Source organism: Aureimonas fodinaquatilis, from assembly GCF_008369445.1.
Taxonomy (GTDB): Bacteria; Pseudomonadota; Alphaproteobacteria; order Rhizobiales; family Rhizobiaceae; genus Aureimonas; species Aureimonas fodinaquatilis.
This window is the reverse complement of sequence record NZ_VTWH01000003.1, coordinates 115344-173014: the sequence shown is the minus strand read 5'-3', so window position 1 is coordinate 173014 and position 57671 is coordinate 115344. Positions and strand designations below refer to the sequence as shown.

52 protein-coding genes, 1 tRNA gene and 2 pseudogenes (2 of these 55 cut by a window edge) are annotated in these 57671 nt (G+C 57.9%); 35 read left to right on the top strand and 20 right to left on the bottom strand.

Translation table 11 applies throughout. The features are described 5' to 3' along the window. The 6 genes and pseudogenes from FPY71_RS12960 to FPY71_RS18855 form a co-directional block, all read left to right on the top strand. A protein-coding gene (locus FPY71_RS12960; protein ID WP_149300729.1) for an ABC transporter permease crosses the window boundary here: on the top strand, positions 1 to 835 show its 3' portion. Its footprint begins 116 nt before the window's first position; only the last 835 of its 951 coding nucleotides appear in the window; the start codon falls outside the window, past its left edge; the stop codon is at positions 833 to 835. A gap of 17 nt (positions 836 to 852) precedes the next feature. Further along, positions 853 to 1692: an ABC transporter permease gene (locus FPY71_RS12955; protein WP_149301095.1), complete on the top strand. Its 840-nt coding sequence runs from the start codon at positions 853 to 855 to the stop codon at positions 1690 to 1692. A 2-nt stretch (positions 1693 to 1694) separates the two neighbouring features. Next, on the top strand, positions 1695 to 3527 hold the full coding sequence (locus FPY71_RS12950) for an ABC transporter ATP-binding protein (protein WP_149300728.1): 1833 nt from the start codon (positions 1695 to 1697) through the stop codon (positions 3525 to 3527). A 71-nt stretch (positions 3528 to 3598) separates the two neighbouring features. Continuing rightward, positions 3599 to 3997: a RidA family protein gene (locus FPY71_RS12945; RefSeq protein ID WP_149300727.1), complete on the top strand. Its 399-nt coding sequence runs from the start codon at positions 3599 to 3601 to the stop codon at positions 3995 to 3997. 22 nt (positions 3998 to 4019) lie between these two features. After that, positions 4020 to 4973 (top strand): alpha/beta hydrolase, encoded by a 954-nt coding sequence (locus tag FPY71_RS12940; protein ID WP_246160529.1) that lies wholly within the window; start codon positions 4020 to 4022, stop codon positions 4971 to 4973. Positions 4974 to 5203: 230 nt separating this feature from the next. Then, positions 5204 to 5398, top strand: a pseudogene (locus FPY71_RS18855) (IS481 family transposase); the annotation flags it as partial. On the opposite strand, the pseudogene FPY71_RS12930 reads toward FPY71_RS18855, so the two are convergent. Next, a pseudogene (locus tag FPY71_RS12930) lies at positions 5397 to 5498 on the bottom strand (IS3 family transposase); the annotation flags it as partial. The pseudogenes FPY71_RS18855 and FPY71_RS12930 overlap by 2 nt on opposite strands. A gap of 252 nt (positions 5499 to 5750) precedes the next feature. Here FPY71_RS12930 and FPY71_RS12925 point away from each other — a divergent pair. Continuing rightward, positions 5751 to 6410 carry a GntR family transcriptional regulator gene (locus FPY71_RS12925; protein ID WP_149300726.1) on the top strand — a complete coding sequence of 220 codons (660 nt, stop codon included), beginning with the start codon at positions 5751 to 5753 and terminating at the stop codon, positions 6408 to 6410. Between the two features lie 43 nt (positions 6411 to 6453). Here the strand turns inward: FPY71_RS12925 and FPY71_RS12920 are convergent, their stop codons facing one another. From FPY71_RS12920 to FPY71_RS12910, 3 genes are read right to left on the bottom strand one after another with little or no spacing between them, the layout of a single operon-like run. Next, positions 6454 to 7146, bottom strand: a complete 693-nt coding sequence (locus FPY71_RS12920) for an SDR family NAD(P)-dependent oxidoreductase (protein ID WP_149300725.1) — start codon at positions 7144 to 7146, stop codon at positions 6454 to 6456. A 7-nt stretch (positions 7147 to 7153) separates the two neighbouring features. Beyond that, on the bottom strand, positions 7154 to 8143 hold the full coding sequence (locus FPY71_RS12915) for a transketolase family protein (RefSeq protein ID WP_149300724.1): 990 nt from the start codon (positions 8141 to 8143) through the stop codon (positions 7154 to 7156). Next, positions 8140 to 9033: a transketolase gene (locus FPY71_RS12910; protein WP_149300723.1), complete on the bottom strand. Its 894-nt coding sequence runs from the start codon at positions 9031 to 9033 to the stop codon at positions 8140 to 8142. Before FPY71_RS12910 ends, FPY71_RS12915 begins: the two co-directional genes overlap by 4 nt. Before the next feature lie 212 nt (positions 9034 to 9245). Here FPY71_RS12910 and FPY71_RS12905 point away from each other — a divergent pair, with 212 nt between their 5' ends. Further along, positions 9246 to 10334 (top strand): glycerol dehydrogenase, encoded by a 1089-nt coding sequence (locus FPY71_RS12905; protein ID WP_149300722.1) that lies wholly within the window; start codon positions 9246 to 9248, stop codon positions 10332 to 10334. Positions 10335 to 10360: 26 nt separating this feature from the next. Here FPY71_RS12905 and FPY71_RS12900 read toward each other — a convergent pair whose 3' ends face one another. Next, the gene (locus FPY71_RS12900) at positions 10361 to 11038 is read right to left on the bottom strand and encodes a GntR family transcriptional regulator (RefSeq protein WP_149300721.1); all 678 of its coding nucleotides are present in this window, start codon (positions 11036 to 11038) and stop codon (positions 10361 to 10363) included. Between the two features lie 131 nt (positions 11039 to 11169). Here FPY71_RS12900 and FPY71_RS12895 point away from each other — a divergent pair, with 131 nt between their 5' ends. The 10 genes from FPY71_RS12895 to FPY71_RS12855 are packed head-to-tail and all read left to right on the top strand — an operon-like array spanning position 11170 to position 22971. After that, positions 11170 to 12237: a zinc-dependent alcohol dehydrogenase gene (locus FPY71_RS12895; protein WP_149300720.1), complete on the top strand. Its 1068-nt coding sequence runs from the start codon at positions 11170 to 11172 to the stop codon at positions 12235 to 12237. A gap of 35 nt (positions 12238 to 12272) precedes the next feature. Beyond that, positions 12273 to 13289 (top strand): NAD(P)H-quinone oxidoreductase, encoded by a 1017-nt coding sequence (locus tag FPY71_RS12890; protein WP_149300719.1) that lies wholly within the window; start codon positions 12273 to 12275, stop codon positions 13287 to 13289. Further along, the gene (locus FPY71_RS12885; RefSeq protein WP_149300718.1) at positions 13289 to 15010 is read left to right on the top strand and encodes an acetolactate synthase catalytic subunit; all 1722 of its coding nucleotides are present in this window, start codon (positions 13289 to 13291) and stop codon (positions 15008 to 15010) included. The genes FPY71_RS12890 and FPY71_RS12885 overlap by 1 nt, the downstream gene beginning before the upstream one ends. Before the next feature lie 20 nt (positions 15011 to 15030). After that, positions 15031 to 16230: an ABC transporter substrate-binding protein gene (locus tag FPY71_RS12880; protein ID WP_149300717.1), complete on the top strand. Its 1200-nt coding sequence runs from the start codon at positions 15031 to 15033 to the stop codon at positions 16228 to 16230. Positions 16231 to 16278: 48 nt separating this feature from the next. Continuing rightward, positions 16279 to 17163, top strand: coding sequence for a branched-chain amino acid ABC transporter permease (locus FPY71_RS18695; protein WP_246160527.1), 885 nt, complete (start codon positions 16279 to 16281; stop codon positions 17161 to 17163). A 9-nt stretch (positions 17164 to 17172) separates the two neighbouring features. Beyond that, the gene (locus FPY71_RS12875) at positions 17173 to 19005 is read left to right on the top strand and encodes a branched-chain amino acid ABC transporter ATP-binding protein/permease (protein ID WP_246160524.1); all 1833 of its coding nucleotides are present in this window, start codon (positions 17173 to 17175) and stop codon (positions 19003 to 19005) included. Next, entirely contained in the window at positions 18992 to 19696 is a 705-nt protein-coding gene (locus FPY71_RS12870; protein ID WP_149300716.1) for an ABC transporter ATP-binding protein, read from the top strand. The genes FPY71_RS12875 and FPY71_RS12870 overlap by 14 nt, the downstream gene beginning before the upstream one ends. Before the next feature lie 3 nt (positions 19697 to 19699). Continuing rightward, a complete protein-coding gene (fabG, locus tag FPY71_RS12865) occupies positions 19700 to 20497 on the top strand; it encodes a 3-oxoacyl-ACP reductase FabG (RefSeq protein WP_149300715.1) in 798 nt (265 codons plus the stop codon). 7 nt (positions 20498 to 20504) lie between these two features. After that, positions 20505 to 21305, top strand: a complete 801-nt coding sequence (locus FPY71_RS12860; RefSeq protein ID WP_149300714.1) for a shikimate dehydrogenase family protein — start codon at positions 20505 to 20507, stop codon at positions 21303 to 21305. 46 nt (positions 21306 to 21351) lie between these two features. Continuing rightward, positions 21352 to 22971, top strand: coding sequence for a GMC family oxidoreductase (locus tag FPY71_RS12855; RefSeq protein ID WP_149300713.1), 1620 nt, complete (start codon positions 21352 to 21354; stop codon positions 22969 to 22971). A 45-nt stretch (positions 22972 to 23016) separates the two neighbouring features. Here the strand turns inward: FPY71_RS12855 and FPY71_RS12850 are convergent, their stop codons facing one another. From FPY71_RS12850 to FPY71_RS12835, 4 genes are read right to left on the bottom strand one after another with little or no spacing between them, the layout of a single operon-like run. After that, positions 23017 to 24255 carry a dihydrolipoamide acetyltransferase family protein gene (locus FPY71_RS12850; protein WP_149300712.1) on the bottom strand — a complete coding sequence of 413 codons (1239 nt, stop codon included), beginning with the start codon at positions 24253 to 24255 and terminating at the stop codon, positions 23017 to 23019. 17 nt (positions 24256 to 24272) lie between these two features. Beyond that, positions 24273 to 26459 carry an alpha-ketoacid dehydrogenase subunit alpha/beta gene (locus FPY71_RS12845; RefSeq protein ID WP_149300711.1) on the bottom strand — a complete coding sequence of 729 codons (2187 nt, stop codon included), beginning with the start codon at positions 26457 to 26459 and terminating at the stop codon, positions 24273 to 24275. A 43-nt stretch (positions 26460 to 26502) separates the two neighbouring features. Continuing rightward, on the bottom strand, positions 26503 to 27258 hold the full coding sequence (locus FPY71_RS12840; protein WP_149300710.1) for an SDR family NAD(P)-dependent oxidoreductase: 756 nt from the start codon (positions 27256 to 27258) through the stop codon (positions 26503 to 26505). Positions 27259 to 27302: 44 nt separating this feature from the next. Further along, positions 27303 to 28037 (bottom strand): SDR family NAD(P)-dependent oxidoreductase, encoded by a 735-nt coding sequence (locus FPY71_RS12835; RefSeq protein ID WP_149300709.1) that lies wholly within the window; start codon positions 28035 to 28037, stop codon positions 27303 to 27305. Positions 28038 to 28674: 637 nt separating this feature from the next. Here FPY71_RS12835 and FPY71_RS18600 point away from each other — a divergent pair. Further along, complete coding sequence (locus tag FPY71_RS18600; RefSeq protein WP_425457894.1) at positions 28675 to 29178, top strand: recombinase family protein; 504 nt, start codon at positions 28675 to 28677, stop codon at positions 29176 to 29178. On the opposite strand, the gene FPY71_RS12825 is transcribed toward FPY71_RS18600, so the two are convergent. The 4 genes from FPY71_RS12825 to panB all read right to left on the bottom strand — a co-directional run bounded on the left by FPY71_RS12825 (position 29135) and on the right by panB (position 32822). Next, positions 29135 to 29211 (bottom strand) — tRNA-Met (locus FPY71_RS12825). The two genes, FPY71_RS18600 and FPY71_RS12825, sit on opposite strands and share 44 nt — an antisense overlap. Positions 29212 to 29385: 174 nt before the next feature. Beyond that, on the bottom strand, positions 29386 to 31056 hold the full coding sequence (locus FPY71_RS12820) for a long-chain-fatty-acid--CoA ligase (protein WP_149300708.1): 1671 nt from the start codon (positions 31054 to 31056) through the stop codon (positions 29386 to 29388). Positions 31057 to 31140: 84 nt separating this feature from the next. After that, positions 31141 to 31998, bottom strand: coding sequence for a pantoate--beta-alanine ligase (gene panC / locus FPY71_RS12815; protein WP_149300707.1), 858 nt, complete (start codon positions 31996 to 31998; stop codon positions 31141 to 31143). Further along, complete coding sequence (gene panB, locus FPY71_RS12810) at positions 31995 to 32822, bottom strand: 3-methyl-2-oxobutanoate hydroxymethyltransferase (protein ID WP_149300706.1); 828 nt, start codon at positions 32820 to 32822, stop codon at positions 31995 to 31997. Before panB ends, panC begins: the two co-directional genes overlap by 4 nt. Before the next feature lie 101 nt (positions 32823 to 32923). Here panB and FPY71_RS12805 point away from each other — a divergent pair, with 101 nt between their 5' ends. Beyond that, the gene (locus FPY71_RS12805; protein ID WP_149300705.1) at positions 32924 to 33844 is read left to right on the top strand and encodes a class I SAM-dependent methyltransferase; all 921 of its coding nucleotides are present in this window, start codon (positions 32924 to 32926) and stop codon (positions 33842 to 33844) included. Beyond that, positions 33841 to 34575: a pseudouridine synthase gene (locus FPY71_RS12800; RefSeq protein ID WP_149300704.1), complete on the top strand. Its 735-nt coding sequence runs from the start codon at positions 33841 to 33843 to the stop codon at positions 34573 to 34575. The genes FPY71_RS12805 and FPY71_RS12800 overlap by 4 nt, the downstream gene beginning before the upstream one ends. A 99-nt stretch (positions 34576 to 34674) precedes the next feature. Here FPY71_RS12800 and gndA read toward each other — a convergent pair whose 3' ends face one another. From gndA to FPY71_RS12770, 6 genes are all read right to left on the bottom strand, one after another. Next, entirely contained in the window at positions 34675 to 36102 is a 1428-nt protein-coding gene (gene gndA, locus FPY71_RS12795; protein WP_149300703.1) for an NADP-dependent phosphogluconate dehydrogenase, read from the bottom strand. 114 nt (positions 36103 to 36216) lie between these two features. Further along, a complete protein-coding gene (locus FPY71_RS12790; RefSeq protein ID WP_149300702.1) occupies positions 36217 to 36855 on the bottom strand; it encodes a TPM domain-containing protein in 639 nt (212 codons plus the stop codon). Positions 36856 to 36861: 6 nt separating this feature from the next. Then, entirely contained in the window at positions 36862 to 37734 is an 873-nt protein-coding gene (locus FPY71_RS12785; protein WP_149300701.1) for a TPM domain-containing protein, read from the bottom strand. Then, positions 37731 to 38360, bottom strand: coding sequence for a LemA family protein (locus FPY71_RS12780; protein ID WP_149300700.1), 630 nt, complete (start codon positions 38358 to 38360; stop codon positions 37731 to 37733). The genes FPY71_RS12785 and FPY71_RS12780 overlap by 4 nt, the downstream gene beginning before the upstream one ends. A gap of 40 nt (positions 38361 to 38400) precedes the next feature. After that, positions 38401 to 39237: an S-formylglutathione hydrolase gene (gene fghA / locus FPY71_RS12775; protein ID WP_149300699.1), complete on the bottom strand. Its 837-nt coding sequence runs from the start codon at positions 39235 to 39237 to the stop codon at positions 38401 to 38403. Between the two features lie 78 nt (positions 39238 to 39315). After that, positions 39316 to 40428, bottom strand: a complete 1113-nt coding sequence (locus tag FPY71_RS12770; RefSeq protein ID WP_149300698.1) for an S-(hydroxymethyl)glutathione dehydrogenase/class III alcohol dehydrogenase — start codon at positions 40426 to 40428, stop codon at positions 39316 to 39318. Positions 40429 to 40621: 193 nt separating this feature from the next. On the opposite strand from FPY71_RS12770, the gene FPY71_RS12765 reads away from it, so the two are divergent. Continuing rightward, positions 40622 to 41602, top strand: a complete 981-nt coding sequence (locus FPY71_RS12765) for a 2-hydroxyacid dehydrogenase (protein WP_149300697.1) — start codon at positions 40622 to 40624, stop codon at positions 41600 to 41602. Here the strand turns inward: FPY71_RS12765 and FPY71_RS12760 are convergent. Next, on the bottom strand, positions 41571 to 43952 hold the full coding sequence (locus FPY71_RS12760; RefSeq protein WP_149301093.1) for a phosphoketolase family protein: 2382 nt from the start codon (positions 43950 to 43952) through the stop codon (positions 41571 to 41573). The genes FPY71_RS12765 and FPY71_RS12760 overlap by 32 nt on opposite strands. 154 nt (positions 43953 to 44106) lie before the next feature. On the opposite strand from FPY71_RS12760, the gene FPY71_RS12755 reads away from it, so the two are divergent. The 13 genes from FPY71_RS12755 to FPY71_RS12695 form a co-directional block, all read left to right on the top strand. Beyond that, positions 44107 to 44730 (top strand): TetR/AcrR family transcriptional regulator, encoded by a 624-nt coding sequence (locus FPY71_RS12755; protein ID WP_149300696.1) that lies wholly within the window; start codon positions 44107 to 44109, stop codon positions 44728 to 44730. Between the two features lie 7 nt (positions 44731 to 44737). Continuing rightward, positions 44738 to 45886 carry an isovaleryl-CoA dehydrogenase gene (locus tag FPY71_RS12750; RefSeq protein ID WP_483964276.1) on the top strand — a complete coding sequence of 383 codons (1149 nt, stop codon included), beginning with the start codon at positions 44738 to 44740 and terminating at the stop codon, positions 45884 to 45886. Continuing rightward, entirely contained in the window at positions 45886 to 47493 is a 1608-nt protein-coding gene (locus FPY71_RS12745) for a carboxyl transferase domain-containing protein (RefSeq protein WP_149300694.1), read from the top strand. The genes FPY71_RS12750 and FPY71_RS12745 overlap by 1 nt, the downstream gene beginning before the upstream one ends. Before the next feature lie 7 nt (positions 47494 to 47500). Then, positions 47501 to 49471, top strand: coding sequence for an acetyl/propionyl/methylcrotonyl-CoA carboxylase subunit alpha (locus FPY71_RS12740; RefSeq protein ID WP_149300693.1), 1971 nt, complete (start codon positions 47501 to 47503; stop codon positions 49469 to 49471). Further along, positions 49468 to 50325 carry a hydroxymethylglutaryl-CoA lyase gene (locus tag FPY71_RS18690; protein WP_188052337.1) on the top strand — a complete coding sequence of 286 codons (858 nt, stop codon included), beginning with the start codon at positions 49468 to 49470 and terminating at the stop codon, positions 50323 to 50325. The genes FPY71_RS12740 and FPY71_RS18690 overlap by 4 nt, the downstream gene beginning before the upstream one ends. Before the next feature lie 3 nt (positions 50326 to 50328). Next, entirely contained in the window at positions 50329 to 51096 is a 768-nt protein-coding gene (locus FPY71_RS18685) for a crotonase/enoyl-CoA hydratase family protein (RefSeq protein WP_149300692.1), read from the top strand. Between the two features lie 178 nt (positions 51097 to 51274). Next, positions 51275 to 51901: a TetR/AcrR family transcriptional regulator gene (locus FPY71_RS12725; protein ID WP_149300691.1), complete on the top strand. Its 627-nt coding sequence runs from the start codon at positions 51275 to 51277 to the stop codon at positions 51899 to 51901. A gap of 166 nt (positions 51902 to 52067) precedes the next feature. Further along, positions 52068 to 53630, top strand: coding sequence for a sugar ABC transporter ATP-binding protein (locus FPY71_RS12720; protein ID WP_149300690.1), 1563 nt, complete (start codon positions 52068 to 52070; stop codon positions 53628 to 53630). Further along, entirely contained in the window at positions 53627 to 54613 is a 987-nt protein-coding gene (locus FPY71_RS12715; RefSeq protein WP_149300689.1) for an ABC transporter permease, read from the top strand. Before FPY71_RS12720 ends, FPY71_RS12715 begins: the two co-directional genes overlap by 4 nt. 23 nt (positions 54614 to 54636) lie before the next feature. Beyond that, a complete protein-coding gene (locus FPY71_RS12710; protein WP_149300688.1) occupies positions 54637 to 55581 on the top strand; it encodes an ABC transporter substrate-binding protein in 945 nt (314 codons plus the stop codon). Positions 55582 to 55742: 161 nt separating this feature from the next. Further along, on the top strand, positions 55743 to 56753 hold the full coding sequence (locus tag FPY71_RS12705; protein WP_149300687.1) for an aldo/keto reductase: 1011 nt from the start codon (positions 55743 to 55745) through the stop codon (positions 56751 to 56753). Position 56754: 1 nt separating this feature from the next. Beyond that, a complete protein-coding gene (locus FPY71_RS12700) occupies positions 56755 to 57588 on the top strand; it encodes an amidohydrolase family protein (protein WP_149300686.1) in 834 nt (277 codons plus the stop codon). A gap of 5 nt (positions 57589 to 57593) precedes the next feature. After that, positions 57594 to 57671, top strand: partial view of an L-rhamnose mutarotase gene (locus FPY71_RS12695; RefSeq protein ID WP_149300685.1) — the 5' end (the start) only. 252 nt of this gene lie beyond the right edge of the window; 78 of the gene's 330 nt are visible here — the first part of the coding sequence; it begins with the start codon at positions 57594 to 57596; its stop codon lies off the right edge, out of view.

Sequence of the window (57671 nt, the reverse complement as noted above, 5' to 3'; positions counted from 1 at the left end):
GGTCATGCTGGGGTCAGATGCGACCCCGCAGGACATTGCTGACCTTCGTGCCAGAATGGGCCTGGATGCGCCCATTCTGATTCAATATGCCCATTTCGTCATGGGCATATTTCAGGGCGATCTGGGGCAGTCGATCTTCCTTAACCAGCCCGTAACTCAGGCACTGGCCTCACGTGCGGAGCCCACATTCTTCCTCACTCTGTTTTCTATTCTGATCGCCATTACCATTGCCTTGCCCGTCGGCATTCTTTCCGCTGTCAAGCGAGGTACCATTTTCGACCAGTCGGTTGTAACGCTGACAATGGTTGCTGCCAGTGTTCCCAGTTTCTGGCTTGGTCTCATTCTCATCCAGACACTGGCCGTTGGAATGGGGTGGTTTCCCGCTTCAGGCTATGGCGGGCCGGATGCCGGCTTTTTAGACCGGCTGCACCACCTCGTACTGCCTGCTCTGGCGCTGGGAGTGGTCAATTCGGCACTGATAACCCGTTTCACACGCGCCGCAATGCTGGATGTTCTGGGAGACGACTATGTCCGCACAGCGCGCGCCAAAGGCGCAAGCGAGCGGCGGGTCATCCTCAAGCACGCATTCAAGAACGCGCTCATTCCCATCATCACCGTGATTGGTCTTTCAATTGCCATGCTGGTTGCAGGTGCGGTTGTGACAGAAACCGTCTTTGGCCTTCCAGGCATTGGCAACCTCGTCGTTTCTGCCGTTCTCAGACGTGACTATCCGGTCATTCAGGGCACCTTGCTGGTTGTGGCCGCAATTTACGTCCTGATCAATTTCGCCGTGGACATGCTGTATATTCTGGTAGATCCGAGGGTAAAACTGTGACGCTCGCTTCCTTCTCCATGCCCTTCATCGGCAGTCTGCGCCGCCTTTTCGGCAATCGAGCCATTGCACTGGGTGCGTTGATTCTGCTGACCGTTGTCCTTGCTGCACTGCTGGCACCGTGGATTGCGCCTTACGCACCCAACAAACTCTCGATCGTCAACAAGCTGCAAAGCCCCTCGTGGACACATTTCTTTGGCACGGATGAATTTGGCAGGGATATCTTCTCCCGCGCTATTTATGCCGGGCGCATTTCCCTCCTTGTCAGCTTGGGCGTTGTGGCAATCTCGACAATCCTCGGCATTATCCTTGGTGTCACCGCTGGTTACTTCCGCAAACTGGATGCACCGATCTCGCGCCTTCTGGATGCGATGATGTCATTTCCCGACATTCTGCTGGCCATTGCGTTGGTGGCTGCATTGGGCCCATCCCTGATAACTGTTATCATCGCGTTGGGCATTACCTACGCGCCACGACTGGCACGTATTGTTCGTGGATCAACGCTGGTTGTCCGTGAGATGCCCTATATCGAGGCAGCAATTTCGCTTGGATTGCCGACATGGCAGGTTCTGCTGCGCCATGTCCTGCTCAATCTGGCCTCTCCCATCCTTGTTCAGGCAACATTTGTTTTCGCATCGGCCATGCTGGCCGAAGCCAGCCTGTCATTTCTCGGCATCGGTGTTTCATCAGATATGCCGACATGGGGCACCATGCTGGCATCGGGGCGCGAATACATGAACAACGCACCATGGCTGATGCTTTTTCCCGGTCTGGCAATCGTCTTTTCTGTGCTGTCACTGCAACTCGTGGGTGATGGGCTGCGCGATATGGTTGATCCACGTCTTGCGAAGGAAACCTGATCATGGCGGAACACAACCGCAGCACAAATCCCGTTTTATCCGTTGAGCAACTGACGACATCCTTCAAGTCGGCTGGCGGCTGGCGTGCGGTCATACGCGATATCAATTTCCATGTTCACGCTGGCGAAACCGTTGCTATTGTTGGCGAAAGCGGTTCAGGCAAAAGCGTAACGGCATTGTCCACCATGCGCCTTCTGCCAAAGGACAATTCGCGCATAGAAGGCCGCATTCTTCTTGAAGGCCGCGACCTGTTGCAGGTTTCGGAAGCCGAAATGCGCTCGGTGCGCGGTGGCTCAATCGGCATGATCTTCCAGGAGCCGATGACCTCACTGAACCCGGTATTCACAATCGGCAATCAGTTGGCTGAAGCACTTGTGCTGCATCAGAAGCTGAGCTGGAAGCAGGCTGAAGCCGAAGCTCTGCGGCTCATGGATCGTGTCCGTATTCCCGCCGCCAAAACACGACTGCATGAATATCCGCACAAATTTTCAGGCGGGATGCGCCAGCGGGTGATGATTGCAATGGCGTTGGCCTGCCGCCCGAAGCTTTTGATTGCTGACGAGCCGACAACCGCATTGGATGTGACCATTCAGGCGGAAATTCTGCATCTCATTCGGGAATTGCAGGAAGAAGAGAACATGGCTGTCCTCTTCATCACCCATGATATGGGTGTGGTTGCCGAGGTGGCAGATCGCACTGTTGTCATGTTGCGCGGCGATATGGTTGAGACTGGTGCCACCAGGGACATCTTTGCTTCACCAAAAGCTGTTTACACCAAATCGCTGTTGGCTTCCATTCCGCGCCTTGGCACCATGGGTGACACGATCGCGCCAAAGCGCTTTCCCGAGGTGAATCCGCAAACCGGTGAAGCGAAAGATGGCCGGGTGACAAAGCCGGTTCCATCAACTCGCAACCCTATTCTGCAAGCCTCCAATATTGTTGTCCGTTTTGATCTGCCCAATGGTCGAATTCATGCCGTTGAAGATGTTTCATTTGATTTACGCCCTGGTGAAACGCTGGCGCTTGTAGGGGAATCCGGTTGTGGAAAATCAACAACCGGGCGCGCCATCATGCGCCTTCTCGAACCCGCATCCGGCAGCATCATTATTGAAGATAAGGATGTGACCAAACTGGGCGCTTCATCCTTGCGGGCCATGCGACGCAGCGCACAGATTATCTTTCAGGATCCTTTTGCGTCGCTCAATCCGCGTATTCGTATCGGCGCGGCAATTGCTGAGCCCATCCTCTCGCATGGTTTGATGAACAAGAAACAGGCGAAGGAAAGGGTGGCGGAACTGCTTGAACAGGTTGGACTGGCTGCCTCAATGGCCGAGCGTTTCCCACATGAATTCTCGGGTGGTCAGCGTCAGCGCATATCGATTGCCCGTGCCTTGGCGCTTCAGCCCAAGCTGATTGTTGCTGATGAAGCTGTTTCGGCACTGGATGTTTCCGTTAAGGCGCAGGTGGCGAATCTTCTGATGGATTTGCAGGAAAAGCACGATCTGGCCTATTTGTTCATCAGCCATGATATGGCCGTTGTCGAGCGGATCAGCCATCGCGTTGCAGTGATGTATCTGGGTGAAATTGTCGAGATTGGGCCAAGAGAGTCCATCTTCAACAACCCCCAGCACCCTTATACACGCCGCCTGATTGACGCTGTTCCCATTCCCGATCCAGCAGCACGCAAACTGAAGCGTCCTGATCTGGGGAAAGAGATCAAAAGCCCTCTCAGATCATATGATTATGTACCGCCGAAAAAAGCCTATCGAGAAGTGAGCCCAGGACACCTTGTGCAACTGAGTGACTGGAATAACACGGAAAATGCGGCTGCATGACAAGCAGCAGTGCGTCCGCCGGAAGCATGGTGTGAGACGAAGCCATGGCCAAAGCGAATTCAGGAGTTGAAATGAGCGACAATAAAATAATCCGCTATGAAACTGCAGACAGCCAGGCTGGTGGACAGCCTCGCCCTTTTGCCAAGGCAGTGCGCGCGGGTGACCTCATCTATGTTTCCGGTCAGGTGCCGACCGTCGATGGTGAAGTGGTTGCCGGCAATATCGTCGCGCAGACAGAACAAGTGGTGGCCAACATCAAAAGCGCCCTTGCCCTTGCAGATTGCACATTGGCAGATGTGGTGAAGGTGAATGTCTGGCTGGATGATGCCCGTGATTTTTCGAGCTTCAACGCGGTGTTCCAGAAATATTTTATCGATCATCCGCCAGCGCGTTCAACTGTTCAGTCACCTTTGATGGTGGATGCCAAAGTGGAAATGGACGTGATTGCCTATAAGCCAGCGTCCGTTTAAGCCCTTTCGATGGAGGCATGACATGCGGTGTAACATGGTGTCTGCTGCGCTCGCGATGCTGCTTGCCGGCGGCACCCCGGCAGTGGCGAATGAAGAAATCCAAGCTCCAGGTCCCGACGGACCACTGCAGGGAACGCTGGTTCTGCCGGCAGTGGATTCACCAATCGTCCTTATGATACCGGGCTCTGGTCCGACTGATCGAGACGGCAACAACCCTCTGGGTGTTAACGCTGCGCCGTATCGTCTCCTGGCCGAGGGGTTGGCCGAGCAAGGGATCGGCAGTGTTCGCATTGATAAGCGTGGCATGTTCGGCAGCCAGGCTGCCGTTGCTGATGCCAATGCGGTGACACTTGACGACTATGTCCACGATACTGGCATCTGGGTGGATGCAGTTCGGGCAAGAACGGGGGCTACATGCGTCTGGCTGCTCGGTCATAGCGAGGGCGGCCTCGTTGCGTTGGCGTCTGCCGCGAAGACCAATAACCTCTGCGGATTGATTCTGGTCGCTACGGCCGGACGCCCCCTCGGTGATGTTCTCAAAGAGCAGTTGCAGGCCAATCCGGCAAACACGCAGTTGCTGGCCGCGGCCAATCACGCAATAGACGAGCTGTCAGCCGGCCGACTTGTGGAGACGGCGACATTGCCGCCGGAACTGATGCCACTTTTTAATCCTGACGTGCAGAGATTTCTCATCAGCACCTTTGCGCTGGACCCTGCGGAACTGGCTGGGGGAATTGCTGTGCCGCTCCTGATAGCGCAAGGGCAGACCGATCTTCAGGTGTCGGGGTCCGATGCCGAACGTATCAAACAGGCCGCACCAGACGCGGAGCTGGCGATCCTGCCGGATACCAACCATGTCATGAAGCAGGTTGGCCCCGATGATCGAGACGCCAACCTCGCCACCTATGCCGCGGCCGATCTGCCGTTGGCACCAGGCGTTGTGGATAGCATCGCCAGTTTCATAAAATCCCACTGAGGCCTCGTGTAGTCGAGACACTTTTAGCGGCATGTCGCTTGCCGAAGGTGCCAAGCTGATTTCAGCCGGTCCCTGCTGGTCCCTTGGGACTGTGGGCAACAATTTCAGGATTTCAAAGACAACAAAAAACTCGCCAGGCAAAGACTTAGCGAGCCTGCACGACCTGAGATATAGGTGACATTTCGTACCGGAGACATGGGTAACACTTTTCGCTTTTGCGAGAGGTGTTGATGCTGTGGAGAGAGACTTCGGTCATGGCGGAACGTCTACGCTTTAGCGCCCGCCTTGTGGAGTGAGAAGAGATGAGCGATGTCTGCCGGGATTTCTGCATCTCGCGCAAAACTGGCTGCAACATATTCAGTCGCTATAAGACTGATAGCGTTGAAGCCCTGCCGGACAGATCGCGGCGGCCGGTTCGTTATGCAGGCTCATCGACCTTATAAGCCGAGCAACGGTGCAGCGGGCGGCGTCAAAGTCTTCACGCTTCAACTGCCGCCAGACTTTCCGACCACCATAAACGCGGAAGGTCCGTGCCCGAGAACTCCCGTCCCACGAAACCAAGTTCGCAGACGAGCTGGCGAGAGACCGACCGGAGCTTCTAAACAAATTCGTCAGAGGGGGTCATGACGCTTCCGCATGATGAATGCGTCAATATTCGCTCTCAAACAAACTGCGCATCCCTTTCATCACGGGGATTATGGTGGATGCGCAACCCGCTTATGCTGGTAAAACCATTTAAAAGATGCGATAGCTCCGCTGCAGAAACGGGCGGCGGGCATGGCTGGAAAGCAGGTAGTTAAGGCGAGTCTTTCGGAGCAGATCTACCGCAATCTGCGGCTTTCGCTGATGGAAGGGGAATACCGTCCGGGTGAGCGTCTGACAATCAGCGGTGTGGCCGAACTTTACGGTACCTCAATTACTCCGGTTCGCGAGGCGATTATGCGGCTTGCGTCGGAACAGGCGTTGAAATTCACCGCTGCCACCTCGGTGATCGTGCCCGTGCTCACGGCGCGCGACCTGCGCGAGATCGTCGCGATACGCTATCAGCTGGAAGGCATTGCTGCGCATCACGTGGGAGAAATCGCAACGCCTGAAGTTATTGCGGAATTTGAGGCGATGAACTCTGCCTTCATAGCCGCCGCTGGACTTGATCCGCGCGAAGCGGCGCGCGCCAACCGCGAATTTCACTTCCTGATCTTACGTCGGGCGAACCTGCCCTTTGTGGAAGCCGTCTGCGAGAATATGTGGGCGTTGATGGGGCCTTTTCTGCGCACCTTTCACGAGGAGATGCCCGCGCGTCGCCTCTCCGGCAGTGACCATCTGCATTTCAGCTTTATCGAGGCGCTTCGGCATAATGATGCAAAGGCCGCAGAGGCCGCGATGCAGGCCGATGTAAACTGGTCGCGCGAGCTGATCGCCCGGATTGCAGAGGACTGATAGAACGATCCGGGCCTGATCGGCCCGAACCCTTCACGACCGCTCACGCGATGGAATAGCCGCCATCGATAGGGATAAGGGCACCGTTAATGTAGCGCGCTGCGGGCGAGACAAGGAAGCCGATCACCTCGGCGATCTCTTCAGGTTCCGCCCAGCGTCCCAGAGGAATTCGCGCAGTGATTGCGGGCTCGCGCGCAGGATCGTTCTTTGCGCCTGCCCCCATTCTTGTATTGACCCAGCCCGGCGCAATTGCATTTGCCCGCACGCCTTTCGGGCCAAGCGCCACCGCAAGCGAACGGGTCAACGCCACGATGCCACCTTTCGATGCCGCATAGGCTGGCGAGCGCGCTGAACCAAACCAGCTCCACATGGATGCGAGGTTAACAATGACACCTTGAGCGGCGATCAGCTTGTCGCGAGCGGCGTTGCTGGCAGCCAGCGAAGCTGTCAGGTTGACATCCATCACCGCTCGGAACTGGTCCACCTCCCATTCCCGCATCTGGCGGATGATCCCGGCGCAATTGATCAGCGCATCAACGCGATCGGCGCGCCCGACCAGCGCTGCAAGATCTATCTCGCTCGTCACATCGGTTTTTATGAACTCGATCCCTTCGGGCAGGTCGTCCTCATTGTCGATCCCGCCTGCAATGACATGCCAGCCATCGGCCAGCAAATGGCGGCTGGTGGCAAGACCGATTCCAGTCCCGCCGCCTGTGATAATCGCGGTTTTTGTCATAACAAATTCAGCCCTTCTGCCCGGACAGGAAGCCTTCAGCCACTTCGCGAATGCCCGCGCCGTCAAGCTTGTAATGCGCGTAAAGATGGGTCGGCGGTGCGATCAGCGCATATTCGTCATAAATGCCGTGCCGCTTCAGGCGCACGCCCTTTCCCTCATCCGTGAGAACTTCGGCCACGGCTGAGCCCAGCCCGCCCATGACATTATGTTCTTCAACGGTCATCAGGCAGCGCGAGGCTTCGGCCGCCTGCAACACCGCATCGCGGTCCAGCGGCTTGATAGAGGCCATATCGATCACCCCCACCGAACGTCCCGCTGCATTCATCGCCGCTGCCGCCTCAAGCGCGGCGTGAACGGTGATGCCGCAGGCGATGATTGTCAGCTCTTCGCCGATGCTGTGAATATGGGCTTTTCCGAAGGTGAATTCGGTGCCGCCCTTATAGACGACCGGATCACGGCCGCGGCCGATGCGGAAGTAGATCGGCTGGTCCCAGTCCGCCGAGGCGCGGATTGCGGCTTCCAGTTGCGCCCCGTCCGAAGGGGAGACAATAGCGATATCGGCCAGCGAGCGCATGGTGCCAATATCCTCCGTCGCGTGATGCGAGGTGCCATAAAAACCCAGTGAGATGCCGGTGTGATGACCGATAAGGCGAACCGGCTGTGCGCAATAGGCGACATCCATGCGAATCTGTTCGCAGGCCAGCAGCCCAAGGAAAGATGAAAATGTCGCGATGAAAGGCGTGACCCCTGTCGTGGCTATTCCGGCGGCGACAGAGACCATATTCTGTTCGGAAATGCCGAAAGAGATATAGCGGTCTGGATGGGCGGCGGCGAAGCGGTTCAGGCCGTTCGAATATTGCAGATCGGCAGACCCCGCCACAACATTGTGCCCCTGATCCACCAGCCACAAAAGCCCATTCGATAGATGGTCAAGTCCGGGATTGACAGCATTCAGTCCGCGATATTGCCAGGAGTTCGGAGATTTTGGCGCGTTCATGATCCGATGACCTTCGATTTGATTTCGGCAATGGCGTCTTGGGCATCCTCTGGGTCAAGCCAGCCCAGATGCCAACCCGGCTCGGTCTCCATGTAGGAAACTCCCTTACCCTTGATGGTTTTCGAGATGACGAGCGCCGGCTTCTCGCGGCTGTCATCAGCGCGCAGGCTGCGCATCAGTTCGGTGACGGCGGCAATGTCATGGCCATCGACCTCGTAGACCTCCCAGCCAAACGCCCGCCATTTCGCGTCAAGCGGCTCAATACCCATCACGTCATCGACCCTGCCATCGAGCTGAAAACCGTTGCGGTCCACAATGGCGATCAGGTTCTTCATTCGGTTCTGCGCGGCAAAAAGCGCCGCCTCCCAGACTTGGCCTTCCTGCATTTCCCCATCGCCCATCATGCAAAAAACCTTATAGGACCTGCCGGTCCAGCGCTGCGCCAACGCAATGCCGATTGCGTTGGACAGCGCATGGCCGATAGAGCCGGACGAGAAATCAACTCCCGGCACCTTGCGCATATCGGGGTGGTCGCCCAGCGGACTGCCAAGTCGCGTATAGTCGTCCAGCCAGTCTTTCGGAAAAAAGTCCAGATCGGCATAAATCGGAAACAGGCCTACCGCTGCATGGCCTTTGCCAATGGTAAAGCGGTCGCGATCGTCCCAGTCCGGTTCGCCCCGGCGCAGCTTCATCACATCATAATACAGCGCAGAGAACATCTCGGCCGCCGAAAATACCGAGGTGTAATGGCCTGTTTTGGCGATATCGATCAGGCGAATCGTCTCCAGCCGAATGAACTGCGCGCGCTCACGCAGACGCTCAATCGTGCCCTGATCCGGCACAAAACTGTTCTGGCGTCTGGGCGGGGCTTGCGGGTCTGAAGGTGTCATTCGTTACTCCTCTGTAGGGCAAGGCCGCTTTCACCTGCCCCCTGCCTGTCTGTCCGACGATTCTTTTGGTGGCGTGGTGAAAGGTTATTGACTCAACGCGGCAATATCAAGCATCATATATGATATGTGATGCACGAGTCGAGATGCTTCATGATCGATGGCGGGGAGATCCGGCCATAACTTGAAAAGGGTGATGAAGGGGAAAAGGCGGGATGATCATTTTCGGATCACCATCAAGATATGTTCAGGGTGCGGGTGCGCTCAATCAGATTGGCGCAGAGCTTGCACGACTGGGCGGCAGTGTCGCACTGCTGGTTGATCCGGTGATGAACGAGAAGTATGGCGCAGGGATAAGGGCCGCGTGTGAAAGCGCAGGCCTTACGCCGCAGATCCTGATCTTCTCGGGCGAGTGCACCGATCCCGAGATCTCGCGTTTGCTCGCCGCTGTTGATGGGCCAAACAAGCCGGAGATCGTTGCCGCGATTGGCGGTGGCAAATGTATCGATGCCGGCAAAGCCATGTCGCATCAGCTTGGTGCGCGGGTGGTGACGGTTCCCTCAATTGCGTCAACCGACGCGCCCACCTCGCATATTTACGTTGTCTATGATGACGATCACCGTTTGGTCGCGGTACGCAAACTTGCGCGCAACCCCGAATTGGTGATCGTTGATACCGCCGTGATCGTGGCTGCACCCAGACAGCTTTTTCTGGCCGGGATCGGTGACGCTATCGGCAAGATCCATGAAGTCACCTGCTGTGCAGACGCGGGCGGGAAGAATATGTTTGGCGGCACATCGGCATGGACAGCGGTTGCACTTGCCAAGAGCTGCCATGAGATCGTGCTTGCCCATGCAAGGGATGCGCTGGCCGCGCTTGACCGCGGCGAAGTGACGCCCGCCTTTGAGCGCATGGTCGAGGCAACTGTGCTGATGAGCGGGCTGGCCTTTGAAAGCGGCGGCTTGTCCGTCGCGCACTCAATGACGCGCGGCCTGAGCGCGCTGGTGCCATGGTCGCATCAAATGCACGGAATGCAGATCGCTTATGCGAATGTAGTTCAGATGCGTTTGCAGGGCGCTACTGAGGACGCAATCGACCGCTTTGCCGGTTTCTGCCACGATATCGGTCTGCCGGTTACACTGGCGGATCTTGGAGACCGCGCGCCGACCGAAGATGAGGTCACTATCCTTGCGGATATGACCATGACATCGCCGCATATCGGGCATCTGCCAGCGCCGATCACATCACGGGATATCGCAGAAGCCATCGACTGGGTTGAAACCCGTTTCAAAGCGGCTCAGTGATGGAACCCATCGGCCTTCGTGCCCGCTCAGTCCTTCACATGCGCCAGCAGGCCCGCTCCGCCGCCTTCAATATCGTGGATCAGCGCCGCATAGGCAGCATCGGGATCGCGCGCACGGATCGCCGCCACCACGCGCACATGCGGATGGGGATCCCAATTCGCGGGTATGCCAAAATCATAGAGATGCGACAGCAACGGCCCGCACCGCACCCAGAGGTTGGATACAACTTCATAAGACACTGGCAGCGTGGCGATTTCGCAGAGTTTCAGGTGAAACTTGGTGTTCAACCCGATTGCGCGCGGGAAATCCCGCGCATCCTGGGCGGCGCTGAGTTCAACATGCAGTTGCTCAAGCTGATCCACAGCTTCGGGTTTCGCGTGCAGCGCGGCTTCGCGTGCGGCATTCCCCTCAAGGAAAGAGCGAATCTTGCGAACCTCCAGCAAAGTGGTGCGCGTGAGATGCGGAACCGAAATCCGGCCACGCCCGTCCATTTCCAACGCATGTTCGGTGACAAGGCGCAGCAGAGCCTCACGCATTGGTGTCGCGCTGATGCCAAAGCTGCGCGAAACCGGCCGCAATGGCAGGTCATCGCCAGGCTTCATCCGCCCTTCCATCAGCGCCTCGCGCAGATTTGTATAGGCGTTCTCGCTCAGGCTCTGACGTTGAATCGGCTTAATCCAATCACTTCCACTGATTTCCAACATCTTTTCCCCCGTAATTAAAGGACCTGAAGCGTCGTCAAGAATTGACACGTTGTTATAACATGTGGCTTATAACGCATAGGGATGGTGCATGCTAGCGGTTGAGGAGCCGTATGCACCAGAGGAGGCTTTTAATGTTAGCGCTGCAAAAATGCATCCCCGGACAAGGGGCTGATCTGATCAATCTTGCCTTCGTTGATGTGCCTGCGGCAGATGAAATCATTGTGTCTGTTGAAGCTTGCGGGATTTGCGGCAGCGATCTTCATGCGTGGTCTGGCGACTCCGCCTACGACTTCATGCGCCTCTATCTACCGCTGACCCTTGGGCATGAATTTGCGGGAACGGTACTGGCCATCGGCGCCGATGCCGCAGCCGGACCTGATGCGCTGCGTCCGGGGGACAACATAGTTTGCCTGCCAACAGTCACCTGCGGTGATTGCGTTGCCTGCCATGAAGGACACTACAGCGCTTGCGCGAACCGCCGGGTCATCGGATTGCACCGCGATGGCGGTTTTGCTGCGAAGGTGCGCATACCTGCCGCTAATGCACTGCGCTTGCCTGCGGGCCTGGCACATGACATTGCCGCGCTGGCCGAGCCGCTGGCAGTCTCAATCAACGCCGTCAACACCTCCGGCCTCGTTTCCAGTGAAGGAAATGAAAGGGGCCGCAGGCGCGTTCTGGTGCTGGGCCCCGGCCCTATTGGCTTTGGTATAGCACTGGTCGCGGCAAGCCGGGGTGCGGATGTCATGCTGGCAGGCTTCCGGGACGGCCCGCGCCTGACGCTCGCGCGTGAACTGGGCATTGCACGCACAGTCGATCTTGCGGATGAAACCCTTACCGATGCGGTTGCCCGCCATTTCGGCCAGGGTCCTGATATTGTTCTGGAAGCCACAGGACGACCATCCAGTGTGGCCGAGGGCCTTGCCATTCTGCGCTCTGAGGGCGTTCTCGTCGTGGTTGGCATTCATGATGCCCCGCTGACGCTGGATATTAACCAACTGGTGCGCGGCAAAAAACAGATGCGCGGCAGTCACGATTCCACACGGGCCTGCTTTCAGGAAGCGGTGGCACGCCTTGCCGCCGAGCCAGATCGCTATGGCCGCATGATCACACATCGTTTGCCGCTGGAGCGCGCGTCCGAAGGCTTTGCCCTCGCCCGCGATCGTTCGGCTTTGAAAGTCATGCTGCATCCGGCTTCGTGAGAGCTGGTCGCGAAACAATTGGGGGGAGAAAACCAATGTCTGAAGCTGGAATTCTGTCAGTCGTAACCACACAGCCGGGTGGGCCGGAGGTTCTGACACTGGTGCGTCGCAACCTGCCAGCTCTTCGGCCGGGTGAGATGCGGGTGCGGGTCCATGCGGCGGGCGTCAACCGTCCGGATGCGATGCAGCGCGCAGGCAACTACCCGCCGCCGCCTGGCGTTACCGATGTGCTGGGGCTGGAACTCTCAGGGGAAGTCCTTGAAGCGGCGCCGGATGTGAACCGCTTTGCACCGGGATCCCGGGTAATGGCGCTTGTCGCAGGCGGCGCCTATGCCGAAGAAGCGATCGTGCAGGCCGAAGCCTGCATCCCGGTGCCAGACGGTCTGAGCATGATTGAGGCCGCAGGCATCCCGGAAACCTATTTCACCGTGTGGAGCAATCTTTTCATCCGCGCGGGACTCAAGGCTGGCGAAACGGTTCTGATCCATGGCGGCACCTCCGGCATTGGCGTCACCGCCACGCTTTTGGCCAAAGCCATCGGTGCGCGTGTCATCACCACCTGCGGCAGCGATGCAAAATGCCGTGCATCCGAGGCGCTTGGCGCATTGGCCTCGGTCAATTACCGCAACGGCGATTTCGTTGAGCCCGTCCGCGCCCTCACAGATGGCCGCGGCCCTGAAGTGATCCTCGACATGGTCGGCGGGCCGTATATGCAAAAAAATCTCAGCCTTGTGGCCGAGGATGGCCGCATTGCGCAAATCGCCTTCCAGCAGGGGTCACGCGCCGATCTGGATATGGGGCCGCTTCTGTTCAAACGCCTGACCCTTAGCGGATCGACGCTGCGGGCGCGGCCGCTGGCGATGAAAGCCGCGCTTGCCCGCGCTGTCGAGGCTGAAGCACTGCCGCTGATTTTAAACGCAGGTGCCCGTCCGGTGATCGATTCCGTATTTGACCTGGCAGATGTTCAAGCTGCCCATGCTCATCTCGAAGCCTCGGCTCATACCGGAAAAATCATCCTGAAAACAACAGCCTGCGAAGATAGGACCGTCTGATGAAAAACGTGGAAATCCGTTCGAACCAGACCGGAGCGCATCTTCTGGCCGCAGCTTTGCGCCGTCATGGTGTCACCAAGGTTTTCGGCCAGTCCATCCCGTCAGCCTTTTTCCTTGCCGCGCCGGATTACGGCATCACGCAGGTCGGTTACCGCACCGAAAATGCTGGTGCGGCGATGGCCGATGCCTTTGCCCGCATCTCGGGTCAGGTGGCCGTAGTTACCGGGCAGAACGGACCAGCGGCGACGCTTCTGGTCGCGGGGCTGGCAGAAGCGCTGAAGGCCTCAATCCCGGTGGTGGCGATCGTGCAGGATGTGCATCGCCAGCATACCGACCGCAACGCCTTTCAGGAGCTTGACCACCCCGCTTTGTTTCAGGGCGTCGCAAAATGGGTGCGCCGCGTAACCGAAATTTCGCGGATCGAGGACTATGTCGATATGGCGATCACCGCGGCCACGAGTGGCCGCGCCGGTCCTGCCGTGCTGCTTGTACCAGTCGATCTGATGGACGAGTTGCGCAAGCAACAACCGCACCTTGGCCGAGAAGCAGCCTACGGCCATTTCCCGCTTGATCCGGTTGCGCCCGATCCGGCCAGAATTGCCGAGGCCGCCGACCTGTTGGCGGGTGCAGCGCGGCCACTGGTCATCGCAGGCGGCGGCATTCATGCATCGCGGGCGCATCAGGCACTGAGCGAATTACAGGAGCTCGGTTTTCCCGTCGCCACCACGGTCATGGGCAAAGGCTCTGTCGATGAAACGCATTCGCTGTCGCTTGGGGTCGTAGGTTACTTCATGGGGCCGGGTGCCAAGGCCGCGGATCTGGCACCGATGGTTCGCGAAGCGGATGTTGTCCTTTTGGTCGGCAACCGCACAAACCAGAATGGCACCGATAGCTGGCAGCTTTACCCGCAGGGTGCGCGCTATATTCAGCTTGATATCGACGGCAATGAGGTTGGGCGCAATTATGAAGCTCTGCGCCTTGTGGGCGACGCCCGCCTTGGGCTCGAGGCACTGAACACCGCTCTGCAATCACGCGATCTCAACGCCCGCATCAAAGCACGCTCTGCGGTCGAAACCCAAATCCGTGAGGGACTTGCAAGCAGTGCTGCGGCCCGTTCCCATGCCTTATCAGACGCATCACCTTTGCGGCCAGAGCGGATTGTTGCTGAAATCGACAAGCTGATTTCACCCGAGGCGATTGTCGTGGCGGATGCCTCATATTCGTCGATCTGGGTTGCCGATGGCATCACCATCCGCAAGGCCGGTCAGCGCATTTTGACACCACGCGGTCTGGCCGGGCTAGGCTGGGGACTGCCCTTTGCGCTTGGCGCCAAGGCCGCACGCCCCGATGCCCCGGTAATCTGCCTGACCGGAGATGGCGGTTTTGCCCATGTCTGGGCCGAAATCGAAACCTCAAAGCGGATGAACCTGCCAGTCGTCGTGGTTGTGCTGAACAACCAGATTCTCGGCTACCAGAAACACGCTGAACTGAGCCTTTTTGGCGCGCATACCGATGTGGTGCATTTCCAGCCAGTCGATCATGCAGCCATCGCAAAAGCCTGCGGGGTCAGAGGGGTCAGGGTAGACCAAGCCGACCAGCTGCCCGCAGCGCTTCAAGACGCCATCGCCGCTAACGTGCTGACAGTCATCGACGTCGTGACCGATGAACGGGCTTGGCCACCAGTCTCAAGCTTTACCGGCAAACATGCGCTTGACTACTGATTTTATTTAGGGAGGAAAACATGAAACTTACGACATACATGATGAGTGCGGCCCTCGGGCTTTCGCTGGCACTTCCGGCTTCGGCAGAGGTGCGCTTCGGTTCGCTCTATCCGATAAGCGGCCCACTGGCGCTTTTGGGTGATGAAAGCTCGCGCGGGCTGGAGATCGCCGTGGAAGAGATCAATGCTGCCGGCGGTATCAACGGCGAAATGATCGTGCTTGAGCGCGGCGACGCGGTCGACAACAATCAGGCCACCGGCGAAGCGCGGCGTCTGATTTCGCTGCAAGGCGTGAAGGCGATCTTCGGTACCTATTCTTCCGCACGCGCCATTGCAGCGTCGCAGGTGGCCGAACTGGCCGGCGTGCCATATTTCGAACTGGGCGCGGTGGCCGATGAAGTGACCGGGCGCGGGCTCGAATATCTGTTCCGCACCAATCCAACTGCCGAACATATCGGCCGCAACTCGGTTGAGATGCTGGTTAACAACATCGCTCCCGGCATGGGCATTGACCCCAAGACGCTGAAACTGGGCATCATCCACGAAGACAGTTCCTACGGAACCTCGGTTGCGAAACATCAGCAGACGACAGCTGATGAAAACGGCCTGACCATCGCGATCAAGAGCGGGTACCCGGCCAATATCGTTGACATGTCTTCCTTGGTTCTCGAACTGCGCAATGCAGGCGTCGATGTCGTGTTGCAGACCTCGTATCAGAATGACTCGGTCCTATTCCTGCAACAGGCGAATGAAGCCGGCTATAAGCCAACTGCAATCATCGGCGGCGGCGGCGGCTATTCAATGCAACCGACTGCGGATGCTGTGGGCCATGACATAATTGACGGGGTTTTCGACGTCGATTTCACGCAGTTCATCGTCAATACCGAAGCCACCCCCGGCCTGACCGAATTCGTCGCTGCCTATCAGGAAAAATACGGAACCGCGCCGCGCTCCGGCCATTCGCTGAACAACTATGTCGGCGCAAAGGCAATTTTTGAAGCACTGCAAAATGCAGAAGGTTTTGAGGCCGACCAGATTGTTGAAGCGATGAAAACGCTCGACATTCCGAATGGCACCACCGCCACCGGCTACGGCTTCAAATTCGGCGAAAACAACCAGAATGAGCGCGCGTTCATGATGGGTATGCAGTGGCAGGATGGTGAGTTGGTGACGGTCTACCCGGCCGAAGCAGCCAGCAATGAAATCCGTTTCAGCAACTGACAGTGACGCGGACGGCAGCAATGCCGTCCCCCTTCCGGGGAGCCTGAAATGACGACATTTCTACAAGTTCTTACAAACGGCCTTATGCTTGGTGGGCTGTTTGCCATCGTCGCCATCGGGCTGACGCTGATATTTGGTATCGTCAAGGTCGTAAACTTTGCCCATGGTGAATTTCTCATGGCGGGCATGTTCATAACCTGGATCATCACCACAAATCTGGGTCTTCACCCCTATGCTTCGGTCATCATGGTCGTTCCGGCGATGATTATTCTGGGTGCCTTGACGCAAAGGCTGCTGATCCAGCCTCTTATGGGGGCCGAGGATGACCATGTGCAGATATTTGCAACGGTCGGCCTTTCAACCGCGATGATGAACCTCGCATTGCTGATTTTTGGCGCTGATATCGCCAACACGCCGAATTACGGACTGCGCACCCCCGTCGATATCGGTCCGGTGCGGGTGCTGATCGGTCAGATATATATCTTCATCGCCGCCACGGCGCTGGTGATTGGATTGCAGCTTTTCCTTAAGAAAACACAAACTGGCCGCGCGATCCGGTCGGTAGCGCAGCACCGCGCTGCAGCTGAACTGATGGGCGTCAACGTGCCGCGCATCTACGTCCTCAGCTTCGCCATCGGTGCCGCCTGCGTCGGCCTCGCCGCTGTGATGATTGCGCCGCTTTACCCGACCTCATCCAACACCGGTATCTACTTCGTGCTAACGGCCTTCGTCGTCGTGGTTCTGGGTGGCCTCGGTTCGATCCCGGGCGCTTTCTTCGGCGCGCTGGTGATCGGCGTAATCGACGCCATGGCGGGATTCTATATCGGCTCCGGCCTGCGCGAGGCGGTGGTCTTCGGACTGTTCCTCCTCATCCTTATCCTCAAGCCATCCGGCCTTTTTGGCAGTCGGAAGGCCCTTTCGCATCTGTCGTGAGGAAAGTTCATGAGCATCAGCGACATCGATACCCCGACCGGCAGCAAATTCGGCCTTAAATTCGGCAGGAGCCAGTTTTCACTGGCTGCCCTTCTGGCTGCGCTTCTGGTCGTGCCGCTTGCGATCGACAATGCGTTCGTCTCGCATATCTTCATCACAATCTGCCTTTTTGCCGCGCTTTCGACGGCCTGGAACATCGTTGGCGGCTTTGCCGGCCAGATGTCGCTTGGGCATGCGATCTTTTATGGCATCGGCGGCTATGTCGGCGTTATCATGTTCAATATGGGCATTTCGCCCTGGCTGAGCATGTTCGTCGGCGCAGCCCTCGCCGCCGTTGTCGGCATGGTGATCTCGTATCCCTGCTTCCGGCTGAAAGGCCCGTTCTTCACGCTTGCCACCATTGCCTTTCTTGAAGTGTTCCGCGTTCTCTCGCTGCATTTCACCGGAATAACCGGCGGGGCAACCGGCCTGATGATCGAGTTGAAACTCGGCTGGACGTGGATGGTTTTCCGCGAGCGCTGGCCCGCTCTGGTCATCATCTTCGGCATGCTTCTCGTAACGCTGCTGGTGGCATGGCTGGTGCGCAATTCGCGCCTTGGCTTCTACCTTGTCGCCACGCGCGAACGTGAATCGGCAGCACGTTCGGCAGGTGTGCGCACCGTGCAGGTGCGACTGGCTGCAATTGCAATATCTTCGGCGCTTTGTGCCATGGTCGGCACATTCCACGCCATGTATCTGACCTTCATCGAGCCCGCTGCCATGTTCGGTCTGGCCTTCTCAATCCAGATCGCACTTTTTGCGCTGATCGGTGGCATTGGCACCGTCGCTGGCCCGCTTCTGGGCGCAGTGCTGCTGGTGCCGCTGACAGAATGGGCGCGCGCTTCGCTCGGCTCTTCGGCGCTTGGCCTGCATGGTTTCGTTTACGGTCTGGTGCTGATCGGCTGCGTGCTTTTCATGCCGAACGGCATTATGGGGCTCTTGAAGCGCTGGTTCGGCACCAAAGACAAAACGGAAGATGAGGTTCGCACCACTGAAACCGACACAATCAAGGCCCCGGCAGCGGTCCGCGCTGCGCCCGCGCCCGACCGGCCCGGGATTGGTGATGACGTGCTGCGCGTCGAAGGGCTGAACAAGCATTTTGGCGGGCTGTATGTTACCAAGAATGTCAACTTCACCTTGCGTGAGGGAGAGGTTCTTGGCCTGATCGGACCGAACGGCGCCGGCAAGACCACCGTGTTCAACATGATCTCGGGCTTTTTGCAGCCCGATTCCGGCAAGGTCACAATCCGCAGCAGTGATGGCACCTTCAAATCCGCCACGACCGCCGCCGATTTTGCCGCGCTCGGCATTGGCCGGACCTTCCAGATCGTGCAGCCCTTTGCTGCAATGACGGTCGAGGAAAACATCATGGTCGGTGCCTTCTACCGCCATCATGATGAGAAAAACGCCCGCGAAGCGGCGCGTGAGACCGCTTGGCGGATGGGTCTTGGGCCGCTGTTGCAAAACGAGGCACGCGGTCTGACGATCGGCGGGCTGAAACGGCTGGAAGTTGCCCGCGTCATGGCAATGGAGCCACGCATTCTGCTGCTGGACGAGGTCATGGCCGGGATCAACCAGACCGATGTGCGCCGCGCCATCGACCTGATGCTCGCGATCCGCGACACGGGCGTTTCAATCATCGCCATTGAACATGTCATGCAGGCGGTAATGTCGCTTTCTGACCGGGTCATCGTGCTGGCGTCGGGCGAGGTCATCGCCGAAGGCGCGCCGCAGGAGATTGTCCGCAATCCTCAGGTCATCGAAGCCTATCTCGGCAAGGAGTTCACCCATGATCACGGTTGAGAATGTCGATGCAGGCTATGGCCCGACCACGATCCTGCAAAATGTCAGCCTGACCGTCGGTGAAGGAGAAATCGTGACCATTGTCGGCGCCAATGGCGCCGGCAAGACAACCACCCTACGCACCATTGTCGGACAGATCCGGCCGCGCAAAGGCAAGATCACCTTCATGGGAGAGGATATTACCAATCTCCCAGCGCATGAGGTGGTCGATCGCGGCATCATCCTCATCCCGGAAGGGCGTCAGCTTTTTCCCGATATGTCGGTGCGCGAAAACCTGTTGATGGGCACCTATCGCAAAGCCGCCCGCCAAGGTCAGGCCGAGCGACTTGAAGAGGTGCTCGAACTGTTCCCCCGTGTGCGTGAGCGTCTGGACCAAGACGCCTCATCCCTGTCCGGGGGAGAGCAGCAGATGGTCGCAATCGCTCGCGGCATGATGGCGAAGCCGAAGATACTGATGTTCGATGAACCCTCGCTGGGACTCGCTCCCATCGTGGTCAGTCAGGTTTTTGACGTGGTGCGCAAGATTGCCGCCACCGGTACCACAGTGCTGATTGTCGAACAGAATGTCTTCACCACGCTCAAGGTCGCAGACCGCGGTTACGTACTGGAAAACGGCAGTGTCGTGCTTGCCGATACCGCCGAGGCGCTGTTGAAAAACGATCACGTCCGCCGTGCCTATCTGGGGATATGAACCATGGAAAAGACCGAAATCACTCCCGATGAAATCCGCTTGCGCCCATCGCATCAAGGGCGGAACGTTCTGGTCACCGGCGCCGTCCGCGGTATCGGCCTTGCTATCGCCAAAGCTTATGTCGAGCGTTCCGCAACGGTGGGCATCTGCGACCTGAGCCTGGACGACGTCGCCGCGACTTGCGCAGAACTCAACGCCTCGGGCCCCGGTCGTGCAGTGCCAGTCGCCTGCGATGTTTCAGACTATGCCTCGCTTGAGGCGGCGATTGCGGCGACCGGGCTGGAATTTGACACACTGATCAACAATGCCGGCATTTCGCCCAAACATGCGGGCGTAGCTCATAAGGTGTGGGAAATGGACCCGGACGAATGGCGCCGGGTCGTTGATGTAAACCTCACCGGCAGCTTCAACGCAATCCGCGCGCTCACCCCTGCCATGGTGCAAGCAAAACGCGGCTGGATCGTCAACACATCCTCGGTGGCCGGAAAAACCTACACGCCGATTGTTGCCTGCCATTACGCCGCGACAAAATCTTCGATCATCGGATTTACCAAGCATCTGGCGGCAGAACTCGGCCCCTATGCGATCCGCGTGAATGCGGTTGCGCCGGGCCGCATCGCCACTCCGATGGTTGCTGGTGTCGCGCCGGAGGTGAATGCCGAACAGGTGCGGCTGACACCGATGGCACGCCTTGGCGAGCCCGCCGAAGTTGCCGATGTGGTGGTCTGGCTGACCTCGACCGAATCCAGTTTCGTCACCGGCCAGACCGTCGATGTCGCCGGCGGTTTTCTCCTGACCTGAGGATCCGATGATTACAGGACATACAAAGCTTTACGGCATCGTCGCCCACCCCATCGCCCATGTCAAAACCCCCGAAGAGATGAACAATCATTTCGCATCGCTGGGCTATGACGGGGTGCTGGTTCCGTTTCATGTGCAGCCCGAAAACCTGGCGACCTTTATCGACACACTGCGCCGGATCGAAAATTTCGGTGGCCTGATCGTCACAGTTCCGCACAAGACCGCGATCCTGGAGCTCTGCGACAGCGTTGTGGGTGATGCGGCCGCAATCGGCGCGGTCAATACGATACGCCGCGATCCTGATGGCAGTCTTGTGGGCGCGATGCTGGACGGCAAGGGATTTGTTCGCGGTCTCGAAGCCAGTGCTATCGATGTGAGAGGCATGAAAAGCTGCCTTCTGGGCGCGGGCGGCGCGGCGTCAGCCATCGCCTTTGCCTTGGCAGAGGCCGGCGTAAACAGCCTGCGCATCGTGAACCGATCCGCAGGAAAGGCAGAAGACCTCGCCCGACGTGTGGCGGAGCATTATCCGAATGTCAAAGCTTCTGCTGGTGCGCCGGAAACGGCGAGCCAGGACCTCGTTGTCAATGCCACCTCGCTGGGGCTGCGGGATGGTGATCCGCTGCCGCTGGAAGACACTGCCTTCCATTCCGGCCAGATCGTGGCTGAAGCGATTATGGAGCCAGAGGTAACGCCGATTCTGGCCACAGCCCGCGAAAAAGGTGCCCTTATCCATTTCGGGCGCCCGATGCTGCGCCAGCAGATCCGCCTGATGGCAGAACATATGGGGGTTACGCCCGCCAAGGCGTGACCGCTGCACCGAACCCCAGCCCCGGGTTCACGGAGTTTACAGCACAATGGCTCAGCACCTGCCGCCCGATGCGCGGTTTGATTACATCATCGTCGGCGGCGGCACCGCCGGTTGCATTCTGGCCGAGGCCCTGTCGCGCTCTGGCAGAGATAAAGTGCTTCTGTGCGAAGCCGGGGGCGAAGCTCGCTCGCCATGGATCCGCATTCCGGCAGGCTTCTACAAACTTCTGGTCAACAGGCGCTACAATTGGGGCTTCTGGAGCAAGGAAGAACAGGCAACCGATTTTCGCCGCATTGCCATTCCGCGTGGCAAGGGACTGGGCGGCTCAACCCTGATCAACGGCATGATCTATGTGCGCGGCCAGCCGCAGGATTATGACCAGTGGGCCAGCAGCGGCGCGACTGGCTGGGGATGGGATGATGTCCTGCCCTGGTTCCGCGCGATTGAAAGCTGGGGCAAGGCCGGTAACGACCCTATGCGCGGGTATAATGGCCCGCTGCCGGTTAACGAGGTGATCGAGCAGAATGCGATTGGCCAGGCATGGATAGATGCCGCCATTGCTCAAGGCCAGCGCTTCAACCCTGACTACAACGCCGCCTCTCAGGAAGGCGTTGGCTGGTATCAGGTTAATCAACGAAACGGTGAGCGCTATTCGGCTGATCGCAGCTGGCTTGAACCGGCCCGTAAGAGACCCAACCTGACGGTGCTGACCGATGCCCGCGTCACCGGCCTTGTGCTTGAAGGGCTTGCTGCGAAAGGTATCACCCTTAGTCAAAGCGGCGCACCCGCCACGCGGGTTCATGCGCGGGAGGTTGTTCTTGCCGCAGGCGCTGTTCAAACACCGCAGCTTCTGGAACTTGCCGGGATCGGCGATCCAGCGCGACTTGCCGCGCTTGGCATCGAAACACGCCATGCCCTGCCCGGCGTGGGCGAGAATTACATCGACCATTTCTGTACCCGGATGAACTGGCGCGTCTCGCAACCGGTGACGCTGAATGAAAGTACCCGCTTCCCCCGCCTGTTTCTCGAGGTGATGAAATACGGGCTGCAGCGGCGCGGCGTGCTGACCTATGGCACCGGATTGACGCATGGCTTCCTGCGCTCACGCGCAGGGCTCGACCGGCCCGATGTGCAGTATTTCTTCATGCATGCAAGCTATGCCAACGCAGCCGAACGCAAGCTGCACAAGTTTCCCGGCATGACGCTTGGCGTCACGCAGTTGCGTCCGCAATCGCGCGGCTCTATTCACGCAGTTTCTCCTGATCTGACCATACAGCCGGAAATCGTCCCGAATTTTCTTGATCACGAGGAAGACCGCCGCGCGATGGTTGATGGCATGAAACTGGCGCGTGAGATCATCGGACAAAGCCCGATGGATGCCTGGCGTGTGGCCGAACTCAGCCCCGGCGCCGAATGTGTCAGCGACGAAGACTGGCTGTCCTTCGCGCGCGCCAATGGCCAGACGATCTATCATGCCATCGGCACCTGCCGCATGGGCCAGGATTCAATGGCCGTGGTTGACCCGAAACTGCGTGTGCATGGCATTGCAGGCCTGCGGGTGATCGACGCCTCGATCATGCCGGAAATGGTCTCGGGCAATACGCAGGCGGCAGTGATGATGCTTGCTGCCAAAGGTGCCGATATCATTCTGAATGAGGGCCGCTGATCCAGCGGCCTCTCAATGGCTTATCGAAGATAGAAGGCCAAAGGTTCAGAGCAGAAGGCTCATCGGATCGTCGATCCCTTCTTTGAACGCAGCAAGCAGTTTTGCGCCCACAGCGCCATCGACTGAACGGTGATCGACCGAAAGCGTCACACTCATCACATCCGCCAGCACAATCTGATCGCCGCGCCCGACCGGGCGGCGCTCACTTGCGCCAACTGCCAGAATGCAGCTTTGCGGCGGGTTGATGATCGCCGAGAAGGTCTTGACTCCAAACATGCCGAGATTGGACACAGAAAAGCCACCGCCCTGAAACTCGTCCGGGCGCAAACGATTTGCCCGGGCGCGCTCAGCCAGCGATTTCATTTCGGCTGAGAGGGTGCCAAGACTCATCCGGTCAGCGCCGCGCAGAATGGGCGTGATCAGCCCGCCTTCGGTGGCGACAGCAACCGAGATGTCGACATCGGTCAGTTGCAGAATTTCGTCGCCGTTCCAGATCACATTCGCCTCTGGCACTTTGCGAAGCGCAAAGGCGGCTGCTTTGATCACCATGTCATTGACTGAAATTCGATCGGCCTTGTCACGGCCCGTATTGATCTTGCTGCGCAGCGCCAGCAATTCGTCGATTTCGCAATCCACCGAGAGGTAGAAATGCGGGATTGTGGTCTTGGCCTCAAGCAGACGCCGGGCAATGTGGCGGCGCATGTTTGACAAAGGCTTCGCCTCATATGGCCCGATCCCGGCTGGAATGTTTCCGGCGGATGCTGCTACCGGAGCAGCGGCGGCAGCCCGCGGCGGAGCAGATGCAACAGAGGCCTCATCGCGCAAACGCTGAACATCTATTTTCACGATACGACCCCGCGGGCCGCTACCGGTCACGCCAGTCAGATTCAGCCCAGCATCAGCCGCCAGCCTGCGCGCCAACGGTGATGCCGAATGCTTGCGCTCACCCGCCACCACCGGCACGGCGGCGGCTGGTTTTGGAACTGGTACGAGTTTATTGGGTGCGGCCTCAGGCGCGGACTCAGCCACTGCCGAAACGCACTCACCGTCCGCCAGCAGAACAGCGATAAGTTGCCCCACTTCCGCGCGCTGGCCGTCGGTAACTGCAAGCTGCCCGACGATCCCGTCCGCCTCGGCCTCCATTTCCATGGTGGCTTTATCGGTCTCCACCTCAGCCAGCAATTGGCCTTTCGTAACCCGGTCGCCGACCGCAACCAGCCATTTCGCGATGACCGCGTCTTCCATCCCGGCGGAAAGCGACGGAAGCGTGATTTCAATTGCCATTCTTGCGTTCCCGATTGTTATGCCAGCGGCAGACCCTGACCGGCCATCACAGCGCGGATGCCCTCTGCAATATCCTGCGGGCGGGCGCAGGCAGCGGTTTCCAGAACTTTAGATATCGAGGGCGAAGCCTCTCCGCCATGCACTCGGGCAATGGGCTGGTCCAGCCAATCAAAAACGCGGCGCTGCAATTCATCGGCCAGAAAACCGCCATATGAAGTACCGACTGCACCTTGTTCGACGATCAGCACATTGTTGGTCTTGTGCACCGAAGCCTCGATCATCTCCCAGTCGAGACCGGCCCGATCCAGCGATCGCAGATCGATGATTTCAGCATCCACACCCAGTTCCTCGACGACGAGGCGGGTTTTCTCCACCATCGCCAGATAGGTCAGGATTGTCAGTCGCCCGCCTTCCCGCACCTTGCGGGCCTTGCCCAGCGGAATGCAATAATCCAGATCCGTCGCAGGCGCAGTGCCTTTGGAATTGTAAAGATCGACATGTTCGATCACCAGAACCGGGTCATCACAGCGCAGGGCCGAATTCATCAACCCGACATAATCAAACGGCGTCGACGGTGCGATGATGCGCCAGCCCGGCGCGGTCGCAAAAATCCCCGCTGGGTCCATCGAATGCTGTGAGCCGTAGCCCGTTCCCATCGCAACCTTGGTGCGCAGGACAAGCGGCATGGAACTATCGCCGCCGAACATGTGGCGCGCCTTGCCAATCTGGTTGAAAACCTGATCTGCAGCGACCCACATGAAATCGGGATACATGAATTCGATCACCGGACGTCCCCGGCCATCCGCCGCAATGCCCGCCGCAACGCCGGTAAAGGCATTTTCGGAAATCGGCGTGCCAAGGCAGCGATCCGGAAAGCGCGCCGTAAGGCCACGCGTTGCCCCGTTGGTGCCACCTTTCAGCCGGTGGACATCTTCGCCCATGACAACGATCCGCGCGTCTTCTTCCATGCGGCGCGTCATGACATCTGCAACGACGTCGATGAATTTGGCGTTTTGCACCGTTTCGCCAGCAAAAGTCGCCTCTTCATCATAGCGCGCATCCGCCATTTCGCTCAGATCACCGCGCAAGCCGTAATCGCGGAAGCTTTCCTTCGGCCAAAGCGCCGGGATGATGCGTCTTTTGCCATCGAAGGTCTCAACCAGGGTGTCGGTAATCTCGTCCATCAGCTTTACGCAGTTTTCGCGCAGAGCCGTGACCGCATCCTCGCCAATGATCTGCCGTTCCTGCAAATCGCGCGCCATGGCCGTCAGCGGGTCGCGCTGGCGCCATTCGGCCTCCTCCTCTTTGCTGCGATAGCCAAAAGCTGAGCCGGGCAGCGGACCGTTCTGGTGGAAAAAGCGGTAAAGATCGGCCTCGATAATTGTCGGGCCCTCACCGGCGCGCATGATCCGGTTGGCCTCTTTTGAAGCGAGCCAGACCGAAAGCGTGTCCATCCCATCAACTTTGAATGACGGTATACCAAAGGCCAGACCTCGCGCCGAAAGCCTTGTTTCGGCGGTGACTTCCTCAACATTGGTCGAAACCGCATAACGGTTGTTTTCGATAAAGAAGCAGATCGGCAGCTTCCAGGCGGCTGCCAGATTCATGGTCTCCAGCACCGAGCCGATATTCACCGCTCCGTCGCCGAAATAAGTATAGACAACGTCGCCGTTTCCCGCGTTTTTTTGCGCAAAGGCTGCGCCCGCAGCCATCGGTACGCCGCCGCCAACAATCGCATTGGTTCCAAGATTGCCGCTCTCCGCCCAGCGAAGATGCATAGAGCCGCCCCGGCCTTTGCAATAACCCTGCGCCAGGCCCATGATCTCGGCGAGCGTCTTTGTCGCAAGCTCCCGCACGCCTTCACCAAAGGGCAATTTCGGATCGATGCCCTGCTGCGCCACATAGCTGAGCGCTTTGGCGAGAAACTGGTGATGCGCCCGGTGTGAGCCATTGACCTGATCTGAGGGCCGCATCGCCAAAGCTGAGCCGACCGCGCCGCCTTCCTGACCAATTGCAGAATGAGCCGGTCCGTGCACAAGGTTCTGCCCGGCAAGATCCAGCACCTTTTCTTCAAAGGCGCGGATCAAATGCATCTGGGCCAACATGGTCAAGCCGGTTTTCGGATCAAGCGCTGCGCGGTCTTCGTCGGTTGCGACGATCTCGAGCCAAGGGGCTTTCGGGGTCAGATCATGAAAAACGGGCATATCGGCTCTCTGCGAACGTAAACGGGAATGGGTTGACCGTAAGTCAGGCGGCGAGGAAGCCGCCATCGACAGGCAGCACGGTGCCGGTGATGAAACTGGCCATGTCGGAAGCTAGGAAGATGACCGGATCGACGATTTCGCGGGTTTCACCAATGCGTTTCATCGGCACGCGGTTCAGAAACCAGTCCGCACCGCCCGGGCGGTTCAGTTGGGCGACCGCCATCTGGCTCATCATGATACCGGGCGCTACTGCATTGACGCGCACCCCATGCTGCGCCAGATCGCGCGCCATAACCTGCGTCAGCGAGCGCACTGCGCCTTTCGAAACAACATAGCCGGCAGTCGACCCCCCCGCGACAAAACCGGCAACGGAGGAGAGATGCACCACATTTCCCTTGCGTGCGATCAGCGCAGGTGTCAGCGCCTGCGAAGCGTTGAACGTCCCTTCCAGATTGACGGCAATCACACGGTCCCAGACCTCGGCCACGGCAGGATCATCAAAGCTTGCGCGCCCCGCAACACCGGCATTGTTGACCAGCACATCCAGCCCACCTTCATCTGCCATGAGGCGCGCGGCATGCTCCGCCAGTGCCGCACGGTCTGTCACGTCCAGCGCGACGCCGCGCGCGTCAAGCCCGGCTTTGCGAAGCGTTTCGGCCTGAGTTTCAACGTCAGCGCCATTCAAATCGGCAAGGATCACCCTTGCACCGGCCTCAGCCATGCCCTGCGCAATCGCTGAACCAAGCCCCCGCCCGGCCCCTGTGATCAATGCCAGCCGCCCCTGCAACAAACCTGCCATGGCGTCATCCTTCTTTCTTCATCAAAAAAGGCCGGACCCGGCCGTCACAGCATGTAAAGGCCGCCATTCACATGGATGGTTTCGCCCGTGATGAAAGAGGCTGCATCTGAGGCAAGAAAGGCGACGACACTCGCCACCTCTTCGGGTTTCCCCAACCGCCCCAAGGGGGTCTGCGCCAACGTGCTTTCAGCCCTTGTCTTCAGAAAATCCTGGATCATGGGCGTCTCAATAATACCCGGCGCAACCGCGTTAACCCGGGTCTTTGGCCCCAATTCTCTGGCAAGGCTGCGGGTCAGTGAGGTTAATGCCCCTTTCGACGCCGAGTAATGTGCATTGGATGTCGCGCCGCGATGCGCCGCCAGCGAGGTCAGATTGGTTATGGATGAGCCAGATGCCAGATGCGGCTGCAACCGGCTGAGCAGATAGAACACACCATCCAGATTGATCGAAAGCGTGCGTCGCCACTGCTCATCGGTCATCTCGGCAAAGGGCTCAGCAAGGTAGATGCCCGCGCTTGGCACGACATGGTCAGTCTGGCCGAATCTGGCAACGGCAGCATCAACAAGGCTGGCTACCGATGCAGGATCTGCTGCATCCAGCTTCTGCACCAGCACGGCGGAAGTATCTAAGGTGTCGGCAAATTCACGCAAGGCCTCGGCATCGCGATCGGCCAGCACAAGATTGGCACCGCCTGCGCAGAAAACCCGTGCGACTTCTCGGCCAATACCGCCATTGGCCCCGGTCAACAGCAGAGTTTTGTTCTGGAAATCAAAAGTCACAGCAACGCATCCATTCTGCTGGGCTGAGACGCGCCGCCTCGCAACAGTTTTCTGGCATGCGCTCACTCCTCCCAAAGTCCGAGCATATCCGCAGAGCTCCACGATCTGCTTCTCAGTGTAAGTAATGTTATTTGTTATAACAGTCAACAATCGATGTTGCTAGATGGGCAGGCTCAGACACATTATTCGGATTGATGATGAGTTTGTTTTGCTTCTCCTACAGGCGTTGTGCACCGCGCCAGTGCAGAATTACCAACGCAGAACGCCATCGGAACTGTAAAAACAAAATAGTCCGCAACTGGCGCTACGGACGTCGTGGCCAGATCGGCACCGGCAGCGACCACAATCACATATTGGCCAATTGCGTCGATATGGACAGAAGCGTTTCCGGTCGGTTCCGCAACTCGGCAACACGACTGTTATCTGCTGCGCCTATCAGGTTCTGCAAGCCGACTTCGGCAAGACTGTCAGTTTTGCTAGCGCACACCATAACAATCTCTGCACCATCGCGAGCGGTAGCCAGCGCCTGATTGGCACTCTTTCAGCCGGATTCTGTGCGATAGTGTTTGGGGTTCCCTTTACAGCTCTGCGCGTTGCGATATCCAGGGCGCACTCTGGCTCTAGGGGCGGTGATCCCATTCGTGGTGATCGCGAGATCAACGAAACCGAGGCAAATGTCGTCCGGCGCACCTTCCGCGAGTTCGCTGCCGGCGTCGGCCCGCGTGCCATCGCGCGCACATTGAACGAAGAAGGCGTCCCCGGTCCGGCTGGCAAACTCTGGAGCGACACCACCATTCGGAGCCATGTGAAGCGCGCTACAGGGCTGGTTAACAATGAACTCTACATCGGGCGGCTGATCTGGAACCGGCTGCGCCACATCAAAGATCCATCCACCGGAAAGCGCATCTCACGCCTGAACCCGGAATCGGAATGGATCATCAAAGATGTGCCAGAGCTGCGCATTGTCGATGACGAACTATGGCATTCGGTCCGTGTCCGACAGGCCGAGATCGCCGAGAAGTCTGCCAACGTCACCGAGGCCGTTTGCAAACACCAAAAAAAACCCACAGCGGATGCTACGGGTTTGTCGTTATCAGTGGTTGCGGGGGCAGGATTTGAACCTGCGACCTTCAGGTTATGAGCCTGACGAGCTACCGGGCTGCTCCACCCCGCGTCACCAAAGCAGCGACTGGCGCTGCGATGAGTTGGATATAGGCGACAGTTTTGTGAATGGAAAGCCCTAATCGGCATTCCTTGGAAAAAAACATTCCCGACGCCGCAAATACAATCTGCGGCGCATCACTGTCCATACCCCATCAAGCCACTAAAACCCTGTCAGTGCAAGTGCCTAGCTCGGCCGCAACTCCCGCCGCAGCACCTTGCCGACATTCGTCTTCGGTAGCTCGTCCCGGAATTCAATCTCCTTGGGTCGCTTGTAACCCGTCAGATTTTCCCGGCAAAACGCCTTCACGCTCTCGGCCGTTACCGACGAATCGTTTGCCACCACAAACAGCTTCACCGCCTCGCCCGAATTGTCATCAGGAATGCCAATTGCCGCCGCTTCAACAACGCCCGGCATGCGTGTGACGATCTCCTCAATCTCATTGGGGTAAACATTGAACCCGGACACATTGATCATGTCCTTCTTGCGATCCACAATCGTTGCTGCACCCGCTTCATCCATCACCGCAATGTCGCCCGTGCGGAAGTAACCATCCGCAGTGAAAGACTTCGCCGTGTCTTCCGGCCGGTTCCAATAGCCCGCCGTTACCTGCGGCCCCTTGATGCCCAGTTCGCCGCGCTCACCAATTGGCAGATGGTTGCCATCATCATCCAGAATGACACAATCTGTCGACGGCAGCGGATAGCCAATCGTTCCGGTATATTCGCGCGTTGTTACCGGGTTGCAGCACGCCACCGGCGATGTTTCCGACAACCCGTAACCCTGGCAGATCGGGCAGCCCGTAACATCCAGCCATAGTTTTGCCGTGGCTGCCTGCACCGCCATGCCGCCACCAACCGAAATTCGCAGCGAAGACCAGTCCACCGTTTTGGCATCCGGGTGCCGCGCTATGGCGCCAAACAACGTGTTAACCGCTGGAAACAGGTGGAAGGGCTGTGCTTTCAAGTCCTTGATCACCGCCGGTATGTCCCGCGGATTGATGATCAGGATGTTGCACCCGCCCTGCCGCATCGACAGCATCATGTTCACCGTGAAGCCGAAGATGTGATAAAGCGGCAAGGCGCAGATCGTGTTGGCCTGAACGCTTTCCGGAAGATCCTTCACTGCTGGCTCGTGCCAAAGTTCCGACTGCAGAACATTGGAAACAATGTTGCGGTGAGTCAGAATACAACCCTTGGAAACACCCGTTGTGCCACCTGTATATTGCAGTGCAGCAATATCGTCAAAACTAACCTTAACTGGTTGAAATGATTTGGAAGATGCCGATCTCATCACCGCATTCCACCGCTCTGAATCCGGCAGGGAATAGGCGGGCACCATTTTCTTTATGTTGCGCAGCACGAAGTTGACGATAGCGCCCTTGATCGTGGGCAGCATATCGCCGACTGATGCAACAATGATTTTTTCGACCGGAACATCCTTGCGGCATTTCTCCAGCGTTTTTGCCATATTCTCGAGGATGACAATCGCTTTTGCCCCGGAATCCTTAAGCTGGTGGGTCAGCTCGCGCGGCGTGTAAAGCGGATTGGTGTTCACCACCACCATGCCCGCCCGAAGCACACCCGCCACTGCCACCGGATATTGCGGGACATTGGGCATCATCAAAGCCACCCTGTCCCCCGGCTTCAGACCCGAAGCCTGCAAATATGCGGCAAATTGGCGTGATGCCTTATCCAGTTCGGAATAGCTCAGCTTCATGCCCATGAACTTGAACGCAGGACGATCCGCATAGCGGCGAAAGGATTCCTCGAACAGCTCAATCAGCGACGTGTATGGAATTTCCGGTAATTCGGCAGGGACGCCTTCAGGATAGTGCTGAACCCATGGTTTACTCATAGCTGTCGGTACCTCCCAGTTGCCCTGTTGTTATGAATAACCAATGGTCCGCCATAACGGAAGGCCACTTACGTAAGCGTCATGTCAGTTCGGCGTGACTTGCACATTGTCAATCAGCCGCACCGCACCCAGAAAGCCCGCAACAAGTAGCCGCGCCGGGCGTACCAGTTCATCGGTTATCGGGGTCAAGGTTGCTGCATCACGCAGCTCCAGATATTCCACACTCTTAAAACCGCCAGCGAGGATTTTGTCGCGCGCCGCGTGCAGAACGGCTGGAATGCTTTCCCCCGCCTCAATGGCATTGGAAGCTGCAAACAGAGTTTCCGGCAGCACCGCTGCCATTGCACGCTCCTTTGCAGACAGCCGGCGATTGCGTGAGGACATTGCCAGCCCGTCTGCTTCACGCACCGTAGGACAGCCAAAAATCTGCACCGCAATATCAAGGTCCTGAGCCATGCGCCGCACAACCTGAAGCTGCTGAAAATCCTTCTCACCGAAAAAAGCTTTGTCGGCTTCGCTTTGCAGGAAAAGCTTTGCTACAATGGTTGCCACACCATCAAAGTGGCCGGGGCGAAAAGCCCCGCACAGGCCTTCTGATACTCCGCTGACAGATATATTGGTTGCAAAGCCGGGCGGATAGATTTGATCGCCATCAGGCACGTAAAGGCAGTGCGCACCTGCCGCCTTCAGCATCGCAGCATCGTCATCCTCCGTGCGAGGATAAGCGGCAAGATCCGCTGCACTGTTGAATTGCTTCGGGTTGATGAACAGCGTTGCCACCACCCGGTCAGTTTCCTGCAATGCTTTTGCAACCAGGCTGAGATGCCCTTCATGCAATGCGCCCATGGTTGGCACCAGCCCAACGGAAAATCCCTGTTGCTTCCACTCTCGAACCTTTTCACGAAGCGCATCGCGCCTGCGCAGGACAACCAGATTGCTCATGTCTTGTTGCGACTTTCGACAAAGCAATGTTCTGCGGCCGGAAAACGCCCTTCCCGCACATCAGCGGCATAGGCCGAAATTGCCGCTTCGGCGTCATTGCCAAGCTGCGCATAGCGGCGAACAAATTTTGGCTGAAAATCGGTGAACACGCCGAGAATGTCATCGATGACCAATATCTGGCCATCGCAGGCCGGGGACGCCCCGATGCCAATGGTTGGCACTGAAATTTCTGCTGTGATGTCGCGCGCCAGCGGCTCAATCACCTTTTCCAGCACAACGGCAAACGCGCCGGCATCTGCCACGGCACGGGCGTCTGCGGCAATCTTTTCCCGGCCGGCACCGCGCCCCTGCACTTTATAACCACCAAAGCTTTGCACACGCTGCGGCACCAGGCCGATATGCGCCATCACAGGTATGCCGCGAGAGGCCAGAAATTCCACCGTGCCGGCCATTTCCACGCCGCCTTCAAGCTTGACCGCGCCACAGCCGGTTTCCGCCATCAGCCGCGCCGCATTTTCAAAGGCAGTCACAGGCGCGGCTTCATAGCTGCCAAATGGCATATCGACGACCACCAGTGTTCGCTCGGCCCCGCGCATGACGGCCTTGCCGTGCATCATCATCATATCCATGGTAACGCCCAGTGTGTTCGGCAGCCCATGCACGACCATGCCAACGCTGTCCCCCACCAGAATAAGATCACAGTGGCGGTCCACCAGTCTGGCCATCGGCGTTGTATATGCCGTGAGACAGGCGATTTTTTCCTTGCCCTTGCGCGCAACCAGGTCTGGCGGCGTTAGAGCTTTTACCGTTGCGCTGACACTCAACTCATGTCCTCCCACTGTCTTGACCGCCTAAAACCACGTTCCGGGCAAAATTGGTAGCCTTTGCCTCTTTTATCAAAATGCGAACTTGCTATAGCTGACGCGTGAACAAGTCATTTTTACCATTTCCCCACGCCGTCTATGGCACGCCGCCGCCTGATCTGGTTGATCTGCCAGACAATGCCGGGCAGCTCTCGCCCTTGATTCCCGGTTCAGCATCGCTGGAAGCGTTGAGCGATGCCAGCCTCCAGTCCTTGTGCATTGCTGCACCCCAAGGGTCTCTGGAACGCCGGTTCGTTCTGGGCCACGGCCTGCGGGCCGTTGCACCCGGGGGCGAACTGACGGTTCTGGCACCGAAGGACAAAGGCGGTTCGCGGCTGGCCGGAGAGTTGCAGGACTTTGGTTGCGAGGTCGCCGAAACCTATAAAAGCCGCCAGCGCATTTGCCGGGTTGTTCGCCCGGATGCCGCCTTGCCTCTGAAGCCGGCCATTCAGGCAGGCTCCCCGATTTTGCTGGATGGGCTTGGCTTGTGGACGCAACCAGGAGTTTTTTCCTGGGACCGGCTGGATCCCGGCAGCGCCATGTTGATGGCATTGCTGCCGGACCTTTCCGGCGATGGCATCGACCTTGGCTGCGGCCTTGGCTTCCTGATGCGCAAAGCGCTGACATCCGCCAAAGTCACCTCGATTGCCGGGTTTGACATTGACCGCCGCGCGGTGGAATGCGCCAGCCACAACATTGTTGATGAACGTGCCAGCTTCCACTGGGCCGACGCCCGCAAGCACGGAATGGAAAAGCTGGACTTTGTCATTTCCAACCCGCCCTTTCATTCCGACGGGGTGGAGCAGCGTTCGCTGGGGCAGGATTTCATCCGCGCAGCACGGGCAGCGCTGCGGCGTGGCGGGGTGTTCTGGCTGGTGGCCAACCGGCACTTGCCCTATGAAGCCGTATTGACGAAGGCGTTTCGCAAGGTTGAAGTTCGGCAGGACCAGAATGGCTACAAGCTTTTGGAGGCCATAGCGTGAGCAAAACCGCAACCTCGCGGCTGGACAAGCTTTTGGCCAATATGGGCTATGCCTCCCGGCGTGAAATACAGATGCTGGCGCGCAATGGCCGCATTTTTCTGGATGGCGCGCCCATTGCCAGCGCTGAGCAGCGGATTGCGATAACACCGGATCTGCGTGAGCGGCTGGTTGTCGATGGTGAGCCGCTGGACCCGCTGCCCGGACTTGTTGTGATGGTGAACAAGCCATTGGGCATGACCTGCTCGCACAAGGAAGCCGGGGCGCTGATCTACGACCTGCTGCCCACGCGCTGGCGCCGCCGCGACCCGGCGATTTCCACAGTCGGGCGGCTGGACAAGGAAACATCGGGCCTGATTTTGCTGACCGATGATGGCGCCTTGCTGCACCGGATTATTTCACCGAAAAACCACGTGGCAAAACACTATCTTGCTACGCTGGACCGCCCGTTGGAAGGCAGCGAGGCTGAGCTTTTTGCCAGTGGCACCTTGATGCTGGAAGGCGAAGCCAAGCCCCTGCTGCCCGCTGAACTGGAGGTTCTTTCTCCGCATCAGGCCCGGCTTGCCATCACCGAAGGGCGTTACCATCAGGTGCGGCGCATGTTTGCCGCAACCGGCAACCATGTCACTGCCCTGCATCGCGAAAGTCTGGGTGGCCTGACTTTACCTCCCGGCCTTCAGGCCGGTGAGTTCCAGCTTTTGACGACCGACGACATTGCGGCAATCTGGGCTTAGAGCATTTCCCGTTGAAACTGTTGCGTTTCAACGGGAAGCCAATGCGGCCAATGAAGTGGTTACAACGGTTCAGGAACTCGCAAGATCACCGGAAACGCGTTAAACCGCTGGCCATTGATGGTGGAATACGCCTTCCTGATCCAACCGGTGGAAGGTGTGCGCGCCAAACAGATCGCGCTGGGCCTGAGTCAGGTTTGTTGTGCCTCGCGCCCGGCGATAATCATCGAAATAGGATAAGGCCGCGGCCAGAGCCGGCATGGGAATTCCGGCCAGCGCCGCCTTTGCCACCACACGCCGAAGCGCTGTTTCACCAGCTTTCACCCGCTCAACAAATTGCGGTGCATGCAATAGATTGGCCGCAGGGCCGGATGCTTCGTAAGCGCGCGTGATATCATCCAGAAACTGCGAGCGGATGATGCAGCCTGCCCGCCAGATGCGCGCAATTTCACCCAAGGGCAGGTTCCAGCCGCGCTCTTCAGAAGCGGCCGACAACACAGCGAAGCCCTGTGCATAGGCGATGATTTTTGCGGTTTCCAGCGCCTGCTCCAGCTCTTTCAACCCATCCTTGTCGGGGTGAAAATCTCCCCGCACGCCCGCAACGCTGCCGTAAAGCGCGGCCGTTGCCGCGCGCTCTTTGCGGCGTGAGGAAATGCCCCGCGCTGAAACCGCGGCCTCAATTGTGGTAGCGCCAACGCCAAGCTTCTGAGCTTCAATCGCAGACCAGCGACCTGTGCCCTTCTGGCCCGCTTCGTCGGCAATGACATCCACCAGCGGCTTGCCAGAGTCCGGGTCCTTTTCGGCCAGATTAACAGCGGTGATTTCAATAAGGTAGGAAGAAAGACCGCGGCTGTTCCAATCGGCAAAAATATCCGACATTTCGCCGGCAGACAGACCCAGCCCATCGCGCAGAATGCCGTAGATTTCCGCAATCATCTGCATATCGGCATATTCGATGCCGTTGTGAATGGTTTTGACGAAATGGCCCGCCCCGTCCGGTCCCAGCCACGCAACGCATGGTGTGCCCTGATATTTTGCGGATATTGGCTCCAGAATCTTGCTCAACAGGCTGTATACCTGCTCTTCGCCACCAACCATGATGGAAGGGCCATGTCGCGCGCCAAGCTCGCCACCCGAAACGCCCATGCCAACAAAATGGAACGGCGTATCTGCAATGGCTTTTGACCGGCGCACAGTGTCGTTGAAATCGGCATTGCCTGCGTCAATCATGATATCGCCGGGCGAAAGCAGCGGCATTATGCGCTGCATTTCCTCATCAACGATGGGTCCGGCAGGCACCATAAACACAATCAGGCGCGGTGTTTTCAGCGTGGCAACAAACTGCTCGATCGAATCTGTCGGTACAATGTTCTGCCCTACGGCGCCATTGTCATCGCGCAGTGCATAGGCCTTCTCGGCAGTACGGTTGCTGCCTGCAACCACAAAGCCTTTTTCTGCCATGTTCAGCGCCAGATTGGCACCCATAGTCCCCAGACCAAGCACACCAATATCGGCCAACCGTTCGCTCATCATTCCACTCCGAATTATCCGTTATGGTTGTATCAAGCTTCAACCGGCTCGCGTCAAGATTTCGCGGCTGGCGCAGAGCGGTCAATGTTGCATATTCGGCAGGGAGTGATTGCCCTACATCTCCACCAGTCTGTCTGGCAGCTCATTGCGGCCATGTGCCGTTGGTGGAAAATGCACACTCAACAAGGCGCCAGACCGCCGGATCGCCTCAACAAATCCCTCAACCAACTGGTCCTGTCGGGCGGCCTTGGTCAAAACGTCAACAATTTGCTGCCAGTCCGCTTCGCTGACATGTTGGTGAATGCCGCTATCGGCAATGACTTCCGCATAATGTTCCGCTTCGGATACAAACAGCAAAACACCGGTGCGGCCGGAGGTGACATGCAGATTGTGCGCCAGAAACTGCGCCTGCGCCACTTTGGCAGCCGCCGCACTGGCCACAAAATTTGGCACAAACAATTGCCGCAGTGCGGGTACCCGCCACAGAGCCAGACACAAAAGACCCGCACCCAGGCCCTGCCCAAGCGCCAGCGTCAGCGCATTGACCGGGTGGCCCACCAGCGCGGCAATCAGTGAGGCAATCAGGCTGATGGCAAGACACAGCGCCAGCGCCATGGCAAAAGCCAATGCCGTTCCATCATGGCTCTGGCGGGCAAACACGGCGTAAATCTCACCCGCGGTCTGCTTTTCGGCATCGCGGATTGCCAGGCTTATTCGGTCATGATCCTGTGTGGAAAAGCGCAGCGGCATCATACCCTCCTACCAGCGCCCGGAGGCGCCACCGCCTCCGAAAGATCCGCCGCCACCGGAAAAGCCGCCACCACCGCTGAAACCGCCGCCACCCGAGGGAAAACCTGACCGGCCGCGCATGCCAGTGCCAGAAAAACCACCGCCCGGACCGCTGCGATTGGCGGGATCCGTGCCGAACACCATGCCGAGAAATTTTACGCGACCATCTGGCAATCTTGTGCCGAAAACGCTGGCCATGACTGCCAACGCAACCGGACCGAATGCGGACAGCAGAATGAAAGCTATAACCGCCAGAGAAACCCAGTCCTCTGTCGTTTCCCTTTCCCAGCCGGCATTTCTTTCCGCCCGCGCCTGCAGCTCCGCCGCGTCACCAGACAACACCTGCACAATGCCGTTCACTCCGGCCTCAATCCCTTTCGGGTAATCGCCTGAGCGAAATTCCGGCAGAATGTCATTCTCGATCACCAGCCGCGACAGGGCATCCGTCAACACCCCTTCCAGCCCGTAACCAACCTCTATGCGCACCTGCCGCTCATCCCGCGCCACCAGCAGCAACGCGCCATTATCTTCACCCGCACGGCCAAGTGCCCAGTGACGTGCCAGCCGGTTGGCAAAGTCTGCCAGTTCATAGCCTTGCAGATCGGGCACAGTGGCCACGACAATCTGGTCTGACGATGTCTGTTCAAAGGCTTGCAACCGCGCGCTCAACGCTGCTTCTTCCGCAGGGGAAAGCAATTGAGCCGCATCCACCACACGGCCGGTCAGCGCAGGAAACTCCTGCGCGCGGGCGGTGAGGCTGAAGCCAAGCCACACCAGCACAACCAGCACCAGCCTGACCGCAACGGATTTCTGCACCAGTGACTGCACTGCCTTGCGCCTCAATTTGTTCCGAAGCTGACAGCAGGCGGTGTGGAAGAGCCCTGCACGGCCTCAAACACCTGCATTGGCTCGGCAGAGGGGTAAAGTATAGCCGCTATCCAACGCCCCGGAATTGTTCGCAGCTCGGTGTTATAAACTCGCACTGCTTCAATATAGTCGCGTCTGGCAACCGCTATGCGGTTTTCAGTTCCCTCAAGCTGGCTTTGCAACGCCAGAAAATTCTGGTTCGACTTCAGGTCCGGATAGCGCTCCACGGTGACCAGCAGTCGCGAAAGTGCACCGGACAATGCATCCTGAGCCTGTTGAAACTGCTGCATGGCCTGCGGGTCGCTCAACTGGTCTGCGTTGATCGTCGTCTGGGTGGCTCGGGCCCGTGCTTCCACAACCGATGTCAGCACGTCCCGTTCCTGCTCTGCAAAGCCTTTAACGGTTTCCACAAGATTGGGGATCAGGTCCGCACGGCGCTGGTACTGGTTCTGCACTTCGCCCCAGGCTGCCTTTGCCTGCTCTTCGTAAGTGGGCACATTGTTGACCCCGCATGCCGCCAGCATGGGCAGTACAAAAGCGGCCAGCAGAAACAACCGCACGCGACGGAATGCTGCGGCGTGTGGTACGGAATCCATGCTCATGAGCATCCCCTCGTCATTCCCTTGAATGTTGCCAGACACCTTAAGGCTTCAGGCGTTTGGCATGCCATGCTAAGTGGTCGTCCATAAAAGTCGAGATGAAATTGTAGGAATGGTCGTAGCCTTCCCGCATATTCAACGTCAGCGGAATACGCGCGGTCTCGCATGCGGCCTTCAGCAGTTCGGGGCGCAGGCCGTTTTCAAGAAACTGGTCATCTGTTCCCTGATCCACGAGAAAGCCGGGAAACCGCTTGCCATCTTCAATCAACAGGCACGTGTCATAGTCGCGCCAGGCCTTGGCATCAGCCCCAAGATATTTTTCAAACGCCGGACGGGACCAGTCTGCCCTGGCCGGGTGAACAATGGGCGCAAATGCACTGCAACTGCGGTAGATATCGGGATTTTTGAGCGCAATGGTCATGGCGCCATGCCCGCCCATTGAGTGGCCGAATATGCCTTGCCGCGTTGTCGCCACGGGAAAGTTCACGGCCAGCAGTGCGGGCAGTTCGTCGGTGATGTAGGAATACATGCGGTAATTTGCGTTGTAAGGGGCTTCCGTCGCGTCAACGTAAAAGCCGGCGCCGGAGCCGAATTGCCAATTGTCCGGCTCATCCGGCACATCGGCCCCGCGAGGACTGGTGTCTGGTGTCACAATGATCAAACGGTGCTTGGCCGCTGCGCGCCGAAACTCACCCTTGTCCATGACATTCTGATGCGTGCAGGTCAGGCCGGAAAGATAGGTCAGAACCGCCAGTTTTTCTCCTGGCTGATGCTCCGGCACAAACACCGCAAAGGTCATGTCGCAATCGGTTGTCCGAGAGCGGTGCCGGTAAACACCCTGCACTCCACCATGCGCTTTTGCCGTCGAAATTACATCCATTGCTGTCATCCACTCCGCTTGCACGTCATTTAACAGGTGTGGGCCCTGGCCAAGTCGGTCAAGGCCCGACTGGCTGTATCAATACACCACGACCGAGCGAATGGACTTGCCTTCATGCATCAGGTCGAATGCATGGTTGATTTCGTCCAGCGGCATGGTGTGGGTGATCAGATCATCAATATTGATTTTGCCTTCCATATACCAATCGACAATTTTCGGCACATCCGTGCGGCCGCGCGCGCCGCCAAAGGCCGTGCCTTTCCACACCCGGCCAGTCACCAGCTGGAACGGGCGGGTAGATATTTCCTTGCCCGCTTCCGCCACGCCGATGATGATGGATTCACCCCAGCCGCGGTGGCAGCATTCCAGTGCCTGCCGCATGACATTGGTGTTGCCCGTGGCATCAAACGAAAAATCAGCGCCGCCGCCGGTCAGGTCCAGAATGGCCGGCACCACCTGATCATTGCCGATTTCTGCCGGATTGATAAAATCCGTCATGCCAAATTTGCGCGCCATTTCAACCTTTGCCGGGTTGATATCAACGCCAATGATCTTGTCTGCTCCGACCATGCGTGCCGCTTGCAGCACATTAAGGCCAATGCCGCCAAGGCCGAACACCACAACATTGGCGCCCGGCCAAACTTTCGCGGTGTAAATAACCGCGCCAATGCCGGTTGTTACGCCACAGCCAATGTAGCAGATCTTGTCGAATGGCGCGTCTTCACGAACCTTTGCGACGGCAATTTCCGGCAGCACGGTAAAGTTGGAAAAAGTGGAGCAGCCCATATAATGAAACACGTCACCGCCATTGCAGGAAAAGCGTGAGGTGCCGTCCGGCATAATGCCCTGACCCTGCGTGGCGCGAATGGCCGTGCAAAGATTTGAGCGCTGCGAAAGGCAGGTTTTGCACTGTCGGCATTCCGGCGTGTAAAGTGGAATCACATGGTCGCCAGGCTTGACGCTGGTTACACCGGCGCCCACTTCACGAACGATTCCCGCACCTTCATGCCCCAGAATAGCAGGAAACTTTCCTTCCGAATCCAGCCCGGACAAAGTGTAGGCATCCGTATGGCAAACTCCTGTTGCCATGATTTCAACCAGAACCTCGCCGGCTTTCGGCCCGCTGATGTTAATGGTTTCAACGGTTAAGGGCTTGTTGGCTTCCCAGGCAACGGCTGCTCTTGTCTGCATATGGACATATCCTCCAAATAGGTTGGCAATCGGGCGGACAGTCCCGGATAACCGGGTATTGGAGGCACTCCAAGATCACAACCCAAGGCATGCATAGCCGATTCTGCCATTATGTGGAATCATTTGCGCGCCCGGCAACCGCCCGTGCAATACCCGCTTGCCAATTGCTGTTCCGGCGTGGTGTACACAGTTCATGAAACACGCTCTTCTCCTTGCCGAACCGATGATCGACGACGTGGAAACGCAGCTTTCCGCCGAATTTGATGTCTATCGCCTGCACAACCCGGCAGATGCGCCGCTGATCGAACAGCGCCTGAACGACTTTCGTGTTGTCGCCACGGGTGGTGGCGTCGGCATTTCCACACAATGGGTTGAGCGCCTGCCGCTTTTGAAGGTGATTGCCATCAACGGTGTCGGGCTGGACAAAGTTGATCTGGCGCATGCAGGTCAGCGCGGCATTCATGTAACCAACACACCCGGCGTATTAACCGGCGATGTTGCCGATCTGGCGATGGGCCTGATCATTGCCACCTTGCGGCACATGAACCAGGGCGAGAAACTGGTGCGCAGCGGGCAATGGGCTGCCGGTTCCACCTTGCCGCTGGGCACGCGCCTTGCCGGAAAAACAGTAGGCATTCTGGGCCTTGGCCAGATCGGACAGGCAATTGCGCGGCGCGCAGCCGCCTTTGACATGCAGATTGCCTATTGGAACCGCTCTGCCGTGGAAACACCGCAGCAATGGGAGCGTGTGGCAACGCCCGAGGAACTGGCGGCAAAGGCCGACATTCTGATGGTTGCCATTGCTGCAAACCCTGCCACGCAAGGGCTGGTTTCCAGTGCCATGCTGGCCGCACTGGGCCGGAAGGGCTTTCTGGTCAACGTGTCTCGGGGCAGCGTGGTGGATGAGGCGGCGCTTATAACCGCCCTGACCAACGGCACCATAGCCGGTGCCGGGCTCGATGTTTTCTGGAACGAGCCCGCAATCAATCCGGTCTTTGGCAATCTGGACAATGTGGTGCTGATGCCGCACCAGGGCAGCGCCACGGGGGAGACGAAAGCGGAAATGGGCCGCATCGTTCTGGCCAACATTGCCGCCGCCATGGCTGGCGAAATTCCGCCAGCCTCGGTTAATGCGGCTCTGATCAGGCGGGATACGGCCAGCGCCAGCCGGTGATTTCCGGCATATCCTCACCATATTCCCGCGTGTAACGGTGATGTTCTGCCAGCTTGTCGTGCAATTGCTGCACGACATGGCCCGCTTTATCGGCAAGTCCCGGCACCCGGCGAATAGCCTCCAGCGCCAGATGGTAACGGTCCAGCTCATTCATCACGGCCATATCGAAAGGCGTGGTGGTTGTGCCCTCTTCCTTGAACCCGCGAACATGCATATTGGCATGGTTGGTTCTGGCATAGGTCAGTCGATGGATCAGATAGGGATAGCCGTGATAGGCGAAAATCACCGGCTTATCATTGGTGAACAGGGCGTCAAACTGCTGCTTCGGCAAACCGTGCGGATGTTCGGTATCAGGCTGCAATGTCATCAAATCCACGACATTAACAACGCGAATGGCCAGATCAGGAAGTTCCCGCCGCAAAATATCCACCGCAGCCAGTGTTTCCATAGTTGGCACATCGCCCGCACAGGCCATGACAACATCCGGCTCATTGCCTTTCGCGGTTCCGGCCCAATCCCAGATACCCGCTCCCGCTTCGCAGTGCTCAACTGCCGCGTCCATGGCCAGCCATTGCGGCGCAGGCTGTTTGCCGGCAACAATGACATTGATGCGGTCATAGGTCCGCAGGCAATGGTCCGTTACCCAAAGCAGGGTGTTGGCATCCGGCGGCAGATAGATCCGCACAATATCTGCCTTTTTATTTGCAACAAGATCGACAAAGCCGGGGTCCTGATGGCTGAACCCGTTGTGGTCCTGGCGCCAGACATGGCTGGTCAGCAAATAATTCAGGGATGAAATTGGCGCGCGCCACTCCAGTTCGCGCGAAACCTTCAACCATTTTGCATGCTGGTTGAACATGGAATCGACAATGTGGATAAACGCCTCGTAACAGGAAAACAGGCCGTGCCGGCCGCTGAGCAAATAGCCTTCAAGCCAGCCTTGACAGCAATGCTCGGACAGCACTTCCATCACCCTGCCATCCGGCCCCAGATGCACGTCATAGGGTTCGCATTTTTCCATCCACGCGCGTTCTGTCACATCGAACACGGCATCCAGCCGGTTTGATGCGGTCTCGTCCGGGCCGAACAGCCGGAAATTGGCGGTTTCAGCATTCAGTCTGGCAACTTCGCGCAGCAGATAGCCCATCACACGAGTGGACTCGGCTTCCACTGCGCCGGGGCTTGCAATATCCACGGCCAGTGCGCGGTAGTCCGGCATGACAAGCTCTTTGCGCAACTGCCCGCCATTGGCCACGGGAATGGCGCCCATGCGCTTGTCACCCTTTGGCGCAAGAGCGCGCAATTCCTCAATAAGCTGCCCATTGCCATCAAACAATTCACTGGGGCGATAGCTGCGCATCCAGGTTTCAAGCTGCTGTAGATGGTCCGCATTGCCCCGCACATTGGAAAGCGGCACCTGATGCGAGCGCCAGAACCCTTCAACCTTCTTGCCGTCCACCTCGCGCGGGCCGGTCCAGCCTTTTGGACTGCGCAGCACAATCATTGGCCAGCGCACAGAGGATGCTTGTCCTGCACGCGCACTCTTGCGAATGCCGGCAATCTCATCAAACGCCTTGTCCAGTGCTGCTGCCATAGCCTGATGCATCAGTTGCGGGTCTTCGCCACAAACGAAAATGGGCCAATAGCCATAGCCGGAAAAGATTTTGGCAATGTCGGCATCATCCATTCGGCCCAGCACGGTCGGATTGGCGATTTTGTAGCCATTCAAGTGCAAAATCGGGAGGACTGCGCCATCGCGGGCGGGATTGAGAAATTTAATGGATTGCCATGACCCGGAAAGCGGCCCGGTTTCAGCTTCGCCATCTCCCACAACGCAGGCGGCGACGAGATCCGGATTGTCAAAAACCGCGCCAAACGCATGCAAAATGGCATAACCCAGCTCACCCCCTTCATGGATAGAGCCGGGTGTTTCCGGCGCGGCGTGACTGGGAATGCCACCGGGAAATGAAAACTGGCGAAACAGTTTTTCAAGTCCTGCCTCGGTTTCCGACACATCGGGGTAAACTTCGCTGTAAACGCCTTCCAGATAGGTGTTGGCCACCATGCCCGGACCGCCATGGCCGGGGCCGCAGACATAAAGCACGTTTTCATCGCGGGCATTGATGATGCGGTTCATATGAACATAGATAAAGTTCAGCCCGGGTGTGGTGCCCCAATGCCCCAGAAGCCGCGGCTTGACATGGTCGCGGGTCAGCGGAATCTTGAGAAGCGGATTGTCCAGAAGATAGATCTGCCCCACGGACAGGTAATTGGCGGCCTGCCAGTAGCGGTGGATCAGGGACAGCTCCGCATCCGAAAGAACTTTCAGTTCCGCATTCAAATCAACCATCCAGCCGTCAGCCATTTCCTGCTCCTCTTGTTCCACACGCTGTAACCTAGAGTTAAAACACAGCGAGATGTCGGGAAAATGCAACAATTGCTGATTGATTGACAGGAAATGACCGAACTGCAAATATGAATGAACGTTCATTCCGCTGGTCAATATGTCAGAAACGAAAGGCTCTTTTACGGCTGCCAGCATTCGCCAGGAGGCGCAGCGGCTTTTTGCTGCGCGCGGATATGCTGCGGTTTCCATGCGGGAAATTGCTGATGCGGTGGGCATTCGTGCCGGCGGCCTGTACAACCACTTCGCCACCAAACAGGATATTCTGCGTGACCTGATGACCGGGCATCTGGGCGAGTTGCTGGCAGCCTGGGATGTTACAGACCCGGTCAATGACACAGCAGAGGCAAGGCTGACGGCTTTTGCCCGATTCCACATTCGCTTTCACTTTGAGAAGCCGGATGCGGTGTTCATTGCCTATATGGAACTGCGCAATCTGGAACCGGAAAATTTTGCGGCGGTGGAAGTTCTGCGGCGCAATTATGAGGGCCGGTTAAGGGCAATATTCGAAGCAGGTGCCGGGAAGTTCTGCCTCGAGGACAGCGCTGTGGCAACGCGCGCAATGATTGCCATGCTGACCGGCGTAACCACCTGGTACAAGCCGGGTGGGCGTCTTTCCATCGATGAGGTGGAAGAAATTTACATCAATATGGCGCGGCGAAGCGTGGGGCTGCCCGCTTTGACAAAAGCGCCGGACGAACAGGGAGGAACGCGGCATGTATGATGGCGGGCTGAAATTTGGACATCCGGAAGAAATCGAGGCACTGCGCGACATGGTACGCCGCTTTGCACAGCAGCGCATTGCACCCCGGGCCGAAGAAATTGACCACAGCAACAATTTTCCGAATGAGCTTTGGCGCGAACTCGGCGATCTCGGCCTTTTGGGCCTGACGGTGGAGGAGGAATATGGCGGCTCGGCCATGGGCTATCTTGCCCATTGCGTGGCCATTGAGGAAATCAGCCGCGCTTCCGCATCGGTCGGCCTGTCTTATGGGGCGCATTCCAACCTCTGCGTCAATCAGATCCGCCGCAATGGCACGGCTGAACAGAAGCAGAAATATCTGCCAAAGCTGATCACCGGCGAACATGTCGGCTCGCTGGCAATGTCGGAAAGCGGTGCTGGCTCGGATGTTGTCGGCATGCGGCTGAAGGCAGAACGGGTTGGCGATCATTTTGTGCTGAATGGCACCAAAATGTGGATCACCAATGGTCCGGAAGCCTCGACCTTGGTGGTCTATGCCAAAACCGACCCGAATGCCGGACCACGCGGCATCACCGCCTTTCTGATTGAAAAAGGCATGAAGGGATTTTCCACCGCCCAGAAGCTGGACAAGCTGGGCATGCGCGGCTCCAACACCTGCGAACTGGTGTTTGAGGATTGCCAAGTGCCGGTGGAAAATGTGCTGGGTGAAATTGGCGGCGGTGTGCGCGTGCTGATGAGCGGGCTGGACTATGAGCGGATTGTCCTTTCTGCCGGCCCGCTTGGCATTATGGCGGCATGCCTGGATGTGGTTGTGCCCTATGTTCACGAACGCAAGCAGTTCGGGCAGGCCATTGGCGAATTTCAGCTGATGCAGGCCAAGCTCGCCGATATGTATGTCTCGCTCAACGCCTCACGCTCCTACGTCTATTCGGTGGCTGCCGCGGCAGACCGGGGCGAAACCAACCGCAAGGATGCAGCGGGCTGCATTCTTTATGCCGCGGAAAACGCCACGCAAATGGCACTGCAGGCCATTCAGGCATTGGGCGGCAATGGCTATATCAACGAATTTTCCACTGGCCGGCTGCTGCGCGACGCCAAATTGTATGAAATTGGCGCTGGCACATCGGAAATCCGCCGTATGCTGATTGGTCGGGAACTGTTCAAGGAAAGCGACTGATGGCCGTTCTTTCTTCACAGATTTCACCCCGTTCCGAAAGCTTTGCCACAAACCGCGCCTCCATGTTGAGCCAGCTTGGCGTGGTGGAAGAGGTGGCGGCGCGCACGCTGGCGGGCGGCGGACAGGTTGCGCGTGATCGCCATGTGTCGCGCGGAAAGCTTCTGCCCCGCGAAAGGGTGGACCGGCTGCTGGACCCGGGTTCGCCGTTTCTGGAAATCGGGCTGTTCACCGCGCATGGCCATTATGATGACGCAGTGCCGGGTGCGGGCCTGATCTGCGGTATTGGACGGGTCTGCGGGCGCGAAGTTATGGTGGTGTGCAATGATGCCACCGTCAAAGGCGGCACTTACTATCCATTGACGGTCAAAAAGCATCTTCGGGCGCAGGAAATTGCACTCGAAAACAATCTGCCGTGCATTTATCTGGTGGATTCGGGTGGCGCAAACCTTCCCAATCAGGACGAAGTGTTCCCCGATCGCGACCATTTTGGCCGGATATTCTTCAATCAGGCGCAAATGTCTGCACGTGGCATAAAACAGATCGCTGTTGTCATGGGCTCGTGCACTGCAGGAGGCGCATACATTCCGGCGATGAGTGATGAAACCATCATTGTGCGCGGCCAGGGTACGATTTTTCTGGCTGGTCCGCCGCTGGTGCGGCAGGCTACGGGCGAAGTTGTAACGGCGGAAGAACTGGGCGGCGGCATGACCCATGCCCGCCTTTCCGGAGTGGTGGACCATCTGGCCGAAGATGACGAGCACGCATTGTCTCTGGCAAGGCGGGCTGTGGCCAATCTCAATCTTGTGCCGGTTCACACGGTGGAGCGGCAGGCGGTTGAAGCGCCGCTTTACGATCCGGAAGAGTTGATTGGCGTGGTTCCGGCCGAAGCGCGCACACCCTATGACATCCGCGAGGTCATTGCCCGGCTCGTCGATGGTTCTCGCTTTGATGAGTTCAAGCGGCTTTACGGCGAAACGCTCGTTTGCGGTTTCGCCCATGTTCACGGCCTGCCAGTGGGTATTCTGGCCAATAACGGCGTGCTGTTTTCGGAAAGCGCCATGAAAGGCGCACACTTCATTGAGCTGTGTTCACAGCGCGGCATTCCCTTGCTGTTCCTGCAGAACATCACCGGCTTTATGGTTGGCCGCAGTTACGAGGCGGGCGGCATTGCCAAGCATGGCGCAAAGCTGGTCACCGCGGTTTCCACAACAGCGGTTCCCAAAATCACCATGCTGGTTGGCGGCTCCTATGGTGCTGGCAATTACGGCATGTGTGGGCGCGGGTTTTCACCTCGCTTTCTATGGAGCTGGCCCAATTCCCGAATTGCAGTCATGGGCGGCGAACAGGCGGCGGGCGTTCTGGCCACGGTCAAACGCGAAGGCATGGAACGGCGCGGCCAAAGCTGGAGCAATGACGAGGAGACTGAGTTCAAGCGACCGACGATCGAACTGTTTGAACGTCAGAGCCACCCGCTCTACGCCTCTGCACGACTGTGGGATGATGGCATTCTGGACCCGCGCAAGAGCCGCGACGCGCTTGGACTTTCGCTTTCCGCTGCGCTGAACGCCCCGGTGGGCGAAACGCGCTTTGGCCTGTTCCGGATGTGAGGCGATGATGTTTGACAAGATATTGATTGCCAATCGCGGCGAAATAGCCGTTCGGATCATCAGGACTGCCCGGCGGCTTGGCATTGCCACGGTGGCGGTCTACTCTGACGCCGATGCCAACGCCCAGCATGTGCGTCTGGCCGATCAGGCTGTGCACATTGGCCCTGCACCGGTGGCAGAAAGCTATCTGCGCATGGACGCCATACTGGATGCAGCCCGCAAAACCGGCGCTCAGGCCATTCACCCCGGCTATGGCTTTCTTTCAGAAAATCCTGAATTTGTTGATGCGGTGACAACCGCCGGTCTGGTGTTTATCGGCCCATCCGCATCGGCCATACGCGCCATGGGCCTGAAAGACGCCGCAAAACGTCTGATGGAACAGGCCGGTGTGCCGGTGGTTCCCGGCTATCACGGCGCCGAGCAGGACAGCAATTTCCTGGCGCAGGAAGCCGCACGCATTGGCTATCCGGTTCTGATCAAGGCTCGTGCAGGCGGCGGCGGCAAGGGCATGCGCCGCGTGGACCGGGCAGAGGATTTCTCTGCTGCGCTGGAAGGCGCGCAGCGCGAGGCACGCGCAGCCTTTGGCGATGCGGCCTGCCTGATTGAAAAATATATCACCGCGCCACGCCACATCGAAATTCAGGTGTTTGGCGACAATCATGGCAATGCCGTGCATTTGTATGAGCGGGACTGCTCATTGCAGCGCCGCCACCAGAAAGTGATTGAAGAGGCCCCGGCTCCCGGAATGACGGCAGAGATGCGCGCGGCCATGGGCGATGCTGCGGTGCGGGCTGCCAAGGCCATTGGCTATAGCGGCGCTGGCACGATCGAATTTATCGTCGATGGGTCGGAAGGCCTGTTGCCTGACCGCTTCTGGTTCATGGAAATGAACACCCGCCTGCAGGTCGAACACCCCGTAACCGAAGCGGTGACCGGGCTGGATCTGGTGGAATGGCAGCTTCGCGTTGCCAGTGGCGAAAAGCTGCCTGCAACGCAGGACCAGATTGGCCTGAACGGCCATGCTTTTGAAGCCCGTGTCTATGCCGAAAACCCCGGCAGGGGATTTTTGCCCGCGACCGGCCAGTTGAAGCGGCTGTCACTGCAACAGGATCTGCGCATAGACAGTGGCGTGAGGGAGGGCGACGAGGTTTCCCCTTACTACGACCCGATGATTGCCAAAGTCATTGCACATGGCCCCAGCCGACAGGCCGCTTTGCGCAAGCTGAAACAGGGTCTTGCTGCAAGCGAGATTGCCGGAGTGACCACCAATCTGGCCTTCCTGACCCGTCTGGCCGGCCATTCCGGATTTGCTGCCGGGCAGGTGGACACAGGGCTGATCGAACGGGACATGGGCGTTCTGGTGCCTGATGATGCCCCTCCTGCGCGAGCCTATGCACTGGCAGCGCTGGTTCTGCAAAACTGCTTTGATCGGCCGCAATCGGATGCGCCGTGGGACCAGTTGCGCGGCTTTCGCCACTTCGGTCACGCAACCATGCCCATTCGCGTGGACATTGGAGGCCAGACCCGGCTGGTGCGCACCACACTTTGCGGCTCGCTCGCATCGGTTGATGTTGAAGGCCAGCTTGTAACAATCGACATTGCTGAAAAAGGCCCACGCCCGCGCGTGTCGCTTGATGGCATTTCGCAGCATTTTGGCTGGTTCAGGCAGGAATGGGCAGTCAGCCTGTTTCTCGACGGCGAAACCTTTGAGGCGCACCGCCCCTTGCCGGGTTCGAGTGGGCTTGTGATGGATGCCGGCAATGCCATCACCTCCCCCATGCCCGGAACTGTGCGCATGGTTTCGGCCCGCGCTGGCGACATTGTGAAAAAGGGCGCGCCGCTGATCATTGTCGAGGCAATGAAGATGGAGCACACCCTCACCGCCCCGCGCGATGGCACCGTGGCAACGGTTCTTGTCAGCGTTGGCGATCGGGCGGATGATGGCATGCTGCTCCTGACGCTGGAGGATGCAGCGTGAGCCGCTTTGTCGAGATTGTTGAAATGAGCGCCCGTGACGGGTTGCAGAACGAAAAAGTGCTTGTACCCACAGACCGCAAGATCGCGTTGATTGATCGGTTATCTGCGTGTGGTTTTTCGCGAATTGAGGCGACGAGTTTTGTTTCCGCCCGCTGGGTGCCGCAAATGGCAGATGCGGCAGAGGTTATGGCGGGCATTCACCGCAAGGCCGGAATTCGCTACACCGCCTTGACGCCCAATCTGAAAGGTTTTGAAGCGGCATGCGCCGCCAAGGCCGACGAAGTCGCAATTTTCGGCTCTGCGTCGGAAGCCTTTTCCATGGCCAACATCAATTGTTCCATCAGTGAAAGTCTGGAGCGGTTCAAGCCGGTCATCTTCGCCGCGACCGAGGCAAGAATTCCAGTGCGCGGATATATATCCTGCGTTGTGGCATGCCCCTATTCCGGCGCGGTTGCGCCAGACGCAGTTGCCCGGCTGGCGCGCGATTTTCTGGCCATGGGCTGTGTGGAAATCAGCCTGGGGGATACGACGGGCGCTGGAACACCCGAAACGGTGGAGGCCATGTTGAAGGCGGTGTTGCAGGAGGTGCCGGAGCAGGTTGTCGCCGGCCACTACCACGACACCAACGGGCTGGCGCTCGACAATATCGAGGCCAGCGTAGCGCTGGGTATTTCGGTTTTTGATGCCGCCGCCGGTGGCCTTGGCGGCTGCCCATACGCCCCGGGCGCCAAAGGCAATGTTGATACGGTTGCGGTGAACAGGCTGCTGACCCGGCTTGGCTATCACACGGGGCTGGACGCTGTTTTGTTAAGTGAGGCGGCGGCTTTTGCGCGTGGCCTGCGAGCGGAGATTTAGGCAATGCAGACCATTGACCTGACATTTGATGGCACGGGCGTGGCCACGCTGACGCTGAACCGGCCCGCCAAGCACAATGCCATGAGTGCCGCGATGTTTGCCGAACTGGCGGAAGCGGCAGAGCGCATTGAAGCCAATGAAGACGTTCATGCGGTTGTGTTGACCGGCGCCGGGCGCAGCTTCTGCGCCGGTGCTGACCTTGGCTGGATGGAGATGCAGTTTCAGGCCAGTCGGGCAGACCGGATGGAACAGGCCATGGCATTGGCCAACATGCTGGACCGCCTGAACCGCTTGTCCAAGCCCCTCATTGGCAAGATCAATGGGGCTGCCTATGGTGGCGGACTTGGCCTGATCGCTGTCTGCGACGTCGCAATTGCGACGGATACTGCCAGATTTGCCTTTTCCGAGACGCGACTTGGCATCATTCCGGCAACCATAAGCCCCTATGTCATGGCGAGAATGGGCGAGGCGCGGGCAAGGCGGGTGTTTTTCTCTGCCCGGCTTTTTGATGCAGCAGAAGCGGTCAAGCTGGACCTTCTGGCGGGCTGTGTTGCGCCAGACCAGTTGGACGCAGCCATCGCCGCAGAAATTCAACCCTATCTGGCAACTGACCCGGTGGCTGTTGCCAGCGCCAAACAGTTGACGCGCTCGCTAGGCCCGGTGATCGATGCGGCCACTATTCGCCAGACGGCTGAAGCGCTGGCAGATGCATGGGACAGCCCGCAAGCGCAGAAACGCATTGGAGCATTCCTGCTCAAGACAAAAGGCTGACGGTAATATCGTCACCACCCACAACCAGTAATTGACATTCGCCCAATAACGAATGATCGTTCGCATAATGCCGCATTGCCCTGCCGTAAAACGATTCCGTTTCAGTGGAAAATGCTCTAGAGAGCGAGAGAAAAAGGGGAAACGGTCACGAGGCTGACTGATTGTTGGAGTGGGGAAGTTGGTCAAGCGAGCTGCCAATAGCGGAGAACGCACCGCGGACGCCATTCGGCGGGCGGGTCTCAAGCTGATCTACCAAAAGGGATATGCGGCTGTTTCCATGCGCGATCTTGCGCAGGAAGTCGGTATCGGTCTGTCTTCCATCTACAATCACATATCCACAAAACAGGCATTGCTGGTAGAGCTTCTGCTGGAACATATGAACAGTCTGCTGGCCGAGTTGCGGCCTGCACTGGCAGAGAGTGACGGACTGAGCGCCCGCGACAGGCTGCTGGCATTTCTGCTGTTCCACCTGCGCTATCACCTGACACGGCGAGTTGAAGTGTTTGTCATCAATTCCGAACTGCGCAGCCTTGAGCCTGACAATCTGGCGGAGGTTGTAGCATTGCGGCGCGCTTATGAAGATGAACTGGTGGCAATTCTACAGGCTGGAAAAGCCGATGGCTCGCTGATTGTCGAAGATCCGCAAGTCACCGCATTTGCTCTGATTTCAATGCTGACTGGCGTTTGCAACTGGTACAACCCGGATGGCCGGTTGTCGCAGAATGCAATTATAAAGATGCATGTGGACCTGATCTTTTCCGGCTTGTCGGCTCCGCTCCCCGAGCGCCAACTTAAGGCGGGTTAAGGCACCTTCGGTAATTTGGTCAGACCAAAAAATCAGCAACTATGGCTTTTCAACCGGATAGCCGTCAGTTTTTGCCAAATTGGATTGACCAGTTGGGCAATTGCATTTAAACAATCCTCGATATGCGCTGCTGGGAGGTGGCGGTTACTGGGGAGAAGCCAGCCAAATGTCGACTGCTGCCGTGATCAAACATGATCATTCTGCACATGAACTGCTGGTGTTGGAAGAGATTGTCAAAAGCTTCCCCGGCGTCAAGGCCCTGAACAAAGTGTCACTGACATTGCGTGCAGGTGAGGTTCATGCAGTGTGCGGTGAAAACGGCGCCGGCAAATCCACTTTGATGAAGGTGATCAGCGGCTTGTACCAGCCTGATGAAGGGCGGATGCTGCTTGATGGGCAGGAAGTGCGCTTTTCCGGCACACGGGAATCGGAAGCGGCGGGCATTGCCATCATTCACCAGGAACTCAACCTTGTTCCGCATCTCACCGTTGCTGAAAACATTTTCCTGGCTCGAGAGCCAAAGCGCGGCCCGTTTATCAACCGCAAAAAACTGAATGGTGATGCCGCGCGTGCGCTGGCGCAATTGGGCGTGGATATTGCACCAACGCAGGAAGTGCGCACGCTGTCTCTTGCACAAAGCCAGATGGTGGAAATTGCCAAGGCGCTGTCGCTGAATGCGCGCGTGCTGATCATGGATGAGCCGACATCCTCTCTGACCGAAGCGGAAACCCATGTCCTGTTCAAGATCATTCGCGATCTGAAGAAAAGCGGCGTCGGCATCATCTACATTTCACACCGACTGGATGAAATGGCGCAGATTGTGGATCGTGTCACGGTTTTGCGCGATGGTACCTATGTTTCAACCCGCGATTTTGCCGATACCACTGTGGATGACATTGTTGCGCAAATGGTTGGCCGGTCGCTGGACGAAAAATTTCCCGATCGCCAGTCTGTGCCTGGCAGCGACGTTATCTTCCGCGTCAGCGATCTGAATCGCCGCAACCGTTTCAACGACATTTCCTTTGAAATTCGCCGGGGTGAAATTCTGGGCTTTGCCGGGCTTATGGGGGCAGGCCGCACGGAAGTCGCCCGGGCCATATTCGGCGCAGACCCGTTTGACAGCGGCACAATTGAACTGGCTGGCCAGCAACTGAAAATCAACTCTCCACGCGATGCCATTGCCAATGGAATTGCCTATCTTTCGGAAGACCGCAAGGGTGACGGGCTGGCCGTGAAAATGTCCGTAGCGGAAAATCTGACGCTGCCCAATATGGATAAGGTTTCAGGCCCGCTTGGATTTATCCGCTTTGCGCAGGAGCGTGAGGCGGCCCAGACCTATATCCGGCAGCTCAACATCAAAACCCCTTCAGAGAAACAGATTACGCGGCTGCTTTCCGGCGGCAATCAGCAGAAAATTGTTATTGGCAAATGGCTGTTTCGCGGATCGCGCGTCCTGTTTTTCGACGAGCCGACCAGAGGCATCGATGTGGGCGCCAAATTTGCCATATACGAATTGCTGGACCAGTTGGCGGCCAATGGCATCGGTGTTGTGCTGATTTCGTCTGAACTGCCGGAAATACTGGGCGTAACAGACCGGATTGCGGTTTTCCACCAGGGCCGGATCATGGCCACTTTGAACACTGCACAAACCACTCAGGAAGAAATCATGCACTACGCCTCGGGCTATTCCGGTCCGGGCGGTGTTGAGACGGGCAGTAAGAAACAATGACCACCGATCGCAAAAAAGACCTGCTGCAGAAATTTGCGGCGCTTGGCAGTCTGTTTCTGCTGACAATTGCCTTTTCCATCACCAGCAATGCTTTCTTCACAGTCAGCAACGGAATGACGGTTGCCCTGCAGGTCACATCCATTGCCATTCTGGGCTTTGGCGCAACCTGCGTCATCATCACGGGGGGCATCGACCTTTCAGTGGGTTCGGTGCTGGCACTGGCTGGCGTGGCCGCGGCCCTGCTGGTCAAAGCGGGCGTGCCCGTGCCGGTTGGCATGCTGGGCGGCATTGCGGTTGGTGCGTTGTGCGGGCTGGTGAACGGCATTGCGGTTACGCAATTGCGTCTTCCCCCCTTCATCGCCACACTGGGCATGATGTTGATTGCCCGCGGCCTTGCCCTGCAAATTACCGGAGCACGGCCGGTTTCCGGGCTTGGCTCGTCGTTTGGCGAACTGGGCAACGGCGCATTGTTTCGCATGGTCACAATTGGCGATGACGGCTTCCCGACCGTTGTGTTTCCCGGCATTCCCTACCCGGTCATCCTGATGGTGGTTCTGGCCATCGTCATTTCCATCATGCTGACGCGCACCACTCTTGGCAGGCACATTTATGCGGTTGGCTCCAACGCCGAGGCCGCGCGCCTTTCGGGCGTCAATGTCAAAATGGTTACGCTTTTCACCTATGTGCTGTCTGGCACAATGGCGGGGTTGACAGGCTGCGTGCTGATGTCGCGCCTTGTCACTGCCCAGCCCAATGAAGGCGTGATGTATGAGCTGGACGCCATTGCCAGCGCCGTAATTGGTGGCACATCACTGATGGGCGGCGTTGGCACCATTTCAGGCACGATAATTGGCGCTTTTGTCATCGGAATTCTGCGGAATGGCCTCAATATGAACGGCGTTTCTGCATTTACCCAGCAAATCATCATCGGTCTTGTCATTCTCTTGACCGTCTGGCTCGACCAGATCCGCAACCGGCGCTGATTGCATCTAACGAGGAGGATAGAATGAACAAACTGGCTAAGGTTGCTCTGGCTTCCCTTTTGTCGCTGACCGCAGGTGCGGCAATGGCGCAGGAAAAGGAAATTGCCGTCATCGTCAAAACCGCCAATGCCACATTCTGGCAGAATGTGCAGAAGGGCGCGGATGAGGCGATCAAGGATGCCGACGGCTATTCCATCACATTCCAGGGACCGGCATCCGAGTCCGCAATCGCGGACCAGGTGAACATGGTGGACAACGCAGTCAACCGGGGTGTGGCCGGCATTGTTCTGGCGCCTTCGGATCCGGAAGCACTGGTTCCTTCCATCAAAAAAGCATGGGAAGCCCGCATTCCGGTGGTGCTGATCGATTCAGCCATTGCCGACAGTGCCTCGGACTATTTTCAGTCATTTCTGGCAACTGACAACAAGGCCGCCGGTGAGTTGGCCGCACAGGCAATGATCGACAAAATCGGCACAGACGGAAAAGTCGCCGTCATGTCCTATGTTGCCGGTGCAGGCTCGGAAATTGGCCGTGTGGGCGGGTTTGTGGATTATCTGAAAGCCAATTCCAACATTGAAATCGTCGGGCCGTTCTATTCGCAGTCGCAAATGGCAACTGCTTTGAACCAGACAACCGATGTTCTGGCCTCCAACCCGGATCTGAAGGGCATTTTTGGTGCCAATGAGCCGACTGCAATCGGCATGGGCCGCGCCCTTGCACAGTCCGGCAAGGCAGGTCAGGTCGTCGCCATCGGTTTTGACGGAAATGAAGACCTGCAGAACTTTGTCAAGGACGGCACACTGGCAGCTATTGCCGTGCAGGGTTCGTTCCAGATGGGCGAACTGGGTGTGGAAACAGTGGTCAAGGTTATCAACCGTGAGCCGGTTGAAAAGCAGCAGGACACCGGTGTTGTTCTGGTGACCAAGGAAAATATCGACACACCGGAAGCCCAGAACGTACTATACTAAGGCAATGCGGCGCGGCGGCTGTAACAGGCTGCCGCGCCTTTTTGTCAAAAAGCATGTCTCGTTGAAACAGTTCCGTTTTAACGGCAAACAACGAGTTGCAGCATTTCAACTGATCGAATGATCACATGAAACGCTTCTTTATTCAGGAACATGGCCCAGACATGAACGTAACCGACCGCCGCCCCCTGCCCCGCGCTGATCTGCAACTTTCAGTCCTTGGAATTGGCGGCGCGCAGATTGGCGGCCTGTACCGAGCAATGAGCGATGCAAATGCCGCTGCCATCGTTGATGCAGCCTGGCAGGCGGGCATTCGCTACTTCGACACGGCACCGTTCTACGGTTTCACCCGCTCTGAACATCGGATGGGCAATGCTCTGCGCAAGGAAGCGCGCAATGAATTTGCTCTGTCGACCAAGGTCGGTCGAATGATGCGGCCCAACGCAAGCGTCGGGGAATTTGAGCAGGGCTATTGCGAGCCGCTGCCGTTTCGGCCTGAATATGACTATCGGTACGATGCAATCATCCGCTCGCACGAAGACAGTTTGCAAAGGCTCGGCCTTCCCAGCATCGACATGCTTTACGTGCATGACATTGGCAGCATGACCCATGGCGAGCGCCATGCCCATTATTGGGAGCAACTGACCAAAGGCGGCGGCTTCCGCGCTCTGGAAGAGTTGCGCCGCAGCGGACTGGTCAAATCGGTTGGTCTGGGTGTCAATGAATGGCAGGTGGTGGACGCTGCCATGAACGAAATGGACCTGGACTGCACCATGCTGGCCGGGCGCTATACGCTGCTGGAGCAGGACAGCCTTGCCTTGCTGAACCGTGCAGCCAAAGCCGGACATGCAATTGTTGCCGCCGCGCCGTTCAATTCCGGGCTGCTGGTTGGCAATGGCAAGTTTAATTATGACGAAGCGCCGGAAGACGTGTTGAAGCGGGCTGAAACGCTGAATGCGCTGGCACAGCAGTTTGATGTGCCCCTGCCAGCCGCGGCCATTCAGTTTGGCCTTGCACATCCCGCTGTTGTTTCCATTGTCACCGGCACCAACACCCCGGAACGGATAGCCAGCAGCGTTGCCTGGTTTGAAACCCCGGTTCCTGCCGAATTCTGGCAGGCACTGGCAACACAGGGCCTTGTTGCCGAAGGCACGCCACTACCGGGGTTGAACTGATATGCGCATTGATTCCCACCATCATTTCTGGCGGCTGGAAGACCGGGTTGGAGAGTGGCCCCCGGCAGATCTGGTGCAGATTTACCGCGATTTTTCCGTGCCCGACCTCGACCCTTTGCTGAAGCAGAACGGTATTCATGGCACAGTGCTGGTGCAAACCCTGCCCCGGCTGGCCGACACGCATTACATGTTGGGCATTGCGCAGCAAAACAGCTTTGTCAAAGGCGTTGTCGGCTGGGCAGATCTGCTGGCCGATGATGCAGCGAAAACCATTGAGCAACTGGCCACCAATCCGAAGCTTAAGGGATTGCGGCCAATGTTGCAGGATTTGCCGGATGCCGCCTGGATTGCCAATCCGGCATTGCAGCCAGCAGTTGATGCCATGCTGGCAAGCGGCCTTTCCTTTGACGCTCTGGCCAAGCCACCGCACCTTCAACCTTTGCTCACATTTGCCCGGCGCAATCCTGACCTTGCCATTGTTATCGACCATGGCGGCAAGCCAGACATAGCAGGTGGCAACTTGGAAATGTGGAAACAGGATATGCGGGCTTTGGCAGACCTGCCGCATATTCATTGCAAGCTTTCCGGCCTGATGACAGAGGCAGGCAGCCCACCGGACATGGATGGGGTAGCCTATGCAGCCGACACTGTTCTGGACCTGTTTGGCCCGCAGCGCACGATGTTTGGCAGCGACTGGCCGGTGCTGAACCTTGCCGGCACCTATTCCGGGTGGCTTGAATTTGCCCGTGACCGGGTTGCGCGCCAGTTTGGCGAAGCAGATGAAGCGGCGATTTTTGGTGGAAATGCCGTACGCTTTTACCGGCTGGAGATCTGACATCCATGCAACGAATGGCAATGGTCATCGGCCTCGTTCCGGAAAAGGTCGAAGAGTACAAGCGTCTTCATTCGGCGGTCTGG

Bases quoted from the DNA above. Each gene is read 5' to 3' on its own strand.
- FPY71_RS18695 (WP_246160527.1), top strand. From the start codon at position 16,279: ATGACGACATTTCTACAAGTTCTTACAAACGGCCTTATGCTTGGTGGG.
- FPY71_RS12770 (WP_149300698.1), bottom strand. From the start codon at position 40,428: ATGCAGACAAGAGCAGCCGTTGCCTGGGAAGCCAACAAGCCCTTAACC.
- FPY71_RS12790 (WP_149300702.1), bottom strand. From the start codon at position 36,855: ATGATGCCGCTGCGCTTTTCCACACAGGATCATGACCGAATAAGCCTG.
- FPY71_RS12945 (WP_149300727.1), top strand. From the start codon at position 3,599: ATGAGCGACAATAAAATAATCCGCTATGAAACTGCAGACAGCCAGGCT.
- FPY71_RS12855 (WP_149300713.1), top strand. From the start codon at position 21,352: ATGGCTCAGCACCTGCCGCCCGATGCGCGGTTTGATTACATCATCGTC.
- FPY71_RS12910 (WP_149300723.1), bottom strand. From the start codon at position 9,033: ATGACACCTTCAGACCCGCAAGCCCCGCCCAGACGCCAGAACAGTTTT.
- FPY71_RS12720 (WP_149300690.1), top strand. From the start codon at position 52,068: ATGTCGACTGCTGCCGTGATCAAACATGATCATTCTGCACATGAACTG.
- fabG (WP_149300715.1), top strand. From the start codon at position 19,700: ATGGAAAAGACCGAAATCACTCCCGATGAAATCCGCTTGCGCCCATCG.
- FPY71_RS12895 (WP_149300720.1), top strand. From the start codon at position 11,170: ATGTTAGCGCTGCAAAAATGCATCCCCGGACAAGGGGCTGATCTGATC.
- FPY71_RS12710 (WP_149300688.1), top strand. From the start codon at position 54,637: ATGAACAAACTGGCTAAGGTTGCTCTGGCTTCCCTTTTGTCGCTGACC.
- FPY71_RS12765 (WP_149300697.1), top strand. From the start codon at position 40,622: ATGAAACACGCTCTTCTCCTTGCCGAACCGATGATCGACGACGTGGAA.
- FPY71_RS12890 (WP_149300719.1), top strand. From the start codon at position 12,273: ATGTCTGAAGCTGGAATTCTGTCAGTCGTAACCACACAGCCGGGTGGG.
- FPY71_RS12780 (WP_149300700.1), bottom strand. From the start codon at position 38,360: ATGAGCATGGATTCCGTACCACACGCCGCAGCATTCCGTCGCGTGCGG.
- FPY71_RS12925 (WP_149300726.1), top strand. From the start codon at position 5,751: ATGGCTGGAAAGCAGGTAGTTAAGGCGAGTCTTTCGGAGCAGATCTAC.
- FPY71_RS12900 (WP_149300721.1), bottom strand. From the start codon at position 11,038: ATGTTGGAAATCAGTGGAAGTGATTGGATTAAGCCGATTCAACGTCAG.
- FPY71_RS12740 (WP_149300693.1), top strand. From the start codon at position 47,501: ATGTTTGACAAGATATTGATTGCCAATCGCGGCGAAATAGCCGTTCGG.
- panC (WP_149300707.1), bottom strand. From the start codon at position 31,998: ATGAGCAATCTGGTTGTCCTGCGCAGGCGCGATGCGCTTCGTGAAAAG.
- FPY71_RS12905 (WP_149300722.1), top strand. From the start codon at position 9,246: ATGATCATTTTCGGATCACCATCAAGATATGTTCAGGGTGCGGGTGCG.
- FPY71_RS12760 (WP_149301093.1), bottom strand. From the start codon at position 43,952: ATGGTTGATTTGAATGCGGAACTGAAAGTTCTTTCGGATGCGGAGCTG.
- FPY71_RS12860 (WP_149300714.1), top strand. From the start codon at position 20,505: ATGATTACAGGACATACAAAGCTTTACGGCATCGTCGCCCACCCCATC.
- FPY71_RS12880 (WP_149300717.1), top strand. From the start codon at position 15,031: ATGAAACTTACGACATACATGATGAGTGCGGCCCTCGGGCTTTCGCTG.
- FPY71_RS12715 (WP_149300689.1), top strand. From the start codon at position 53,627: ATGACCACCGATCGCAAAAAAGACCTGCTGCAGAAATTTGCGGCGCTT.
- FPY71_RS12955 (WP_149301095.1), top strand. From the start codon at position 853: ATGCCCTTCATCGGCAGTCTGCGCCGCCTTTTCGGCAATCGAGCCATT.
- FPY71_RS12850 (WP_149300712.1), bottom strand. From the start codon at position 24,255: ATGGCAATTGAAATCACGCTTCCGTCGCTTTCCGCCGGGATGGAAGAC.
- FPY71_RS18685 (WP_149300692.1), top strand. From the start codon at position 50,329: ATGCAGACCATTGACCTGACATTTGATGGCACGGGCGTGGCCACGCTG.
- FPY71_RS12845 (WP_149300711.1), bottom strand. From the start codon at position 26,459: ATGCCCGTTTTTCATGATCTGACCCCGAAAGCCCCTTGGCTCGAGATC.
- FPY71_RS12820 (WP_149300708.1), bottom strand. From the start codon at position 31,056: ATGAGTAAACCATGGGTTCAGCACTATCCTGAAGGCGTCCCTGCCGAA.
- gndA (WP_149300703.1), bottom strand. From the start codon at position 36,102: ATGAGCGAACGGTTGGCCGATATTGGTGTGCTTGGTCTGGGGACTATG.
- FPY71_RS12950 (WP_149300728.1), top strand. From the start codon at position 1,695: ATGGCGGAACACAACCGCAGCACAAATCCCGTTTTATCCGTTGAGCAA.
- fghA (WP_149300699.1), bottom strand. From the start codon at position 39,237: ATGGATGTAATTTCGACGGCAAAAGCGCATGGTGGAGTGCAGGGTGTT.
- FPY71_RS12920 (WP_149300725.1), bottom strand. From the start codon at position 7,146: ATGACAAAAACCGCGATTATCACAGGCGGCGGGACTGGAATCGGTCTT.
- FPY71_RS12885 (WP_149300718.1), top strand. From the start codon at position 13,289: ATGAAAAACGTGGAAATCCGTTCGAACCAGACCGGAGCGCATCTTCTG.
- FPY71_RS12700 (WP_149300686.1), top strand. From the start codon at position 56,755: ATGCGCATTGATTCCCACCATCATTTCTGGCGGCTGGAAGACCGGGTT.
- FPY71_RS12745 (WP_149300694.1), top strand. From the start codon at position 45,886: ATGGCCGTTCTTTCTTCACAGATTTCACCCCGTTCCGAAAGCTTTGCC.
- FPY71_RS12875 (WP_246160524.1), top strand. From the start codon at position 17,173: ATGAGCATCAGCGACATCGATACCCCGACCGGCAGCAAATTCGGCCTT.
- FPY71_RS12840 (WP_149300710.1), bottom strand. From the start codon at position 27,258: ATGGCAGGTTTGTTGCAGGGGCGGCTGGCATTGATCACAGGGGCCGGG.
- FPY71_RS12870 (WP_149300716.1), top strand. From the start codon at position 18,992: ATGATCACGGTTGAGAATGTCGATGCAGGCTATGGCCCGACCACGATC.
- FPY71_RS12915 (WP_149300724.1), bottom strand. From the start codon at position 8,143: ATGAACGCGCCAAAATCTCCGAACTCCTGGCAATATCGCGGACTGAAT.
- FPY71_RS12755 (WP_149300696.1), top strand. From the start codon at position 44,107: ATGTCAGAAACGAAAGGCTCTTTTACGGCTGCCAGCATTCGCCAGGAG.
- FPY71_RS12940 (WP_246160529.1), top strand. From the start codon at position 4,020: ATGCGGTGTAACATGGTGTCTGCTGCGCTCGCGATGCTGCTTGCCGGC.
- FPY71_RS12705 (WP_149300687.1), top strand. From the start codon at position 55,743: ATGAACGTAACCGACCGCCGCCCCCTGCCCCGCGCTGATCTGCAACTT.